Raw genomic sequence first — 57,671 nt, 5'->3', positions numbered from 1 at the left:
CGCCACCATGATTGTCATCGTCATTGTCACCTATCTCACGGCGGGGATGACGGGCATCCTCGTCGGCCATGACATTCTGGACTCGGTGCTGATGATCTTCCTGGTGTGCGGAACGTATCTTGCCTCCGGCCGTCAGGCTCCGTTGATGGAAAAGCATGCACCTCCACCAGTGATGGAAGAGCAGGCGCTTCCGGCAGCCACCCAAGAGCTGTTGCGAGCAAGGCAATGAGGGTCCTGGTCACCGGCGCGACGGGTTTCATCGGCCGCTTGGTCGTGCATCATCTTCGCCAAGCCGGCGCCGAGCTTCGCCTCGCCTCCCGCCACCCGGAGCGGCTTGGGCCGGGGGATGGCGCGGTGCCGATGCCCAATTTCGATGCGCCGGCCGCGGCCTTCCTGACACTCACCAGGGAAGTAACCCACGTCGTCCATTGTGCCGGCCTCAACAACGATCAAGGCAATGCCACCGAAGCCGACTACCGGGCGGCCAATGTGGAATTGAGCGCGCGGCTGGCGCATGCCGCGGCGGCGCAGGCAAGCGGACGCTTCATCCATCTCTCCTCGATCCGGGCCGTGATCGGCGCTCGCGTCAGCGCGACGATCGACGAGAACACGTTTTCTGACCCGCAATGCGTCTATGGGCGCTCGAAGCGCGAAAGCGAGATCAAGGTTTTGGACGCCTATGCGTCGCATGGCCGCTCCGACGCCGCCGTGTTGCGCCTGCCCCCGATCTACGGAAGCGGCATGAAGGGAAACCTGGCGACGCTGATGCGCCTTGCCGATACGGCGCTGCCGCTGCCGACGGGTGCCCTGACGGGAGTCCGCTCGCTGATGTCCGCCGAGGCCGTAGTGCGGGCGGTGTCGCACCTGCTGAGCCATTCCGGAGCGCTCCGCCCAATCTATGTCGGCGCCGACATGCCACCGGTCGCCGTCGAGGCCGTCATTGCCGCCTTTCGCAGGGGGTTTGGACGGCCGACGCGGCTGATGACGGTACCGGCCGGCCTGATGCGACCGGTCGCGGGCTTGCTGGGCAAGCAGGCATTTTGGGACAGCATGACAGCGACACAGATATGCGATCCCGCCCTCTTGATATCGCAGGGATGGGCGCCGGAAACCGATCCGTTGGAGCGGCTGGCCGAGCTGGCGCGGCTCGGTAAGTCGTAGCTTCCTATCCACTTTTGGGATCGTGGTTTGTTCAGCCTCGATAGAGCGTTCCGAGCAGGATCCGAAGGTCAAGCCGGAACGACGCGGTCCTCAGATAGGTGGCATCCGTTTCAGCCAAAAGCTCAGGGTTCGACATGTCGATTCCCCTGATCTGAGCCAGGCCGGTTATGCCTGGAAGCGCCGCCAAAACCCCCAGCCGCCTGCGACACTCGATCAATTCCGTTTGGGTCGGCAGGCAGGGACGCGGCCCGACCAGGCTCATCTCGCCCTTCAGGACGTTCCAGAACTGTGGCAGCTCATCGAGCTTGAACTTCCGCAGGACCTTTCCGACCGATGTCACGGAATTCGGGGGCGCCTCATGCGAGGGCAATGACGGCGTCCCGACATACATGGTGCGCAACTTGTGACAGCGAAAAGGCCTGCCGTCGCGGCCGACCCGCGTCTGCGAAAAAATAGCCGGACCGGGCGACGATGCCCGAACGGCAAGGACGGCAAGCACCAATACGGGGGACGTGACCACCAGCAGCAAAGCCGCACCGGCAAGATCGAAGATTTGCTTGGTTGCCTTCATGAACGGCCGATCGTGCTCCCTGCCAAAGTCCCGAGGCAACGCCGCAGGCCAAGCCCATCAATCCGGTCGACGTAGCATGAGCTCATCTCTTGACCAAGCGCGCCACGCAGTCGTTCGATGCTCAGATGCGCCCGAGGATGAAAGCGAGATAGAGCCCCAGGGTCCCGGGAAGGGTCTGTCGATAGACACCGCTTTTGCGCAAACCAGCCAAGCGGCGGAAAAGACCGCCCTGCCGACCGTTGGTGAACAGGTCAAAGCACGCCGCCGCGTCTTCGGTCAGCAGATCGCGATTGACGGCGAGTCCGTCAAGATTGAGATCCGTCCAGTCGGCGAACTCGCCCTTGAAGAGGCGGCCAAGCCGGGAAATCCTTGCTCTCCACGACACGTTGGCGCCAACCAGGTTTGCCGCGTGCTGCCGATAGCGCACCAGCGGCCGTGGATCGTAGCGGACGATGCCGCCGGCGGCGGTCACGATGAGATAGGCCCACCAGTCGTGGCTGACGAACCCGGTCCGCGCAGAGGCCCTGGCCAACAGGTCGCGTGCCGCGGCGTTGAGCAGGATGGTGTTGCCGCCGGCGATACTTTGCACAAGTGCGTTGCGAAAGGACGGCGGGCGGGCAAACAGCGGCGAATGGCCGACAAGGCTTCCCGTTTCCGTCATGGTCGCGGTTCGCGAGCAAAACATCAGCGGGGTGTTTGCGTCATAGGCCTGCATCCAGCTGATAGCGCTCTCCAGCCTGTCGGGCTCCCAGATATCGTCCTGGTCGCAGAAGGCATAGCCGTCCGCATCGATGCGTCGATCAAGGATCATCGACCGGAAATTGGCCGCGAATCCTTGCCGCGGCCCCTCCACAAGGGTCATTCGCCCCTTCGGCCAGCGGGATTGCCATGCCTCGATGATGGCAATCGTGCCATCGGTGGAACCATCGTCGGATATCCACAGGTCGATCAGAGGATGCGACTGCGCGAGCAGCGACTGCAGCTGCTCATCGATGAAGGCGGCGCCATCTTTCGTGCCCATCAGGACTGCGATGCGCAGATCTGCTTTATCCACGAACGTCAAACACCTTGCATATGCGCGAGATTTTCAGATCCCCGAATCATGGTCGCGTCGGAAGAGGAACGGTTTAGCCCGCCTGCCCGATCGTTTTCGGGATCGCGTCCTGATGTATGCTCCCCCTGGCCTTCTTGGCGCGGTCAAGGCGTGCCAGCACGGCGAGCGCGGCAGCCTTGTCCTGGTTTTTCGCCGACTGCTGCAGCGCCGTGAGCGCGACCTGGACATCCGACCATTCCACGACGTCCGTGCTGAGGCCAAAAATCTTCGAAATGCCGAGTTCGACGAGTTCCTCATCTTCGCCATGCAGCGTTTCGTGGAGTTTTTCGCCCGGCCTTATGCCGGTGAACCGGATTGCGATGTCCTTGTATGGGCTCTTTCCGGACATGCGGATCATCGTTTCGGCCACTTCAAGAATCGGCACCGGCTTGCCCATGTCGAGCATATAGACGGCATAGTCATCCCCGCTCTGCCGCGACGCAGCATCGGCCGCCGACATGATGACGAGATCGACGGCTTCGGCCACTGTCATGAAATAGCGCGTCATGCGCCGGTCGGTGATGGTGACAGGTCCTCCGGCCTCGATCTGCGCCTGGAATATGGTCGCTACCGAACCATTGCTGCCAAAGACATTGCCGAACCGCACAGCTATGAACTTGGTAGCGGAGCGACGCCCGCCCGGCTCGGCCGCTGGCGTCCCATGCAAGGCGCTGACGATCTGTTCGGCGGCCCGCTTTGTCATGCCAAGCACCGATGAGGGATCCACCGCCTTGTCGCTCGATATCAGGACAAATTGCGCAACCCCGCATTTGGCGGCGACCTCGGCACAGACGAGCGTTCCGAAAATATTGGTCTGGATGGCCGAAACCCAGTTTTCCTCGAGCAGCGGAACGTGTTTTAGCGCCGCGGCATGAAAAATGATATCCGGCCGGAATTCCGTAACGACACGCGTTATCTGGCGTCGGTCCGCGACATCGACGATGCGAACCTTGAGACGGTCGTGGTCCTTCTCGTCGATATACTGGCTCAACTGGAAGATGCCGAACTCGGAGTTGTCGGCGACCAGCACCGCCTCCGCTCCCAGTTCCAGCGACCGTTTGACCAGCGTTCGGCCGATCGAGCCGGCACCGCCCGTCACCAGAACACGTTTGCCGCCAACAAAGGTGCTGATGCGCTCGATATCGGACGCGACTGTCGGACGGCGCAGGATTGTTTCCATCTCGACGGTGTCGAGAACCAGCTTTCCGTGCCGTTCCAGCTCCGAAAGACCGGAGAACTGCACCACATTTATGTCGCCGTGCCGGGCGACGCGGACGAGTTCCGAATACTCCTCGATCTCGCGCTCGGCGCCGCTGCCGAAAATCAGCAGGTCCAGGCTTTTGGTGCCGCTCGCATAGTCTTCCAGCATGTCGATCAGACGCGGCCGGGTCGCCACCACGGGGACACCCTGGATCCGCGTGCCCAACGGCGCGCCGCGCTCGGTCGCCATGATGCCTGCAATGGAATAGTCCGCCGGCTGCGCCGTGCGCGTGAAGCGAATGATCAGGTCGGCCTCGCCGAGACGGCCGACGAACAGCGCGCGCTTGGTCCGCGTCTCGTTGGTCTTGCGGCTCAAGATGCCCCAGCTCGCGCCGTCACGCAGGAAGCGGTAGAATAGCCGGGGCGCCGATATGATCGTGAAGGAGACGAGGAAGAAGACGATGAACTGACGCTCGTTGAGCCCCTGCACCGGTTGGAAAGAACGAACCAGCAGCGAAGTGGCGTACAGAGCGAACGTCAAAATCGCGCAGCTCTTCAGGATATTGAAAAAGTCCGGCGTCGAGGCAAAGCGCCAGACGGTCGTGTAGAGGCCACAATATCTGAATAGCAGATGGCTGATGAGAACAATGCCCGCCCAGGTTGCCAAACCCTCGTTGGAGAGCGGTTCGAACGAAAGATTCGACCGCGAAAGCACGAGGCTGAGCGCCACGGCGACCAGGACCATGGCCACGTCCTGGACCATGATGAAGGCGCGCCGCATCTGTGGCCTAAGTCCGAATACTGCTTCGAGGTAAGAATTCATTGGACGGCACTAGACTCCAGACTCACGGATATGATGGACACCGCGAAGTGCGAACACGAAGATACTTCGTGGCCGATCACCTTTCTCAAGGCGCCATCCCCGGTCCCCACCGTTCTGTATCGCATACTGCGGGGTTGAAGGCATAGCCAGATTTTTTTTGGGGGCGGGCAATCCCGCGCAAAGTTGCGGTCATGTGTTGCCTATGGGTTGTGGGAATTGTTTAGGGTTGCCTATCCCCGCCGAAATATGCGAAGCAGCCGGCTATGAGGAGCATCGACGACCTATTCTTGGCCGAGATCGAAAAGCAGAAATTGCTTACCGAAGGCGTGCTGCTTGCGTCGCAGAAGTACTCAGATCTCCCGATACCGATTCCATCCGGGCCGCACGCTCTTAATGCTGTCCTGCTGGCAGGTGGTGTTGAAGTCGACTGAATATTGAGCCTAACTGGACCCCAAATGAACCCGAAGAACCCTTATCCGCACGAGATATCGTTCGATCAGCACATCTGGCTGCCGCGCGCCAACGCCAACTACAATAGCTTGGCCAATGCAAGTCATGATCGGAAAGATATTCAATCACTGATTGAGAACACCTTTCCAGAGGTGCGCGACCCATCCGGGGCTCATCCGCCATTCGTTGAATTGTACCTCCAGCAGGCGCTGTCGGCGGATGAAACGGACAAAGTAAAAGCCAAATGCGCGGAACTCGGCTGGACAGACAGCCCCTATGACCAACTGCGGGCGGCGACACATTTCTTTGATGACCTTCGCGAGAAGATCGGTCTGTCAGCCGTAAACCCGCCAGAGCACATTCACCGGATGCAGCGAGGCGAGTGCTATGTCGGCGATGTCTACAGCGCAAATCTGATTTTCAACACGCTACGAAGGCGCGACCTCAGATTCGAAAACGGGAAGCGATATCTTGACTTCGGTTGTTCGTCAGGGTCGCTTATTCGCATCTTGACCGCAGTGATGAAGGACGCTTCATTTTTTGGTGTTGATCCCATAGAAAGTGCCATCGAATGGGCTACTGCCAACATTCCGGCCGGTACCTTTCTGAAATCTGAACTCTCGCCGCCGCTCGCCTTTCAAGACGGCTTTTTCGACGGTGTGACGGCTATTTCGATCTGGTCACACCTTGGCGAAAAAGAAGCGCTTCGCTGGTTTGATGAGATGAACAGGTGCGTGAAACCTGGAGGTTGGCTGCTTTTTACCACACACGGGCGAGTGTCTGTCAGCTACTACAATTTGCGCGAAATGCATCTGCCAAAACGGATCTTGGCAACACTGGAAGGCCTGCTGAACAGTGACTTCGTGTTCGAGGAAACCTATCTTGGGCAATCTCCGGAAGGCATTGACGCAACAGGCTACGGCAACGCTTACCTGACGAGGGAATGGGTCCTGAAGAACCTAACGGGTAAGTGGCGAATGCTGTCCGTCGATTTCGGGGCCAATCAAGAAAATCAAGACGTCTACCTGCTGCGGAGAATGTGACGTTTCTCCCAACACGGGCATCACTCAACTCAAATCACCTCTGAGGAAGGCGTGCCCTGAGAGACGCCGATACATCAGAGAACCGGCTGTCGCCGGCGAGATTGTTCCATTCGTGCGGGTCGGCTGCGTGGTCATAAAGCTCTTCGCTGCCATCGACGTATCGTGTGAATCGCCAGTTCTTCCACCTCAAGGAGTGATTCCCCTCTAGCCAGGTCGTGATTGCCGGCGCCTCCACAGGCTGGGCGCCGTACATTGCGGAAATAAGCGATTGGCCATCAATTCGTTGCGGGATATCCAGGCCGCAAAGATCGAACAACGTCGGGAATAAGTCGATGAGGCTTACCGGCTCGCTGATGCGGAATTTGGCCGTTTCCGCCTTTGACCTTGGCGGGATCACGATGAAAGGCACACGCGTTGCTTCTTCCCACAAGACAAATTTGCGCCAATGCAGCTTTTCGCCGAGGTGAAAACCGTTGTCACCCCAGAGCACGACCGCCGTGTCGTCGGCAGCAGGAGAGCTTTCGAGAGCGCGCAGGACGGCTCCTATCTGATGGTCGCAATAGGAGATCGAGGCCAGATATCCGTGCACGGCATCTCGCCACTGATGATGGGAAGTTACCGTCTGATGATCCGGCGGCGACAGAGCCCAAGCCTTAGCGATGTCAGGCACGTCATCGAGGTCGTCAGCCTTGACGAAGGGCAGTGAAAGGGCGTCTCGATCGTAGAGATCGAAAAAGCGCTGCGGAACATACCAGGGTAGATGCGGCTTGTAGAAGCCTGCCGCACAGAAGAACGGCTCTTTGGGTGGAGCCGCCAGAAATCTTGTTACCGCTTCCGTCGTGCGCATGTCCGGCATGAGGCTTTCTTGCTCATCCGGTAGCAGCCCCCAATCGAAATGATGATTGCGAGAGTCAAGTGCCTCAAAGTGATCGAAATCGAACATTTTGTTCAGCGGACGGTTGGGCGGTAGAGGCTCCGGGTTGACGGTCTCGAACGCGTCCCACATAGCCGGGCGGTTCTCCGAATCGACCCAACCAGCCTGGCGGCGCCTGTCGCGCCCAGCCGTGGCATAGTCGAAGTAGCCATGAAACACTTTACCTGCGCCAAAACAGAAATAACCGCGCTCCCTCAGTTTCTCAAGGAAAGTCGGGCGTCGCAACGGGGCGTCCCAGAACGGCTCGTTGGCATAGACGCCCGTGGTTGAAGGTAGACAGCTAGTAAAAACGGACATGCGGCTGGCATTACAGTAGGGGGCAGTGCAGTAGGCATGCGTGAACGTCGTCCCGAGACGCGCCAGTTTCTCGATATTTGGCGTCTTGACGTCGGGGTGACGGCCAAGCGGGCTGATCCAGGAGTTCAGGTCGTCGGCGACGATGAAGAGAATGTTGGAGGTCACGACGTCGCCTCGTAGCTCATCGAATGCCACGTTGGCCAATCGTCAACTTGGATGCCAGACGTCTTGGCAAAGGCCTCAAGATCGTCGGCATATAGGCTTTTCAGGTAGCGGAAATCCACCTCGCTAAGGCGACCGAAATCAGATTCACCGACGTGCTGGATGATCGGCTTGCCTGGCGGAAAGGGCCGCAACTCGAGGAACGCGGCGATCGACGCGAGGGTTGCCGCAGGGTCGCGCTTCAGGTCATTGGACCGCAGGAACAGAACGTTCTGGCGATCGAAAAGCCCGAGCAGCCGATCGATCTGCCGCCCATAAAAGCCTCGTTCCACGTAGCTGTAAGTTCGCCATGCCGGGTCATTCGGCGCCACGTCGCGCAGCCGCCACCGGCCTTGCCTTATGGCGAAGCCGAATGGAACATTGTCCGCGCCCCTCTCGATCTCCATTCGCCAATGCGACCACGCCCGCTCTATGGGGTCGCGGAAGATCAGGATGAGCCGCATATCAGGGCTATATGCCACGATGCGCTCCAGCGCATTTGGCCAGAAGATCGAGATCGGCGTGGCCTCGAAAGCAATGCGGTCGTCACCGTCGGTGGCGGGGAAGAGGCGGTGAAGCCGTTCATAGTCAGGCTTAGCCCAATCCACTCCCGTCTCGTCGTCAAAAAAGTGGGTTTCTTTGACGCTTGGGCCTTGCAGGTCTGGGTGGCGCGTAAGATATGAGAAGAGAGATGATGTTCCCGCCTTTTGCACCCCGGCAATCATAAACCCGACTCGGCCGTCACGCATCGACCTGGCTCTCACCCGTTCTGATCTTTGTGACGATGGCGTGGCCGGCATTGTCATCAACCGACAAGTTAACGAGCCCTAAAGATGGACGCCCTTCGACCAACGGCATCACGCGGAAGGCAATCCCATCAACCAAGCGATGAATTTGCCTGAGGCCAGACGCATCAATAGTGAAGACTCCTGCGTTGGAAAAATAAGTGCCAGTCACAAGCGCCGCGCGGAACGGCATACAGATTTCGATGACATCATCGGCCTCTACGTCCACTCCGCTACTTAAGGCACTGCTCAGTTGGCCAGACACCTCAACGCCCGCGACAGTCTTCATCAAGAACGCAAAACAGACATTGGTGAATGCCGCTGAAAAATGGACAGAGTAGCGCATCTGGTAGACTGCGTTGTGAATGAGGCTATTTACCTGCTCCCCATTCATCTTGGTGATACGGATATCCTCGATGCGACCGCCCCATTCTTCGTAAGCAACGGTGCTTTCGGGCTTGAGGTGCGGGTCGAAAAACTCTTCGGGGTCCGGTTCACTTGGAGCAACAGATGCCGAATCCGAATGTTTTTTCGATCGACTCTCGGCTGTCCCTTCGGCAATTTCCTGTCGAATGATTGCAGCCGCTTCGGGCGGAGCGTAGGAAAGTCGTTGATACTGGGCAACAACGCTGCGGGGCCTGCCTTGCAATATCATCTCGCCGCCGTCCAACAGCATCGCGCGATCACACAACTGGACGATGGTCTGTGCGCCGTGGCTGACAAACAAGATCGTTCCGCCCCGTTCTCGAATCTCCTCTATGCGAGCAAAGCATTTGCGCTGAAAAGCCTCATCGCCCACCGCCAGCGCCTCGTCCACCACCAGTATGTCCGGGTCGACGTTGATCGCCGTAGCGAACGCGAGGCGCACATACATTCCAGACGAGTAGGTCTTTACCGGCTGGTTGATGAAATGGCCGATTTCAGCGAAACGCGCGATATCGTCGAAACGCCACTCCATCTCCTTGCGAGGCACGCCCAGGATTAAAGCGTTGAGGAAGACGTTTTCGCGGCCGGTGAACTCCGGATTGAAGCCAGCGCCGAGTTCGAGCAACGCAGCGATACGGCCATTGACCTCAACCGAGCCGCTGGTCGGTTGCAACGTACCACAGATGATCTGCAGCAGCGTCGACTTGCCGGAGCCGTTACGGCCGATGATGCCTACGGTTTCGCCCCGCCCGATATCAAATGAGATGCCCGAAAGAGCGGCGAAGTCGCGGAAGTAGCTGCGCGGCGGCCGGCCGGCCAGACGCTCCAGACGCGGCACGATCATCTGCTTGAAGCGATCTTCCGGCCGTTCGAACATCACGTAGCGTTTCGACACATCGCGCAGGCGAATGGCGACATCTGGCCCGCGATCGCCGTCCACAGATCTGTTAGAGGACATCGGCAAAGCCTCTGCGGGTCTTCTGGAAAAATTGATATCCGACATATGCGAGCACCACCGCAGCGAGCGAGTAGCAGCCGAGCGCCATCCAGTCAGGCTGCACCCCAAATATGATCACATTGCGAAAGCTCTCAACCGGAACCGCAAGCGGATTGAGAGACAGCCATGGCTGAAGCCAGACCGGCAGTGCTGCCCTTTGGAAAAAGACCGGCGACAGAAATAAAGTCGCGGTCACCAAGGGCGCCACGATCTGGCTCATGTCTCGAAAATAGACGCCGACGGACGCCAAGATCCAAGCCACCCCCAGCACCAGCACCACCATCGGAGCGAACACCACGGGGGCCAGAACCACCGTCATATGGATGCCGCCAAAGACGACATAGGCAAAGACCAACAACACCAGAAGGCTTATTACCGCATGAAACAGCGCCGAACCGGCCGAAACGACAGGTAGGATCTGGATCGGGAATACGATTTTCTTGACATAGTTGGCATTGCCCACGATTAGCCCCGGTGCAAGCGAAACGACTTCCGCGAAAAACTGGAAGACAATCAACCCACAAAACAAGATGACCGCGAACTCGCCGGTCGAATGCGTAGCGTTTTGCTGGTCAGGGATTGTCCAGCGAGATTTCATCACTACGCCGAAAACGAAGGTGTAGACTGCTAGCATGAACAGCGGGTTGAGGAGCGACCACGAAAGTCCTAGCGCCGAACCGCGGTAGCGGCCCGTTATCTCTCGCCGGATGAGCGAGATAAGCAAAGAGAGAAACGAATGTAATTCTGGCATCGGCCACCGCTTTTCACTGTTTATTGTTTTTCAAACACCGAGGTTGTTCCCCAGGCAATTTGAAGCGCTTTTTGGGCCTCGATATTCAACATGTCGTCTGGCTCGTCTCTCATGTGCTTCGCCGCCAACTCAAATAGGCGACGTACTGGCATCTCTGAAAATTCGCCGCGCAACTCTTCGTCCACGCCAGACAAATAAGTACCGACTATCTGGTTAATTGTAAGTATCGGATGATTCGACTTCGTCATCATCTGATCTTTCAACATCAAATCTTCAAATAACTTCACAACCCCAGATCTCGTGGCATTGAAATAATGCTGGGGATAGCCATGCTCGGCTTGCAGAAAAGGCATCATCACAAGCACCCTACCCTTGGGCTTCAGCACGCGGGCCAACTCCCTTGCACAAAGAAATGGATCGTCAACGTGCTCAAGTACGGCCAATGAAAGCACTCCGTCAAAGCTTTCATCTTTGAATGGAAGATCTTGCCCAATAGAAATTACATCAGTACTTGGATAATCGTATATATCAGTGCTAAAAACGTTCGAGAGTGGCCGTTTCCTTAACCCAGCACCGGCATCCAAAAATATACTACCAGATGGGAACTCACTCAAAAACCTATTAACGACCGGCCCATAAAGATGTGACGAAACCGCATCACGTTTCTCTTCAAGGACTGGCGACACCGTCCAACCATCCGGGAGCGCGGAAGGCGCAAAGCAACGGCTGTCCCTTTCGATCCTCCCCTTGAAGAGAGATCTCAGTTTTATTTCTTTTGCACCTTTTTCAGAATGGTAAGATGCCGCGAGCCCTATCGCTTCGTCGGTCACTCCAAAATCCAATTCCACCTCTCGCGCATCATTTGATATAAACTTAATGGTCAGAGAACGGCCCCGAAGCTGGAGCCCGCACAAATCCAGATACGCGGTAAATCCAACCGCAGCGCCTGGATCAAGACCTACTCGCGGGTAGAACGCGACTCTCAAGGCGCCAGCCGGGCTTTCCGAGACCAATCCAGAAAGGCTGACAGCAATTGTCTTTTCGACGGGGATTGCGATCCACCCATCGATCGAGTTGATGGGATGTCGAAGCACCCGGTCCTGGGGATCGTCGACTTCGATTCTGGTTTCGCCATGGGGGTCGAACTTATCTTCCACCGCTTCGCTCCGTGGCAACTTTAGGCCACCTATCGTTCATTGATGGGCAAACGTGAGAGGACGCCCGCCGCTGGCGACCAATGCATGAGCGAACTCCGACTCGATGGGAGATCGAACATCGAATTTCGGCTTCCACTCGAGTTGCTGGCACACCTTGTCAATTTTCAATCTGACATCCCTTACCAGAAAACTCTTCTCTCTCACGTATTTTCTTTCTATCTGCATTCCAGTTACATCGGCGCACAGGTCGACTATTTCATTTACGCTATAAACCTTGCCCATCCCCACATTATATACTTGATTCCTTGCCGACTCTGCCCCAAGGCAGCGTTCTACAACGTCACAGAGATCCCTGACATCGATGTAGTCGCGCAAACTGCCTCCATCGCCCCAGATCTCGAGTGCGCGGTTTGAAATCGCGGCATCCAGGGCGCGCGCGACAAGGCCCTGTCCCTTTTCAGATGACTGATAGCGCCCTATAGGGTTCGACGCTCTAATAATCGTGTAGGTCCATCGCCCTTCAGTCGACATTGTCCGGATCATCTCCTCCACCATCAATTTGCCACATCCATACGGGCTTATCGGGTTGGTAGGGTGCTCCTCTGAAATAACAGGCGAAAGAGGCGGCCCGTAAACAGCTCCGCCCGATGAGATATAAACGACATGCTGGATCCCTGTGGATCGCGCCGCCTGCAGAAATCGTGAATACGGGAGGACATTCCTTTCAACCTCTGAAGCGATTTCATTGGCAAATGTACTGGGTACCGATGCACTGACAAGAAGAACAACTACCTCTAGATCCCGCAAATATTCGACGTAACTTTCGGGGCTTTCAAAGTTTATAATTGTGGTTTTCGCATCCAAACCAGGTACTTCGCGCCTGGAGAAAACCCGAAACCCTATCTCGGTTGCATTCAAATGGTCGATCAGATTACGACCAATGAAGCCAGATCCTCCAAATATCCCAATCATCCTATCTCTCTCAAGAATGCGGAAATCTTCTCTGCTTCTGCCTTCCAGCTGCTGCTTTTCGACCGCTCCAAAGCCAAGGCCGCGCGTTCAGCCATATCTTCAGGGTTCTTGAGAGCGGCCATAAGTGCCTCGACGATTGATTCGACGTCCAATTCGCAATAAAAAGCCTCCTCTTCCGGCAACAACCAAGTAGCGTTTGGGCCCCGGTTTATTACAAGCGGACAACCGCATGCAGCCATCTCTAAAGGGAGCAACGACAAATTTGTGGAAGATAGGATCAATCCAACATCGCATTGCGAATAGAGATCAGGAAGGTTCGGCACCGCCACAGTCCCAGCATTCAGATGATGGAAGGGAATTTCATATCCACTGACATCCCAGCCCGCAAAGATAACGGCAACATCCGGCATCTGGTCGCAAACTCTCTTCAACGCCAAAAGCCCCAATTCAAAACACCGCCGCGGCGTCACCGGCCTGGCATAAAAGAAGATGTGCCTTGTGTTCGACGGGCGTTTTTCATGAGGCTTGTACAGATCCAAGTCGCAGGAAAAACCAAAAGAGACCGTGCGCATTCCGTAGTCTTTATGCAATTTTTCCGCCAGCCAAGACCCCGCCGTAACACCTATCAACCCAAGCTTATAGGTATTCTCGGCAAGTACATATTCGGTCCCGTGAGCGTAGAACGAAGGTTCGAAATCTTGAACAAAATAGAGTCTGTGTGCGGTATCTCTATATTTTGAAACCCAATATGCAGTCTGCCAGCCGGTTGCGACAAGATATTGACACGGCTCAATCGAGCGAGCGCCCAACGAAACCGTAATGCCATTGTCACCGAATGCTGCATTTAACGCCGCCTGCGCCTCTGTCGCCGAACCCCATCGATGAGGTTCCACAACAACGAGACGTTGTTCGGGGAATCCAAACTCTTTCAGAAGAGCCATGAACCGCAGAATGTTAATATGTCCTCCGGACGAAGCATTGAAGTCCGGGACCAACCAGGTCATTGAGCCGACGGGCACGTTCTCTGGAGTGATTTTGATTCCGTGCCCCTGCTCCCCACCCAACAATGCTTCGTAGTGCTGGAACACATCGATCTTGCCTTGTAATGCAACAGGGATGCTCTTAGCCGCGCGAGTTAAGGCCTTTCGGGTTGCCGCCCTAATTCCGTCGCGCGCCGCAACGGTTCGAAACAGCCTGAAATTATCCAACAACATTCGACGATCAGCGCCCCATCAATTGTTTGTCTCGAGAAAATTTGGTTTCATTTTGTTTTACGAACGATAGACCGGCGGTACCCAGATAATAACCAACCTGACGTGCAATATTGTCAAATGGCTGTTTAACAACTGCCCAAAAATTCGAAAAAATCCACCTGTTGACAGCCGCCAACCTCATGTCTCTTGCAGTAGTCCTAAGAATTTGACGAATCGCCTCCGTTCTAGAAGGGGATAGTCGATAACCAAATAGCTCATACAGAGCCTTCGATTCGTCATAACTCCTCATCAATCTAGCCCAAAACGAATAATCATGAGAATGATATACGATCGAATCCCAAGAAAATGCCTTCCTATACCCAGCCTCAACAATCATCTTCGCCCACAACTGATCCTCCGCAAAAGATACATCCGGGTATGGATACATCTTCCATATGGATTTTCGAAGACAAGACGAATTGTCGGAATAAAAATGAAAGGCCTGTCGCAAGCCTTGATCTCTCGTGTATTCTCGCGCGTCAGATATCCAAACGACTGGCCACTGCCTCAAACCCTCAAAATGAGTTTCTAGTTCCCAAGTTGTAAATGGGGAAGCATTGTCATGAGCAATATGCCTCCCAAACGCTGCAGCAATTCGACCGTCTTCGCGTAGCGGCCGCACAAGCTCCTGGAGCCATTGGGAATTGGCGGGCACCGCGTCATGCGTCAGAAATACACACAACTCTCCGCGCGAGATTTCTACGCCGAGATTTCTTGTTCGTCCATGACCGAACGAGGCGGAAGGAATTTTGATGAGCCGAAACCTTTCATCATCTAAAGGAACTGCGTCTAGCGATCCGTCCATTGATCCAGAATCGACAACGATTACTTCAAAATCAAAATCTACATTCTGACGTCTAATCATCCTGTACACTTCCGCAACGTGCGGAAGGCCGTTCTTAACTGGAATAATAATTGATACTAGACACTCCTCCTTAGACATTCTCTGTCCTTCGTGCGAGCTTTTTCAGAAGAGCCTTAAGACGTCTGGCTGGATACGCAACCTTCCACGAATAACTACTTTTTATTTCAAGAATTGACGCCTTTAGAGCCTCTAACTCTTCGGCCAAACGTTCAACTTGACTTTCCGCGCCATCGGCGCGCCGCGCTTCACGGCCGATTTGCGCCTTCAAATCGGCTTCGCGAGTTGAAGCTTCCACCCCTCGCCTGTGTTGATCCGCCGCCTGCTCTTCGGCTAAGTGTCGCAGGGCCTCCTGCTGGTACGTTAGTCGACTAATGTCCTCCCCTCGCACGTCTGCTAGACGCAGAGCGTCGCCCAATTTTTGCGTCAGATGAGCTTCTCTCGCGGCGGCTTCAAGACGGGCATTTTCCAATTCCACCGCCCGCTCATCAGTTGCGTGGCGCTGCTGCGCTAGCTGCTCAGCCGCTGCCTTTCCGCGCACATCCATCTCGGGGAAGACCGCTTCGCCGAAGACCAGACTCGCCCTATCGAAGGCAATTCGAATCGTGTCAAGCTCGTCCATGGCGATGGCATCTGCGGGATTCTTCTCAAGGGCTTTTAACGCGCCATACGCCTGTTTGACCCAGTCGGTGACGCGCAGATCGGCGTCGAGTAGATCCGTGCTTGCAAAATGGTGCTGAAGATCAGTCGAGAAATGCGTCGAGATCGCCTCGACCGTCGGTTGTGGCCACCCGATCCGCAGGGTTCGCGCAATTTTCTCGATATTGGCTCGCCAGTCGTCGAGCATAGCTTCATATGAAACGAACACACGTGGCCGGCCCCGAGTCGCGCGTTCGGCCTCCAGTTCATGCCGTAGCCACAAAAGCGCGCTGAACCCACATGTGAATTTGTCGCGTTTTTCGAGTGAGGCAATGACAGCCAGCGGGTTGCGCCCGATCAGCACGTAGCACGCATCGATGCCTTTGCGTTTCAGAATGTCTGCGTAAAGCGGCACGAAACGCGAGATGCGCGGTTCCTTGAGGACGAAAAGCGGCGAGTTGCCATATTCCTCGTCAATCAGCCGCGCGATCTCGGCCTTGTAGAAGCGCAGCCGCGCCGCGCCGAGATCAGCGGGATCGAAGGACCGCCAGTCGTCCCATCGGCTGCCGGCCTCGGCCAGCATTCGGTCATGAAGTCCTACGAGCGGTAGGGGCTCCCAATGGCCGGCGGGGTTCGTCGGATTGGCGCCCAGCATGTTTTTCGGCAGTTCCGCGCCAAGGAGGCTGATCGCCCGCGTCAGCGCGCTGGTGCCCGAGCGATGCATGCCGAGCACCATGATGCAGGTGCGTTTGGCTGCTTTCGGCTTTGCCTTGCGCACCTTCGGTGCCGCCTGGTCAACAGGCGTCGCATCGCGCGTGTTTTCCGGTGAAGGATGCTTGTTCATGCAGTCAATGCCTGTTTCGTCCCGTCGATGAGAAGCCGGCGCACCACCGTCTCCGTCGATTGCCGCCAGTCCGGCGCGTTCCAGCCGAAGACGGAGGCGAACTTTGCGCTCGAAAGCCGCGAATTGGCGGGGCGGTGCGCCTTGGTCGGGTAGTCCATCGTAGCAATGTCCCGTACCCGTGCATGTGGACCACCAGACGCCCGGCTTATGTCCAGGATATGACGGGCAAAGCCGCTCCAGTTGGCCTCGCCGGTGCCGGCCAGATGATAGATGCCGGATGCACCGGAGCCCTTGTTGTCATGCAGCTGTGCTGCCGCATGCAGGATTGCGTCGGCGATATCAAGGGCTGAGGTGGGATTTCCCCACTGATCGGCCACCACGGAGATCTCGTCCCGGTCGGCGGCAAGCCGCAGCATGGTCTTGACGAAATTCCGGCCGAACGGGCTGTAGACCCACGCGGTGCGCAGGATCAGATGGCGCGGATTGGCTGATGCAACCGCCTGCTCGCCGGCAAGTTTGGAGGCGCCGTAGACGCTGGCTGGTGCGGTCGCGTCGGTCTCGACATAGGCGCTGTCCTTCGAGCCGTCGAAGACATAGTCGGTCGAAAGGTGGATGATTGGAACGCCCAGCCGGCTTGCCGCTTCCGCCACCTTGCCGGCGCCGACGGCGTTCACCGCGAATGCCAGGTCGGGCTCATCCTCGGCCTGATCCACCGCCGTGTAGGCGGCGGCCGACACGACGATGTCCGGTTTCGCGGCCACTATGGCGTCGGTGATGATGTCGGGTCTTGCCAAGTCGAATTCCGGGCGGCCAATGGCAATGACGTCCACGCCGGCGCCTCGCTGGCGGGTTTCCAGAAGGCTTGCCGCGACCTGGCCCTCGCGTCCGGTGACAACGAGCCTCACGCTACCCCCTTGCGCGCTTCGCCCAGTCTTTCACCGGCATAGTGCTGTTCGCGGATCGGCCCCCACCACCATTTGTTGGCCAGGAACCAGTCCACGGTTCTCGCCAGGCCGCTGTCGAAGTTCTCGTCGGGCGCCCAGCCCAGGTCCCGGCTTATCTTCGATGCGTCAATGGCATAGCGGCGGTCATGGCCCGGACGATCGGTGACGAAAGAGATCAGTTCACGATAGCTCTTGCCGCCGGCCCGGGGACGCCTGATGTCGAGCAGATCGCAGATCGTCTCGACGACACCCAGGTTTGTGCGCTCCGAATTCCCGCCGACATTGTAGCTTTCGCCCGGCTGCCCCTTGGTTGCGACAAGTTCCAGCGCGCGCGCGTGATCCTCGACGAACAGCCAGTCGCGCACATTGGTGCCAGCGCCATAGACCGGCAGCGGTTTTTCATCGAGCGCATTGAGGATGACCAGCGGGATCAGCTTTTCGGGAAAGTGATAGGGTCCATAATTGTTCGAGCAATTGGAAAGCACGACCGGCAGGCCATAGGTTTCGTGCCAGGCGCGCACCAGATGGTCCGAGGCCGCCTTGGAGGCGGAATAGGGCGAAGACGGCGCGTAGGGCGTTTCCTCGACGAACATGCCGCCATCGAAGGGAAGATCGCCGAACACCTCGTCGGTCGAGACATGATGGAAGCGGAAGCGGCTCTTTTTGTCCTCAGGCAAGCCGCGCCAATATTCCAGCGCGGAATTGAGGATCCTGTAGGTACCGACGATGTTGGTCTCGATAAACGTACCCGGCCCGTCGATCGAGCGGTCGACATGGCTCTCGGCGGCAAGGTTCATGACGATGTCGATATCGTCCCGGCGCAGGATGTCGAGCACTGCCTTCTCGTCACAGATATCGGCCTGCGCAAAGCGGTAATTATGCGCGTTCTCGATCGGCCGCAGCGAGGCCAAATTCCCCGCATAGGTGAGCTTGTCGAGATTGGTCACGCGATAGGCCGGGTTGGCGCACAGATGCCGGCACACCGCCGAGCCTATGAAGCCAGCACCGCCTGTCACCAGAAAATTCATGCCCCTGTCCTCATGCTACACCCTTTTGGCAATCCATCAGGCAAACACCTCGGCGGCGGCCAATAGCGGCGCCTTGAGGTCCTTATCCGAGAGCTGGAACCCGCCGGCCAAGGACGGCCATTCGATGCCGATGGCGGGATCGTCGAAGCGGATCGACCGGTCATGCGCCTGCGAATAGGTGTCGGTGACCTTATACAGGACCTCGGTGTCGGGCACGAGCGTCACGAAGCCGTGCGCGAAGCCTTTCGGCACCAGAATCTGATTGCCCTTTTCGGCCGACACTTCGAGAGCGACCCATTTCCCAAAGGTCTTCGAACTACGGCGAATGTCGACCGCGACATCGAGAATGCTGCCACGAATGACGCGCAACAGCTTGTCCTGGGCCCGCGGCGCAAGCTGGTAGTGAAGCCCGCGCAAAACACCTGCCGCCGCGGAATAGGAATGATTGTCCTGCACGAAAAGCAAGTCTATGCCGGCCTGCGCAAAGCGCTCAGCATTGTAGGTCTCCATGAAGAAACCGCGCGCGTCGCCATGCCGCTTCGGGACGATTTCCAGCACGCCAGCAATGGCAAGGGATCTGATCTCCAGCACCTAGCCCTCCGACAGATCGACGACACGCCGGCGCAGATAGGCGGCATACTCATTCTTGCCCAGGCGGTCGGCGCGACGCAGAACCTGGTCCACGGTCAGCCACCCCTGTTCAAAGGCGATCTCTTCCGGACAGGCGACCTTGATGCCCTGGCGATGCTCGATGGTACGCACGAATGAGGAGGCTTCATGCAGGCTGTCATGCGTTCCGGTGTCGAGCCAGGCATAGCCGCGGCCCAACCGGTGAACATGCAGCTGGCCACGATCGAGGTAGACATTGTTGACCGCCGTGATCTCGAGCTCGCCACGCGCCGAGGGCCGGATGGACGGGGCGATGTCGACGACGTCGTTGTCATAGAAATAGAGACCGGTGACAGCCCAGTTGGATTTCGGCTCCTGTGGCTTTTCCTCGATCGTCAGCGCGGTTCCGGTGGCCTTGTCGAATGAAACGACACCATACCGCTGGGGATCCTCGACATGGTAGGCGAACACCGAAGCGCCCTTTTCGCGCGAGGCCGCGGCCCGGCAAAGCTGCGACAACCCGTCGCCGAAATAGATGTTGTCGCCAAGGATCATCGACACGCTGTCCTTGCCGATGAAATCGCGGCCGATGATGAAGGCTTCCGCAAGGCCATTGGGCTGCGGTTGCTCGGCATAGGACAGTTCAAGCCCGAACTCCGACCCATCGCCAAGCAGATCGCGAAAAACCGGCAGATCACGCGGCGTTGAAATGACCAGAATCTCGCGGATACCCGCAAGCATCAAAACGCTCAGCGGATAATAGATCATCGGCTTGTCGTATATCGGCAGAATCTGCTTAGAGATTGCTAATGTTAGCGGGTAAAGACGCGTTCCGCTGCCCCCAGCAAGGATAATTCCTTTCAAGAAGCTCTCCTTGACATGCCTAGGCCCCCTGGCCCTTGCTGCCCGTGATTAGGTTCCACGCAATGGCTTGTCAATCTCGGCGCTCGACAATCGACCGGATCAGCCCGGCACCGATGCCGCGGCCAATTCCCGGCGAACCCAATGCTGTCATCTCGCCAACGCCGACGGCCTGACGGGAACAAGCCGATTGTCATGATGGGCCTCGGTCGGCTCGCCTCTTGGGTTCAACCGTTCAGCAAAGCCTTTGTGAAAGATAATGCCATTCATGTAGGCAAAAATCATCGCAAGCGCCGCTGTTCGCAAGGGATAATCAACCAGCGAGTGAACGAGAAGAAACGACACCGAGAGGAACGCGGCTTTCTGCAGCGGATACCGCCGAACCCCAACGGACGATGCGAAAAGCAATGTCAGGTAAACCGCGATCAGAAGAACAACGGGCGCGCCACCCTCAAGTGCCAGTTCCAGATAGTCGTTATGAGCGTGATTCACGTAGGGCTTGAAGATCATCTCGCCCTTTTCGTAAATCTGATAGACCTTCTGAAAGCTGCCGAAACCCACTCCTGTCGTCCAGTTCTCTTCAATTCCCGCGATCGTCGTGCGGGCAAATTCGGCGCGCCCAAAGGTCGGATCAACCACCTCCGCATCGATCTTCGTCCACGCGCCCATCGTGTAGAGCGAAAGACCGATGAAAACCGCAAGGATGCCACAACCACCTAGCCTGGAGCGAGCGGACAGAAAGACAACCGATACGATGGTGATCGCCAGTCCTATCAGAATACCGGCGCGCGAACCGGCGGCCAGAAGCAGCAGCAACAGTGTTATCAATCCGAGTGATCCAGACAGAAGATTCCCGCGGAACAGTCCGTAGTAGACAGCGAAAGGGATGGAGACGAAGAGCAACGCCGAAAAATGATTCTGGTTGGCAAACAGCCCGGCATTGACCGTGAACGGTAACAATCCCTCTATGGCAACCGTATCGGAGAGTGAATACTGGATCGCGGCCGCCAATCCGTTACAGATGACACCCATGAAAAAGAAAGGCAGAAGGCCGTAGACCTGATCTGTGCGCAAGCGGATGACGCTCAGAAAGAATGCTGCCGCCGCCGAGAAATACAAAAAACACTCGATCGAGCGCCCCACGCCGACACTGACGAAACGCAGCCGGGTTTCGCCGGCCAGCCATGGACTTGCCAGCAGCACCTCGGGCCGCAATCCGCTCAACAGGGCTGCAGGCAGCGGTACGATTTGAAAACAGAACACGGCGAGGACCAGGGCAAGCACCCATAGGACCGAACGAGGGACCTTCTGCCCCGATGGCCTTGAAAAGACGACTGCGGCCGAGACAATCGCCGCGACCTCGATCAGCGTTTCGGTGTAAAGGCCACTCGCCGTGCCGCCGCCAATCAGCACCGACAGGAAAAGAACCGACCCAAGCAGGTATTTTTCCCGTTCCGTGGACCGGATTGACCGCTCTCTCAAGATGAAACTCTTTCGATGCTCAGCTTGTGCATGACCAACGTGCCGACATATCGAAATCGCCAGCTCTCAGCGATGGCGGCTGTTTCCAGCCGTAACAATTGCATCGGACACGCGCTCGGTCCGATCGCGAAATCCAGGCTCAGATCCTGCCGGTTGAATGTTCCCTCAGGTATCTTGAACCGGACTATTTCACTTGCCGGATCTGCGCATCTGATGGACCAGAACAGCTGCTTTGGCAGCTTCAGGTTTCTCGCGGAGGCAGTCAGGGAAATCCTGTAGGAGCCGGGAGGCAGTGCGACATATTGCTGGAGCGCGGCATTCTTCACCGGCGTGTTCAAAAATCGAACGGTCGCTCCGTTGTCGCTTTCGCCGACATCGCGCGACCCGGCAAAGGTAATTTCCAGACCGGAGCGATCGTGAACCTGCCAGTCGAATGGCTTGCCGCTGCGGACCGGTTCAAAGCCGCCGTTGAAAATGTAGCCACCCAGCGTCCGCTCCTGATCGGACAGGCTGAAAAGGAACAGCCGATAGGCCGGCTCGTATTCCTTTTGCCTGATGTAGCCGTTGATCACCGCAGACAGTTCTTTCGATGTCGGCGGCGAGTTCGATCCGGCAAGGTCGAGCAACAGTTGGCTTGCGGCGCGCAGCCCCCGCGGATCCTGACCAAGGGCAGAGAAAAGATTGGACCTCCACGGAGCCCCGATCTTTATGGCTGTCAGGACAGCCCGATATCCGTCCGGATTTGAAAGAATGGCCGGCATGCCCGCCGCGATGACTGGAAAACGGTCCGGCCACCGGCGCAGCAAGGTGTCGATCTCGCCGACGGCCTTTGACAGATCACCTGCCTCGATCGAACGGTCGATCGATCTCTGAAGCGCATGGATTTCAGTCTTGGACAGCTTTCGAGCCTGATCGAAGAGTTCAAAAGCCTCGTCTTTCTCGCCTTGTCGGTACTTGATCTCGCCCATCAGGCTGTAGAGCCGGGCGTCCGCGACATTGAAGCGAAGCGCGCCCCTTGCCTTGACGGCCAAAGCGTCGAGATCAGGACCACTGCCTGTTTCATTCAGCTCACCGGTAATGTCACCTACCAAGGCATTTATGTTCAACGGATCGAGCACAAGCGAGACGGCCGGCGTTCCGGCCTCAAGGAGCCGACTTAGCCCGATCGATGAAGCCGCCAACACCAGAACGGAGGCGACGAACCAAACGCCTGAACGCCGGAGATTTTGCGTGAGCGGGCTGGCCTGCTCCGTCATCGACTTTGCCCTCAATTTTCGGGGTACTCGCGCCGTAGTCGTAGTACTGGTAGTTCATGTATTTGTAGGCATAGTTGTAGTCGAACTTGTTCACGGCAAATTTCGACATCGCCACTCCGATCACATTCGCACCGGCTGCGCGCAGACGCTTGAGCGCCGTCTTGGCTGATTTGCGCGTGACCTGATTGGTGGAAACGACCATCAAGGTGCCTTCCGCAAGCCGGCTGAGGATTGGGCCGTCGGAAAGGCCGACGACCGGTGGAGCATCGATGATGATCAGATCGAAGCGTTTGCCGAGATTGGTCAAGATCAGCGCCATCTTCTGCGAAGAGAGCAGGTCGGCCGGGTTCGGCGGAATCGTCCCGGACGTCAGTACAGTCACGTTAGGGTATTTCGTCGTCCTGAAAATGCCCGCCAGATCATCCTTGCGAACGGTATTCGTCAGAAGGTTGCTCAACCCGATCGCGTTGTCGAGACCGAACAGCCGATGCAGGTTCGGTTTGCGAAGATCGCCATCGACCAGCAGAACCCTTGCACCGAGCGCCGCGAAATCCTGGCCAAGCTTGAACGACGTGGTCGACTTGCCTTCCGAAGGTTCCGAACTGGTCACCAGCAGCGATCGCGGCGCGCCTTCAGCACCGGAGAACTGCAGCGATGTTCGCAACGAACGATAGGCCTCTGAGAGCCCGGATTTTTGATCGGCGATGCTGGCGATGAGTTCGCGGTCATCGACAAGCGGCAGGATGCCGAGCATCGCCAGCCTCAGCTCTTTCTCGACCTGCTCCGGATTGGTGAAGGTGTTGTTCAAGAGCTCGATGATGTAGATGATCGATGCAGTCAAAGCCATGAAAAGCGCCAGCGCGATTGCAAGATTGATGCTCAGGCGTGGAGAATAGGGGGCTACGGGCAGCGAAGCGAAGTCGACGATCGCAGCGCTTTGCGTCTTGAGTTCCGAGCTAACCCCGACTTCATTCCGCTTGGTGATAAGGCTGTCATACTGCGACCGATTGGAATCTACCTCACGCTTCAGGATCGTGTATTTGATATTCTTGTCGTTGAAGACGGCCTGCTGTCTCTCCATCTCCGCGAGCTTGGATTTTAGGTCGGCTTCCTTGCTTTGCGCTTCCTGGTATTTCAGTCGCAACGAATCCGTTATCGCAAGAACGCCATTGTCATAGAGCCGCTGCAGTTCCTTGATCTGCGATTGCAATTGCTGCATTTCCGGAAAACCAGGCTTCAGGATGCCCAGTTTCTGCTGATACTGGCTGGACAGATCCGCCAGCTTTTCGCTGAGCTTCTGCAGACCTTCGCTTTCCAGAACCGGGCCGAGGCTTGAGCCGCGCCCCTTTTCTATCTGATCCACCACCCGCCCCGCATCGAGGCGCTCCTGGATTGCCGTGGCCAGCGCGGTGTTCAGGGCTTCGATGTTCGAGCCGATCAGCGATTTGTCGTCGCCGGTAACCGTGATGCCGGCATCTTTTGCATAGGTGACCAATTCCTCCTCGGAAGTCTGCAGCTTTTGCTTCACCTGCAAAACTTGTTCCTGGATAAACTGCCTTGCCAGATCGGAGGTCTCGCTGGTCTGATCGAGGCGTTGATCGATAAAACTCTGGGCGACCTGGTTGGCCACGTCGCTTGCATATTTCGGCTTCTGATCGACAAAGGTGATCGACAGCAGGCTTGTGTTGGTGACCAGATTGACCGTCAGGTCGTCCAGGATCCGTTTGATAGCAATTGCTTCGCGCTCTTCGGGCGTTTTCTCCTCGATGGAAGGCGACTTCGAAAGTCCGAACGCCCGGTAGACAATGTTGCTCAGCGAAAAGCTCGGCGTCGGAAACAGGAAGTCCGGCTTTTCGCCAAGCCCCAGCTGGAACGCCACGCGCTGAGCCAGCGCGCGGCTCTTCAGCTTTTCACGGGCGGTCAGGAAGGCCCTGACGTCGCTGTTTTCGGAAACAACTTCGATGTCCTGAAAGACCTTCGCCGAAGGGACCAGAACTTCGAGCTGCGTCGTTGCCTGATATTTTGGTGTCTGCATCATTGTCACGATGACGCCGGCAACAAGCCCAGCAGCTGCCATCATGACGATGAGCCAACGATACTGGACAATGTAGAAAAGCAGCTTGAGCAGGTTGAACCCCTCATCCTGACCGGCATAGCCGCGACCATAAGGACGGTAGTTTTGCGGCACGTCGCAATAGAGGTCCGCGGACTGAGCCTGGCCATGTCCGGGTTCGGCACGTTGGGGCTGCCTGTTATGATCGAGCATGCGCGAGGTGATCCTGCGTTGTCCGTATCGTGACCTGTCCTAAGGAATGACCGCAATGCGGGCCGCGCTGGAGGCGAGGCCCAGAGCATCCTTCAAATTGTTCATCGCGATTTTCGACTTCGAAGCAAAAACGACGATCACATCGCCGCCATAAATGCGTGGGTTGCGATTTTTGCCGGCCCGGATTTCCTCGACATTGTAGTTTGCCACGAGCTTGTTTTGGCCGATATTCCGATAAACGAAGACCTTGCCGGCATCACCGACCGGATTGAAGCCTCCGGCAAGGGCGATCGCATCCAGCAAAGAAGCACTGCTGGACACAGGATAGATTCCGGCCTTGTTCACTTCACCATCGACCGTGATGCGCTGACCAATCGATTCCTTGACGAAAATCGTCACATCCGGCGCTTGCAGGTACTTTTCACCGTAGGCAGTCTCGATTTCCTTCTCGAGCTGACGAACGGTCTTGCCTGCCGCAGTCATCGTTCCGATCAGCGGAAGTGAAATCTGCCCGCCTGCGTCGACCTGAGCAGTTCTGTTCAAATTGTCGACCTGGAACACGCTAACCTCCAGCACGTCATTGGCAGACAAGGGCTGCTCGCTGCCATTCTGGGTGTTCTGCGGCGGCGGAAGATCCTTCACCACCTGCAGTGTGGCGCCGCCCGAAAGAACCGTGGAGGACGCCGCCGGCTGAAGGGCGTTGACAGGATTTGTGGATGACGTCGATGTCGACGCGGTGCTGGTGCAAGCAGATATAGCCAGCGATGCGAGCAACGCTGTTAGGATGCTTGCATGACGCCTTGCAAAATCGAAAATGCCGATCGCTGGGTCCCGCTCTTGAACAGCCGGCCAAATCCGCCGAAACGGCCTACGCTGCGGGCACGAGACCTTTTCGCATTCCGCTTTCCAATGAGCACGAGCGCCCGATCCTGCAATATCGCGTCCGGACGGTTGACCGCCAAAAGCCTCGCCTCGACAAAACACAAATGCGCTACTCGCATGAAGGCGAATGACGCATTCGACAAAATTGCGCAAAACAGCGGGTGTCGAACCTCTGCTATCGGCTGACGGCGTCATCGTCGTCCTGCAGCCCAGTAATAAGAGCGGCGGCGCCACCAACCGCGGCCCCGCCCAAGAGAACTGGCAGCATGACAGGCTCCGAGCTGGCAGGCACAACCGTCGCAACTGGCGTATCGAGCGAAACGCAGATGCCACCTTCGACAGGATCGACCTTGACCGTGGTGTTGCCAGGAATATCGAATGCGCAATTGGCACCCACCGCCAGCAAGGCGGACGCCTCTGCCCCGGTCATGATGCGCGCGCCCGAAAACACTGGCGCTTCGGGCCCCACGCCAGCATAGCCGCCGGCCTGGGACATCTGAACGTTACCCTGGACCTGTGTAAGGCGACCTATCGCACCGGCGGACGCCGGCACGGTCGCAGGACAGGAACAGGTCTCCTGAGCGAAAGCATCGGGCGTTGCAACCAGAATGCCCTCTGCGGCGAATACAACAAAAACGAAAACAGCCCCGAACCTACGACGAATCCTCATTTTTACCCCACCCAAACCTGCAACTCACCCTCTTGGGACGAATTACACCGGCTCCACCCCCGGCAATCTCCGTCAGTGGCTGACGCCGTTGACGTCGTACTGCGTCACCGCGAGCACGGCAGTTGTCAGCAAAATCGCTTCCGGCAGATCAACCCCGCCGCCACCGGACGGCTGAATGGCGACCGTCTGTTTGGAACCAACGAGCTTGAGGCAAAATGTTGTCGTCGAGGCGGAAAACATCGAGACTCGAATTGGCCGGCACATTCAGGCTGCAGCCGCCGAACCGATCGACGCAACAAATACGGCAGGCGCAATTTTGCTCACAGATTCATCTGTCTTTGATCCCCTCTGCATCCACCTTCGGACGCACCAAAGAAAGCAGATCAGCACGTAGCAGTTTTTCGATCACAATTCCAACACATTTTGCGCGCGAGGCAACTTAGAGCGATTCGCGACTGTCGGAGCACAGTATTTTAGCTAGATTGCATGAACAGTTTCGACCAAAAAAGCTCAAGAACCGACTTTACCCAACAGATGACCGTAAATACTCAAATGCAGGAAACCGCCGGTCGGGTTCAGGGACAGATCCATTCATTTCGCCGCAAGAGCATCCAATCCGTAGCCGTTCGGCAAGACTTGTACATTGGATCGGCTTGAACCGGCTGGCCGCAGAGAATACGACCCTGCGTAAATATGATAGCCAGGCTTTCCCGCTTGGCCGTCAAGCACTGCACAACCAGGGTATCGCCAACGTTCGAAGCGATCTTGCCATCACAAGGCGTTCCAGCACCAACGGATTTGCAGGTCAGGACCATCCCCTGATAGTCCCGGCGCGCCGCTCCGAAGGCCGTCCTCCATCCGGCCCAACTGTCCGTCAAACCCGTTCATTCTTTCGCCGCGAGGCCATCCAGCTTTTCTATCTGCTGTATGTACCTCTCGATGACGATCGTTTCCGAAAACTGCCGCTCGACCTTGTTTCTGCCCTGAGCGCCCATCCTGTTCCTGGATGCGCCGTTCATCCGCGCAAACTCGATCATCTTGCTTGCCAGATCATCAGGGTCTCTCACCTTGCACAGGAAGCCGTTGACGGCGTGGTCCACCACCTCCCTGCATCCGGGCACGTCGGTCGCGATCAGCGGCTTGCCCATGGCAGCCGCCTCGAGCAGCGAGCGCGGCGTTCCCTCCCTGTAGGAGGGCAAGACGACACAATCGGCAGCACGCAGGAAAGGCCGCACATCGTCGGTGGAGCCGAGATACTCGACCAATCCCTCACCGGCCCATTGCTCGACGTTCTGCCGGCTGACCGCGGTTCGATTCTCGACATCAAGAAAGCCGAGCAGCTGGAAACGCACACCGGGCAGCTCCTGGCGAACCAGACGGGCCGCCTCGATGAACTCGCCGACGCCCTTGTCCCAGAGAAGCCGGGCCACGAGAAGAAACACAATCGCATCAGACCGGGTGCGCACTTCGGACGACGGGGCAAAACGCACGAGGTCGATGCCGGAGCCAGGCAAAAGCCCGGTTTGCTCCTTGCGAACCAGATGCCCATCGACGAACAGAATCCGGTCATCGTCATTCTGAAAGAAAACCATTTTGGAACGGGCCAGCGCCACCCGATACAGGGCCTTGGCAATTCTGAGCAGGAGGCCACCGCGGACGAATGCCGTCCCCAGCCCGGAAATGTTGTTTATGACTGGAACACCGCTCAAATTGGCCGCGATGGAGCCGAACACATTGGGTTTGATCGTGAAGCCGACGAACGCCAACGGTCTCTCCCGCCGCAATAGACGCCAGTAGCGCCACAGAAGAACCATATCCCGCAACAGCGACGTGCCGGAATTGTCCATGTCAAGTTCGACATGGCGGCAGCCCATCGCCGCTATCAGCGAAGAATACTCGTCTCTCGGCGCGACGATGACGACGTCGTAGCCACGGCTCCGCAACGCCTCGATCAGGCCTTTGCGGAAATTGACGACGTTCCAGGACGTGTTTATCGAGATGATTATCTTGTTGCGAACTGCGGGCATCATCTCCGCCCACCCGGATATGACGAAGGCGCTCCCAACAGCATATCCGCAAATCGCCCGGGCGACCTTTCCGACAAGGTCTTTGCATATAGGGTCGACCGATCGCCGCCGTGAACGACCTTCAACAGTGCATCCGCAATTTCGGACGCGCCAAAGCCGGCTGAAATCTCCAGGCCGGACAGCATGTCCAGATCTCCCGCACAGGGCGTGGTGACGACGCCCGGAACCCGGCAAGCCATCATTTCCAGAAGGACGTTTGGAAATCCCTCGGCCGCCGACGTGAGTATGCTGGCGCACGATGCGCGAAACAGCGGAAATGGATTGTCTCTCTGACCGAGCAGATTTACGCGCGAGGCCAGATCGAGCCTACCGGCATAGGCCCTCAGTTCCGCTTCCATGGGCCCGGAGCCAACCATGGTAAGCTCATAATCTTCGCCGGTCCTTCGTCTGACCTCGGCAAGCACATCAACCGCGATCGTTGGGCGTTTCACTTCAATCAGCCGGCCGCACCAGACTATCTGTGGACGGCGGAGAAATATCTTGGCGTCATGCTCAGACAATGTTTCCTTGGACATTTTGACGATGAGATCTTCATCGACCGGATTTGGCAAAGTACAAAGTTTATCGATTACTCGCCGGGGCAATACGTCACGCAGGCTCTCATTCATGTAGCTCGTTTGCGCGACAACCATGTCCTGGCTGCCATAGGCAGCGTAGAGCGCCCTGTAGGCCAATGAGCGAGGGCCTTTGAAGCGATCCAGAAGGACCGTGGACTCGCGAGTGACCAGCCTGCGGCTTCGAAGAACTCCAACACTTCGAGCGGCAGCCAGGAACGAATTCACGCGCGCATGGCTCGACAATACCAAATCGTACCGATGCCGGATCAGCCGCGGGACAAGCAAAAGCTCGCTCATCGCCTTGCCGCCGCCAAAGCCGTAGCTGGGTCGAATTCCATCCTGATATGATCCAACGGCTTCCCCCGCTGTCTGGCCACCCAAGAAGCCGATTTCGACGTCCCAGTCGGGTCGGCTCGCGAGTGCACGCGCAACCAGTTTCAGGATGGTTTCGGCTCCACCTCTGATGTCGAGTGGAATGGCGATCAGCGCTAGCTTCCTTTTCATGAGCCGCCAGGATTCACTCGCCGAAAGACGTAAGCGTAGGTTTCGGCAGCGTCCTTGCCGAGAAACAGGGCTGAAACGCCTAGCCAGATGCGCCAGGCGAGAAAGGCCGGCACGAAAAAATAGAAATAGGAGCTCTTCCAGAACAGACGGCGCTCGATGAGTTCCAGGCCGTTCCGCCTTGCGATCGCTTCGACGTCACTGGGCAGGCACTTGTCGTAGAAAGCCGGGAACCCGTCATGACCCATGCCTTTTTCGGGATAGACCGCAAAAAGCAGCCGTCGTTTCAGCCTCTCCGGCAGAACCCGGTTGACCCTGGCGAAAACAGCGTTGCGCGAGGGCGAGAAAATGGCAACCACGCCTCCCGGCTTCACGCAACTGGCAATGCCACGCAAGGCACCCTCACCGTCGCGGACGTGTTCTAACGTCGCTTGACAAATCACAACGTCAGCATCGCCCCTTCCCTCAAACGAGGTAAGATCCGCTTCAATCTCCTCGTCGTATATTCCGCGCGGCGCTTTCGACAACTCTTCCGCGTCGAGGTCGAGCCCGACGACAAAAAGCTTCAGGCGCCGCTTCTCCAAGAGACTGACGAACGGCCTTGCACCCCCGCCAAGGTCGTAAACCACCGCATCGGAGGCCAGCCAGGCAGGCGCTATCTCCGTTGCAAAAATTCGGTTGCCGTCGATGCGAAGACGCGACGGCAGCGCCCGGTCCAGGAACTCGGAAATGGCCACGTTCGCGCGAACGAACTTTCGCAATATCGACACTGCTTCACCATGAATTCCGTTGGCCGATCTGTGCCCGCTACTTCTCTCATTCATTCTTGGCATCAGAATCAGTTGCCAAAAAAACCCTCTGCGTCGCATCAGGCCCGTCATCGGCAATCACGCTCCTCAACGCGAAAAACGAACAAGCCGCGGCTATGACATATCCGGACAGAAATGCCATTTCGCTGCCAAGCGGCAGCCGCCACCACAGACTCAATGCCGCCAAACAGCAGCAAGCCAATGCTCCTGTCGCGTAAGAATAGGTCAGCGTCATTGCGTTGTTCGAGCGGAACGCAAACGGATCGATGACCACCTTCTTCGTCCTGTTTGTTAGAACAGCGCAAGAAACGATCGCAAAGACCGCTGGGTCAAATGACCTCCCCAGCCATCCGAACGCATAGCCGGAAAAAAACAGACCAATTAACCCCGCGGCAGACGCAGCCGCAAAAATCAGCGCAATAGTCGCCCCCTCAAACAATCCGCGCCGAAACTCCCGGACGTTTCCATTTGCGACACTGAGAAACGCCCTTGGCACGAACACGAAGCTGGCCGCATTCATGAAGAAGCCGACGGTGCGTTGTGAAAGATCGACACAAAACGAGAAGACGCCGAGATGGGCCTGAGAGCCAAACATCAAAATGATGTATCGAATGCCGACAAACACGCCGCTCTCGGCCAGATTGCTCAACACAAATCCCCAGCCTGTGGCCAGCGACCCGTCAAGATAGGAAAGGCGGGGCCGCCTCAGATTCATCGGCCCCAGGAAAGCAAATGAAATCAGCGCTCCGGCGATATAGCTGAGCGAAAAGGCCGTAAGCGCGGAACCTATTTTCGCATCTCCGGCAAGCAGGACTATAGCTCCCGCCTGGTATGCGACAGCCTGGCCAATCGCCGACCCACCATATGCCCACAAACGCAGTTGCGACCTCAGGAGTTCTTGAAGTGCGGTATGCAAGCCGAATGAAACGATGATGGTTGCGGCGACGGCGTTGCCAAATCCGAACCAGACCAGCACCAATCCGACCGAGACGACACACAACGCCACAATAGACAGGGCGACAAGAATAGACGATACGTACTCTCTACCCAACCCTGCGGCATGCATTTTTGCAGAAACGGGCATTATGGAATAAATTACGACTCCAAAAACAAGTGTCGAAATAAATGAAACCGTCGCAATCGTTGTGCTGAAAATCCCATACTGCCCGGTTTCCAGATGGCTTCCGATATATAGTAAGGTCACTATATTTAGAAGACCAGGCACAATTCGTATGACGATGGACTCCACAAATTTCCACAGGCTGGCTCTTTTCATGAGATCACCCGTGCGAATGACCTCTTGAGCAAGAATGGGAAACTCAAGGTACCAAAGCTCAAGCAGGCAAGGACCGCCTTGCCCAAGAATCGAACCGAGCGATATCGTCCAATCCAGAATGCCCTGACGTAGTTCAAATTCAGCAACAACATCGGATACGGATTTTGCCGCTGAAGAGGGCGAATTCTTGCGGTCATCCCCTCCGGCAGGTACCGCTTTCGCCCGATATCGATATTGACACAAACAACGTCGTATTCGATCGCCAATCTGGACCAGAGAAGAGATGTTGGAACACGGCGGAACCGCCCTGCGGGTGGCACGGCAACCCGTTTCAACAAGGCAGTTCTGATGACCTCCTTCTTGTCGCCGACCACACCTTCGTCAGCTCGCATCTTGATCAGGTTTGTACGCTCTGACGGAAATTGGTTTGCTCTCGCATCTGGTTCGTTCAGAACCATCGAGAACACAAAACCCGCAAGCTTCTCATCGGCACTTTGCCCGGAGAGGAACTCACAAACCTCAGGCAAGCGATCGGCGAAGAGATCGTCGTCGTCGTCGAAAATCATGCAATAATCGGCAGTGGCGGAAGCGATCGCCGAAAACATCGCGGCGCCTCTGCCGCCATTTGGGCCAGTTGTGACCACCAATCTGGCATCGCGAGACGCGATTTCCGCAAGCGCTTCGCTCGTCCCGTCGGTCGAACCATCGACATGGACGCATATTTGCAACGGGCACTTCGCGTGCAGCAGCTCCCGAACCAGCGCAGCAACGCGATCCCGCCGATTAAACGTGGGGATGCAAACGCTTAACAGCGCCTGGGACTGCAATGGATTGCAGACTGCCTGTTTGCGAACCGTATCGATTCCATCTCCTCCTGGTTGTGCGGTCATGGAACGGAGCTATGTGAGGATCAGCCGGGAACCGCCAGGAACAGGCCTATCCCCGCCCAAAATACGTTAGGTACCATTCGACAAACCGCCCGACGCCCTCGGTCACCGTCGTCGTCGGACGGTAGCCCACCGCCTGCTCCAGCGTCGATGTATCGGCAAAGGTGTCAGGTACGTCGCCGGGCTGCAGCGGCAGCAGCTCGACGATGGCTTTCCTGCCGAGCGCGCTTTCCAGCGCCTCGACATAGGCGGTCAGCTTCACCGGGTTGTTGTTGCCGATGTTGAAGATGCGCCAGGGGGCGCTGCTGGTGGCCGAATCCGGACGGCTGGAGTCCCAGGCGGCATTGCCCGTGGCCGGGCTGTCGCTGGCCCGGACGACGCCTTCGGCGATGTCCTCGACATAGGTGAAGTCGCGCGTGTGGTTGCCGTTGTTGAACAGCTTGATCGGCTCGCCGGCAAGGATGTTCTTGGTGAACAGGAAGAGCGCCATGTCCGGGCGTCCCCAGGGGCCATACACAGTGAAGAAGCGAAGCCCGGTCGTCGGCAGCCCGAACAAATGGCTGTAGCTGTGCGCCATCAGCTCGTTGGCACGCTTGGTCGCGGCGTAGAACTGCAGCGGGTGGTCGGCCGGCCGGTGCTCGGAAAACGGCATGTCGGTGTTGGCGCCGTAGACACTCGAGGTGCTGGCGTAGGTCAGGTGCGCGACACCGCTGTTGCGGCAGGCTTCCAGCATGTTGGTATAGGCGATGATGTTGCTTTCCACATAGGCATGCGGGTTTTCCAAGCTGTAGCGAACCCCGGCCTGGGCGGCGAGATGGATCACCCGGTCGAATGCGTGATCGGCGAAGCAACCATCGACAACACCTCTATCGGCGAGATTGCCGCGGATGAAATGATAGCCCGCATTGGTCTTGCGGCTCGCCTCCTCCAGCAGCCGCAGCCTCGCCTCCTTGATCTGCGGATCGTAGTAGCTGTTGACGTTGTCGATGCCGACAACCTCGTCGCCGCGCTCCAGCAGCCGCTTCGACACGTGATAGCCTATGAAGCCGGCAGCGCCGGTGACCAGAACCTTCATCAGAAGCGCCCATCCGTAACATGCCTGGGGAACAGACCCTTGATGTCGTAGATGACGCCAGGAGTCTTGCAAAGCGCCTGCAGGCCGTCAACGCCCAGCGCACGGAACTGCCTGTGGCCGACGGCCACGATGACGCCGTCATAGCGCTCGTCGGGAATGTCCTTCATGCTCATTACGCCGAAGGCGCGCGCACATTCCTGCACGTCGACCCAGGGGTCCCAGATGTCGATGCCGGCATTGTAGTCCTTGAGTTGGGCGACGATGTCGGCGACCTTGGAATTCCTCAGGTCCGGACAATTTTCCTTGAAGGCCGCGCCCATCACCAGAATCCGGCTGCCGACCACGGCTATCCCCTTGCGCATCATCAGGCGGGCCGTCTGGTCCGCCGCGTGCTGACCCATGCCGTCATTGATACGGCGGCCGGCAAGAATCACCTCCGGATGATAGCCCAGTTCCTGGGCCTTGTGGGTGAGATAGTAGGGATCGACGCCGATGCAGTGACCACCGACGAGACCCGGCGTGAAGCGCAGGAAATTCCATTTGGTACCGGCGGCCTCCAGCACTTCGGACGTGTCGATGCCCAGCTTGCCGAAGATGAGCGACAACTCGTTCATCAGCGCGATGTTGAGGTCCCTCTGGGTGTTCTCGATGACCTTGGCCGCTTCGGCGACCGCGATGCTCGAGGTCCGGTGCGTGCCCGCCGGCACGATCGAGGCATAAAGCGCATCGATGGCCTCGGCCGCTTCCGGCGTGGAGCCGCTGGTGACCTTGACGATCGTCTGCAGCCGATGCTCGCGGTCGCCCGGATTGATGCGCTCGGGACTGTAGCCGAGGAAGAACCCCTCATTGTAACGCAGGCCCGAATGTTTCTCGATCAGCGGCGAGCACACCTCTTCCGTGCAGCCGGGATAGACAGTCGATTCGAAGATCACCACCGCGCCCGGCGAGATGACCTCACCGACCAATGTCGATGCCATGATCAGCGGTTTCAGATCCGGCCGGTTGGCCCTGTCGATCGGCGTCGGCACCGTGACGATGAAAATCCCGCAATCGCGCAGATCGGCCTTGTCGGTGGTGAACCTCAGCCGCGTAGCAGCATTGATCTCATCGTTGCTGGCTTCCAGAGTATGGTCCTCGCCACGCCTCAGCGCATCCACCCTCGACTGGTCGATGTCAAACCCGACGACATCCCTGGCGGCGCCGAAGGCGACCGCCAGCGGCAGACCGACATAGCCAAGCCCGATGATCGCTATTTTCCTGGAGGCTAGATCCATCTGCTCCTGCACTTGCTATCCAGAGTCATGCTTTGCGTTGGCTATCGGGCGCCAAAACCGGTCAGCATTGTTTTCATTGTCTTGAGAGCTATCAATACATCCAGCCAAGGCGAAAAGTTCTTTATGTAATAAAAATCGTAATGCAATTTTTCCATGACGTCATCGACCGCAGCCACATGCCCCTGATTTACTTGCGCCCATCCGCTTATGCCTGGCCTGACAATATGCCTGTAGCGGTAGAATGGCAGCTCAGCTTCGTACCACTGCGAGAGCACGACAGCTTCCGGCCGCGGCCCGATCCAGCTCATTTCGCCACGCAGGATGTTGATGGCCTGCGGCAGTTCGTCGATCCTGAACTTTCGCAGGAAACGACCCACGCGGGTGATGCGATCGTCGTCGCGCTTGGTGATCGCCTTCTCCTTGTCGCCGCCGGCGCCGGCGTGCTGCCGCATCGAGCGAAACTTGTAGACCGTGCAGATCTTGCCCCGGTAGCCCATGCGGTGCTGCCGAAACAGCACGGGACCCTCGGAATCCAGCCTGATCAGCAGGGCTACGAGCGCCAGAACGGGTGAAAGAACGACGATCAGAATAAGTGCCGAGACCCAATCGGCTGCCTGCTTGATCTTGAGATAGGCCTGGTTCGGATTGAGCGAGCCGAGCGTGTTTTCGGACAGATGCTCGATCTCGACCCGACCGGTCAATGACTCCCTGACTTGCTTGACATGATATACCGGCGTTCCCGAAAGGGCCCGATCCGCGATGTATCGTTCCCATTCCGCGCCAAGATCGGCACGCAGATCAACGACCACGCCGCTGGCTCTCTCGATGATGGTGTTGGTCGACTTGATCCAGAACCAGTGCACCCCCGGTAGTGTCTTGAGGCGCTCGACATCTCCGCCGGGAACCACGACGAGCCGGTACGGATCGAGATGCCGCGTCAACAGGCTCAGGCCGAAATACCAAAGGGTGGACTGCGTGAAGCTGGCGGCGGCCTGAAACCGGCTGTACTCGAAACGAAAGAAGAATATGGTCAGGAAAACAGCCCCGTAGGACAGGGCAAATGTCGGCAAGATGTAACTTGCCGCGGCCACGCCCGGGAAATTTCCGATACGGCGATAGGAGAGGAAGCCCGCCATGTGTGCAATCGCCGCGGCGGTCACCGTCACCTGAAGGTTTGCCAAATAGATAAACTCAGGATTGAAGACAATCCTGATAATGGCCGGCGCAAAAATCGCGAATGTCAGCCCGCCAAGCAGCTGAAATCGAATCCTGAACAGGAAATGCCGGCTTCCGACGATCGTTGACGCTGCGACATTCAACGCCTTGCCCCTCCCCCCGAAGTTGCCATGACGGCGACAGGCCAGCGTGATTCTGCATCTGACCTGCCCGTTCGTTCGTAGAGCGAATCGAACGTCTCGCCCCCCGGCGATTTCGACATAGTCGAAGATCAAGGGTTTACGACAGTGCGGTTGCACCAGCAAGCATCTATTTCATATCAATAGTTAGTAGAAGTTTTGATCAACAGCATTGTTTGATGCTTCAGAAAAGCCGCTGTGCGCACAGTGCCGATGCGGGGATGGTGGAGCCAATGACGCTGAGCAGTTTCAGCACTGCTTCGGCGATCGCATCCCTTAGCGATAGCGAGTCGCGCGGGAGCTTGGAAAGATCGATTTCGAGAGGGGATATTGTGTTCCCGAAGCCGCTGGATCTTGGCGTCGTCGTGACACCTATGGCCCGCGAAGCCTGCTGAGTGCCGATGATCGGCCAGAAGATCGGCCAAATATCTTGGCAAATTCGAAATATATATTTATAATTATGCATTTAGCGGAAGCCAAGATCGGCCAACCATGGAAGAAAGCGTACAGCGCATCGAACCGGCACGCCTGACGGATGTTTCCGAAACTATATCGGATGCGCTGGCGGAGCTATCGGCCACCTCGGCCATTTTGGGCCAAAGCCTGCACCCACGTACCGCCGCCAACCTCGCCGATCTGGTACGCATCATGAACACATACTACAGCAACCTGATCGAGGGCCATGATACGCGCCCGCGCGACATCGAGCGGGCGCTGGCAGGAAATTTCGATCGAGACGAGAACCGCCGCAACTTGCAGCTAGAGGCGGCCGCCCATGTTCGCCTACAAGCCGAGATCGATCGTATGGCCGCCGAGAAGCGGTTGCCTGAGCCTGCATCCACAGAGTTTCTGCGATGGCTGCATACGGAATTCTACCGCGATGCGGAAGCGCCCATGCTGACTGTCAAGGGTGCCGGCCGTGAATTCGTCATGGCGCCAGGCGAGTGGCGATCGAAGCCAGAACATGACGTCGCCGTCGGCCGGCATGAGCCGCCTTCGAGCAAGCGCGTCGACGATTTCATGCAGCATTTTGCCATGCGCTATCGCTTCGATAGGCTGGGCAAAGCCGGACGGATCCTGGCCATTCCCGCCGCGCATCATCGTTTCAACTTCATTCACCCGTTCCCCGACGGCAACGGCCGCGTCAGCCGTTTGATGAGCCACGCCATGGCCCATGAAGCGGGGATCGCCGCGCATGGGCTGTGGTCGATCTCACGCGGTCTGGCGCGCGGCTTAAAAAGCCGCACGGACTACAAGCGGATGATGGATCATGCCGATATGCCCCGCCAGGGAGATCTCGACGGACGAGGCAACCTCTCCGAGCGTGCACTCGGCGACTTTACGCTATGGTTCATGCAGGTGTGCATCGATCAGGTGAACTTTATGACCGGTTTGTTCGATCTCGACACGCTCGCGACGCGGCTACGTCGCTATGTCGAGCGCAGCGGCCTGAAACCCGAAGCCGGCCGCTTCCTGGAGGAAGCGCTAATGCGCGGTGAATTTGAACGCGGCGAAGCATCCCGTATTAGCGGACTGCCCGAGCGCACGGCGCGTCGCGTGTTCAATGACGTGATCGCGCTCGGTCTGTTGGCGTCGGAAACACCCAAAGGCCCAGTGTCGCTACGCTTCCGGGCCGACGCATTGGACGCGCTGTTTCCGAAGCTGTTTCCGGAAACCTAGATGGGATCACTTGGCTGACACCACGCCCGCCAGTCACTCCGATCCAGCCAGGATTGATTGCTCAAGCCGCTGGCTGCTGCTCGCGTTTCAGCCGCGCTTCAGCAACGTCCACACCGCCGGCACCAAGCTTGCCGCGAGCGCCACCTTGATCAGGTCGCCGACGATGAAGGGCACGACGCCGAACTGCCACGACTTTCCCGGGCCGATCAGCAGTGCCAGCCAGGCAAAGCCCATGGCCATCATGACGACTTCGGCAACCAGCATGGCGTTGAAAAGCTTGATCGGATGGCGGTCCCAGCCGCGGTCGGCAGCCCAGCCGACAATTGCCGCCATGACCACGAAGCCGGCGAGATAGCCGCCGGTCGAGCCGAGCATGTAGGCAAGGCCGAGACCTTTTTCCGGAGTGCTCTGGAAGACGGGGAAGCCCATGGCGCCCTCCGCCATGTAGAGCAGCAGGGTGGCGACGCCGAGACGCATGCCAAAGGCGGCGGCGATCAGCAGCACGGCCAGCGTCTGCATCGAAATGTCGACCGGCCCGAGCATCACCTTGGTCTTGGCCGACAGGGTCAGCAGCAGCGTTCCGGCGATGGCCAGGAAAAGCTGGGTTGCCAGCCGCGCCGCGCCATTTTGCGGCAGAGCCAGAGAAACAAGCGGACGCGTCGTTGTTGCAATTGCCATGGTATTTCCCCAATCCGGTTGCCGCTATCCGATGTTCGCGGCCTCACGTTCTCCTATATTGGCTTGCGTGTTATGCGGCAATCGGTTTTGCCGTTCCTGAAACAAGGCACCGATGCATCCGCCATGGCACTCAAGTTCGATACCAGCTTCGATCCCCTTTATGGCAAAGGGGTAAGCGTCGCGCCCGACATCCAGCGCATCACGGCCCGCAATCCGAGCCCCTTCACCTTTCACGGCACCAACAGCTACATCGTTGGCAGCAATACGCTGGCGGTGATCGATCCGGGGCCGGATGACGAGGCGCATCTACAGACCCTGCTTGACGTGATCGCGGGCCGGCCGGTCAGCCATATTTTCGTCAGCCACACGCACCGCGACCACTCCCCGCTGGCGGCCCGGCTGAAAGAGCGCACCGGTGCGCCAGTGCTGGCAGAGGGGCCACACAGGCCGGCAAGACCCCTGCATATCGGCGAGACCAATGCGCTCGACGCCAGTGCCGACATGGCCTTCGTCCCCGATATAGCCCTTTCCGACGACGAGGTGGTCGACGGCGACGGCTGGTCGATCAGGACGGTTCTGACCCCCGGCCACACCGCCAATCACGCGGTGTTCGCTCTGGAGGGAACCGGCATCCTGTTTTCTGCCGATCATGTCATGGCCTGGGCAACCTCCATCGTCGCTCCGCCGGATGGGGCGATGGCCGACTATATGGCCTCGCTGGACCGGCTGATCGAACGCAGGGACCGCTTGTTGCTGCCGGGACATGGCGGGCCGGTGACGGCGCCGCGCGCCTTCATGCGCGGATTGAAGACGCACCGCAAAATGCGCGAGCGCGCCATACTGGAGCGTGTCAGAGCGGGCGACCGGACGATCGTGGACATGGTCAAGGCGATCTACAGGGATACCGACCCGCGGCTGCATGGCGCCGCCGGATTGTCGGTGCTTGCCCATCTCGAGGACCTAGTGGCGCGCGGTCTTGTCGGCACCGACGGCGACCCGGCCATAGCCGGTATTTTTGTGCCGGCCGCTTAAAACCTGGGCACGAGTTCATCCGTGCTCTCGTACGTTAGAAACGGCTGGAGCGCTCTGCCGGTTGGGGCGACTTCAAGCCCTGGCAAGAGCATTCAGGGTTAGCCGGAAGTCGTGCCGCGGTCTCCAGAGCAACCCGCGAGGCTGTCATGGAGAGGCTCGGCAACACGTCTGCCTGCAGCAATTCCTGGCGGTTGCGGTCCATATAGTCATTGAAACCCGCGGTCACGAACGCAAAGGGCACGAAACACGCGCCGATCTCGCGCGACAAGGTAGCCTCAGGGGCGATCGAATGGTTGAGCACATCCGCTCCCATGTTTCGATACGCCAGAGCTTCAGCGGGGGTGGTCAATCGCGGCCCATAGCAATGAGCGGCCACCAACTGCTGTTCGATGCCATGGACCCGGCATTCGGTAGGCCAATGGCGCCGGGCGGTCTCGGCCAGCAATGCCGCACATCTTGGACATACGATCTGCTTGCCCGAGCAGTCGAAGCTCTGGCGGCCAGGCAGCAGTGAAAACGGGGTCTGCGACAGTTCGATGATATCGGCGCTCACCACCATGTCTCCGGGCTGGATCGCCTTGTTGACGGCGCCAACGGTCGAACAAGCGAGCACTTGCCGTACACCCGCGCTCATCAACACCCAGAACGCGCGGCGATGGCAGGAATGGTCGATATGGTCTCGGGGATTGCCGTGCGAATACATGCACAATGCACGTTTGGTTTTACCTTCGGCTGTAATCGACGCATCGAACTCGAGAAGCTTCCAGTTGTCGGAGCGACCGAAAGGCGTTTCAAAACTCATGTCGCGCCGCAAGGTGCGCACCCCCTCGAATTCGACATCTTCCGGGAAGGCAAGTCCCCAGTTGGCCGACCCGGTGATGATGGCCAACCCTACCTGAGGGATGTCCGTCGAATGATCCGTCAGATCGTCGGCTGCATGGTAATTGGTGGGCATGTTTCCAGTCTCGGTCAGGATTTTTGGCGAAGGGTCACAATCAGGACCACCGCCACGACGATGACGGTCCACAATGTCGAGATCGCCGCAATGGTCGGATCGATCTGATCGCGCAGCGACAGGAACATAAGCTTCGGCATCGTGCTGTTGCGACCACTTGCGATGAAGATCGAAATCACAGACTCGTCGAGCGAAGTCAGGAACGCCATCAATGTCGCTGACAGCAGACTAATCCGAAGTTGCGGAACGATTATGCCGCCAATGGACCTGGCCCAGTTTGCACCGAGGCTGCGTGCCGCCTGAACCTGGTTCCAGTCAAAGCGGGCGAGAGCGGGTAGCAACACAATGCAGGCGACTGGAACGGCCAGCACCACATGTCCGACCAGCACACCGAACAGCGTTCCGATCAGATGTTGTGCGGCCAACACAAAGAAGAGACCGATCGCAAGCAGGATACCTGGGGTGATCGAGGGGGTCAGCAGGACGCTCTGGATGGCCGCAGCGGTCTTTCCGCCCAGCCGATTCATTGAAATGCAGGCGAGCAGCGCGAAAGGCACCGCGATCAACGCCGTCAACGTCCCAAGGATCAAACTCGTTCTCAGCGCGGCCATCCACGTTGCCGAGCCGAAGAAGTTCTCGTACCAGCGCAACGAGTAGGCGTGCGGCGGAAACTCGAGGAGATTCGACGCCGAGAAGGAAAGCGGCACCACTACGAGCGTCGGTAGCATCAGAAATGCCATGACAAGAGCGGCAAAGCTCCAGAGCAAAATGCGGGCGAGCCTGTTTTGCGGATAAGCTTCAAGCATGGGAGGCTTCCACGGTGTTCCGGGCCACCAGACGGCGTGCCGCCAGCAACATCACGCCGATCAGCGCCATAAGAACGAGGAGCAGAATGCCCAGGACGCTTGCCGACCCCCAGTCCTGAAAGGTCGATAGTGTACGCTCGATCCGGGTAGAGAGCGGATTTACCTTGCCGCCGCCAAGCACCGCCGGCGTGATGAAAAAACCTATGGCGTAGATGAGGACGATGATCGAACCCGAGAAGATGCCGCCCGCCGAAAGCGGCATAATGACTGTGCGGATGACCTGCCTGAGAGTGGCCCCCATGCTCGCAGCCGCGCGAATGAGATTTGGGTCGATATCGCGCATCGCAGCATAAACAGGCAGCAGAAAAAGTGGCAGCATATAGTGCACCATGCCGATGAGCGTTCCCGTGAAATTGTAGACCAGCGGCAATGGCTCCGCAGTTAGGCCTGAACCGGTCAAAGCCGCGTTGATCAGGCCGTCGCGCCGCAGGAGCACGAGCCAACCATAGGTACGCACCAGAATAGAGGTCCACAGCGGCAGCATGACGAACGCCATGAGCACGTTGGCCAGCCTTGGTCTGACGCTGGCCAGAGCCAGCGCCAGAGGAGTGCCGAGAACAATGCAGGCCGCCAGCGTACCCAAGGATAGTTCGAGGGTCGTGACGAGCGCCGACCACGTCAGTCCGCTCGAAAGGACCTTCTCGTAGTTGCCGACGGTGTACTCACCCCCGGTGGTCAGGAAGGATTGCCGGATGATCCAAAGGATGGGCAGTATCGCCGCCAGTCCAACGATGAACAGCGCCGGGAGCGAAAGTGAAAGAAAAAACCGCCGCTCGCGCCGCGCGTCCGCCGCGAGCGCCGGGTCCCGGACGACGGTCACGCCATCGCTCCCGGTATCGCGTGAACCTTCGCTGCCGGTGCATAGGCGGTCACCCGCTGGCCGGTAGCAAGCTTGGCGCAGCCGCCGGCCAGCGCTGCCGGAATGCAGACAAGAACCTCTTGCCCGCCGTCAAGCGCCAGCGTCAAAAGCCAGTTCTCGCCGCGGAACGCTTTGGCGCGCAGTGTTCCTTCGAGCGCCATCCCGTCTCCCCCGACGAGCTTCGCATCAAGATGGAAGCTTTCGGCGCGAATCATCAGGGTTTCGCGTGATGCTTCGGCGCCGTCTATTCTGCGCGCCGAGCCCGGGGCCACAATGTTGGCCTCGCCCATGAACTCCGCGACGAAGCGGGTCGATGGACGATCATAAATCCGCTGCGGCGTATCTATCTGCTGGATGCGGCCGGAATTCATCACCGCAATCCGGTCAGACATAATCAGCGCTTCGCGCTGGTCGTGGGTTACATAGATCGTGGTGATCCGTAGATGATCATGCAGACGCCGGATCTCGTACTGCATGGTCTCGCGCAGGTTCTTGTCGAGCGCCGACAGCGGCTCGTCCATCAGCATCACGCGCGGCTCGAAGACGATCGCCCGCGCCAACGCTACACGCTGGCGCTGGCCGCCGGACAATGCGGCAATGTTGCGCTCCGCCAGACCATCCAGTTTCACCCGGGCCAAAGTGTCGAGCGCCCGCTGGCGGGCCTCGGCTTTCGGCACCTTGCGCAGCACCAACGGATACTCGACATTTGCCAGGACGTTCATGTGGGGGAACAAGGCGTAGTTCTGGAATACTATGCCGATGTCCCGCTTGTTGGGGGCCAGGCGAGTGATGTCCCGATCGTCCAACAAGAGTTTACCGGAATCGGGCCGGACAAAACCGGCCAAAGCCATCAGCAGCGTGGTCTTGCCCGATCCCGACGGCCCCAGCAGCGTGAGGAATTCGCCAGCCCGTATGTCGAGCGAGACATCGTCCAGCGCGACGTAAGACCCATAGGTCTTGCGCACGCTGTCGATGGTGATCGGGAGCGACTTCATCATGTGCTCAAGCCTTAGAGCTGAGACTCAGCGGGCCATCATCTCATCAAAGGCTTTTTGGGCAGCCTCGCCATTCTTGACCCACCATTCTGAATTCGAAAACACCGAAGTGCCGGCATTTTCAGGCGCGGTCGCCAGGGTCTTGAGACGGTCTTCGGGGATAAGGCCACCCTCATAGCCAGCAGGATTGACCGGGCCATAGGCTATGAAATCGGTCAGCTTCGCCACGCGCGCCGGCTGTGTCATCGCCGCGATGAGCTTCATAGCTGCTTCCTTGTTCGGCGCCCCCTTCGGCACCGCAAGACAGTCGGTGCCAATGACCGAACCCTTGAACGTGTAGTCGGCCGCGCCTCCATCCGCTTTCACGGTTTGGGCTCGCCCGTTCCAGGTAACGACCAAATCCGCCTCACCATCTTTCAGCAACTGCGCCGACTGCGCTCCCGAGGTCCACCACACGGCGACATTTGGTTTGATTGCTTCAAGCCGCTTGATGGCGCGATCCAGCCCCTCCGGCGTGCTGAGAACGGGATAGACGTCCGCCGGTGCTACGCCATCGGAGAGCAGTGCGATCTCAATCGAGTCTTGCGCATTGGCACGCAGCGCACGACGGCCGGGAAATTTGGCAACGTCCCAGAACTCCGCCCATGTCTTCGGCGGGTTCTCGCCATAGGTCTTGGTGTTCCACGATAAGACGGTGCCATAGGAGTCGAACGGATAGCAGTAGTCGGACTTTGCGCCGTCCGGCACGGCCTTTGGGTCGATGATCTTGTAGTCGAGCGGCTCCAGCAGCGATTGTGCGGCGGCCTGCGCGCCTTCCGGTGAGCCCAGGTGAATGACGTCGGTTGTGACCGCACCTGAGGTGACCTGCATCTTCAGGGCGGCCAGGCCGTCGCTTAGGGTCTCCTCGCGGACATCATAGCCAAGCTCTTTTGCAGCAGGGGCCCACATGGCCTCCTTCATGGCGGTGCCATAGTCGCCACCCGCGGTCGTGATGGTGACTGATTGGGCATAGACCGGCACGGCGGTCGAGATAGCCAATGCCGTCAAGGAAATGCGTAGCCAGGACATAGGTTCTCCTCCTTGGGATTTGTCAAGATGCGCTTAAAATAGCCATTTCTTTGTAATCGTAACGTTACGATTGCATCGAAGCGTGCCAGTGTCAAGCTGCTTTAGCGAGAGCTTGGATTGACCGTGAGGTGGAATCCGGTAACGTGTGACGGTCAGCAAGATCAGCCGGCGCTTTCACAAATGAGGTCGGGCGAGGTGGCCAATCTAAAACACATCGCGGCGGAACTTTCCCTTTCGGTGACCACGGTGTCGCGCGCTCTAAAGGATGGGCCGGAAGTTCATCCCGCCACCATCGCTCGCGTCAAGGAGGCGGCGAAGCGGGTCAGCTATGTGCCAAATCATCATGGCCGCGCGCTCAAAACTGGCCGTACGCTGACGATGACGGCCGTATACCCGATGGAGACACAAGACCATCTGTCCGATCTGTTGAAGCTTCCCTTGATCGAAGGCATGACGCTGGCGGCGCGGCAAGCAGGTTATAGTCTGTCCATCTATTCCACCACGCCCGATGACGATCCGGTCGAGAGTGTGCAGCGACAGCTTCAGGCGGGCAGCACAGACGGACTGATTATCACGCGCATGGTCTCGGGTGATCCGCGCGTTAAGCTATTGCTGGATAGAGGCATGCCATTCGTCGCGTTTGGAAGAACTGACCTGGATACAGCATATCCTTATGTCGACATCGACAATGAACAGATTGCCTACGAGGCGACCCGGAGGCTCATGGACAAGGGCTGCCGACGCATTGCGCTGCAACTTCTCGTTCCGGGGGATCAGGCGAGTGCCATGCGTCTTTCCGGGTATGGAAGGGCAATGGCCGAGGCTGGTATTCCGATCGACCAGTCGCTGATCGGTCATGGAATGTTCACCATGGAATCGAGCGCAGCCTGGTTCGATCGCATGCTGGCCTGGTCAGATCCGCCGACGGGCTTGGCATGCGCCAACGAACTGGGCCTTCTGGGGGCACTACACGCTCTTGGCAGAAGAGGTCTCGCGCCAGGGAGTGACATCCACATTGTCACTCGGGACAGCACGCGGCTATCGCGCTTCCTGCCTGCGAAGATCGGCGTTCATTTCGTGGACATAGCGGGTGTCGGACGCAAACTTGTCGAAGTCCTGGAGAGCCGGATCGTCAATCCCCTCGGGCCGGTGGAGACAGTCTTGTTCAAAGGTGAGTTCGACCCTGGCGAATAGTCGGCCGCAGACTCACAACAAGTTCTGAACATCACTCGGCCGGCGCCGCGCCAACCTGACCGGCGACTTCCTGGTCGAGTTCGGCGAGGAAATCGACGATACGCGCGGCGTTGTCGCCGAGGTCGAAGCGGCCGTATCGCGAAGCTGACCGCATATCGACGATGACGGTATCGCCATCGTCGGTCACGCGGATCGCCACATCGGCGGGAAGACCGATCACGAACCCCTTGGCGACTGCGGTAATGGTCACGTCACTTTGCCCGGCGAGGTCAGGATAGGGTTCGGAGAGATCCCAATCGCGCCGGTCGAGCACGGTTTCGACGGCATTGACGACAGTCTCGAACGGCAGGTCGTAGCTGCGTGCGCTGACCAGCGGATAGCTATCGGTCTGCAGCCGCTGTTCGCCAGGCGTCGACGGGGAGAGCACGTTCATCTCCTTCGTTCGGTCACTCACGTCGAGCGCCGGCGGCTCGTCGAAATCGGTCGAGATATCCCTGAGCGGCGGATAGATTGTCGCCCAGTAGGCGGCAACGCCAAAAGGTGCGAGCACCAGCAACGCCAGGAGGGCGCCGACTGTCAGGTCGCGACCGCCGCGGTCGCCGAAGTTCCACAGCCGCGAAAAGGCAAATCCGGCAAACAACAGCGCCAGAGCCGCCAGCAGAGCGACAATGCCCAGCACCCACAGGAAAGCCGGCGTTTCGACGAGGTCGAAGCGATGGCCTACGAAGACCGTAAGCAACAACACCAATGAAAAAGCGGCCGTGCGCCGCGACCAGCCGGCCGCCCTCGACGTTTGCCGTTCAGGAATACTTGCCATCGATTGCCGCACCACCCCAACCCGAACGGAGACTTAGAACCTTTTTGCAATGGCATGAAGCCGAAACACGCAACATCCCATCAATCCGTCGGCAAGCGATAATCCTTGAACTGCTGGCGCAAGGTGATCTTCTGGATCTTGCCGGTGGCGGTGTGTGGGATTTCGCTGACGAAGGCGACATCGTCCGGCATCCACCATTTGGCCACCTTGCCGTCCATGAAGCCGAGAATGTCCGCTTTGGTCGGTTCCTTGCCCGGCTTGCGGACGACGACCAGCAATGGCCGCTCGCCCCATTTCGAATGAGGGACGCCGATGGCTGCGGCCTCGGCGACATCGGGGTGGCCGACAGCCAGATTCTCGAGGTCGATGGTCGAAATCCATTCGCCGCCGGACTTGATGACGTCCTTGGCGCGATCGGTGATCTGCATGTAGCCGCCGGCGTCGATGTGAGCGACGTCGCCCGTGTCGAACCAGCCATCCTCGTCGAACTGTTCCGGGCCAGCACCGCCATAATAGGCGCGGGCAACGGCCGGTCCACGCACTTTCAGGCGGCCAAATGTCTTGCCATCCCAGGGCTGCTCTTTGTTGTCGTCGTCGGTCACCTTCATTTCGACGCCGAAGGGCGGATAGCCCTGTTTCTGCTGGACATCGAGTCGGGCTTCCCCTTGAAGCCCGACATAGTCCGGCTTCAAGGTGCACAGCGTGCCGAGCGGCGACATTTCGGTCATGCCCCAGGCATGGATGACCTGAACATCATAGTTCTGCTGAAACTTCGTCATGATCGCGCGCGGGCAGGACGAGCCGCCGATGACGACCTTGTTGAGATAGGGAAGCTTCTTGCCGCTCTCCTCCAGATGCTGCAGCAGCATCATCCAGACGGTCGGCACGGCGGCGCTGAAGGTCACCTTCTCGGTGTCGAGCAGTTCATAGATCGAGGCGCCGTCCATCTTGCAGCCAGGCATGACCAGCTTGGCGCCGATCATCGGTCCGCTCTGGCCAAGACCCCATGCATTGGCGTGGAACATCGGCACGACCGGCAAGATCGTATCGCGCGACGACAGACCCATGGCGTCGGGCATGGCGGCGATCATGGCGTGCAGCACGTTCGAACGGTGGCTGTAGACGACGCCTTTGGGATCACCCGTCGTGCCCGACGTGTAGCACATGCCGGCGGCGGTGCCTTCGTCGAAGGTCTTCCAGGCGAAGTCGCCATCCGCCTCGTCAAGCCAGTCCTCGTAGGCGACCACATTCGGCAAGGTCGTCTGCGGCATGTGCGCCTTGTCGGTCAGCACAATCACCTGTTTCAGCGATTTGACGGCACCGGCGATCTTCTCCAGCAGTGGCATGAAGGTCAGGTCGACGAAGACAGCCTTGTCCTCGGCGTGGTTCATGATCCAGACGATCTGCTCGGGAAACAGCCGCGGATTGAGCGTGTGGTAGATGGCGCCGATGCCCATGATGCCATACCAGGCCTCGATGTGGCGCGCGGTGTTCCAGGCCAGCGTGGCGATGCGGTCGCCCAAGCGGTAGCCGTCACGCTCCAGCCGCTGGGCGACCTTCAGGGCGCGACGATGGATGTCGGCATAGGTGGTGCGCACGATCGGCCCCTCGATCGAGCGCGACACGATCTCGCGCACGCCATGCTGCCGCTCGGCATTGTCGATGAGCTTGTGGCAAAGCAGCGGCCATTCCTGCATCAGTCCCAGCATTTGGTTCCTCCCTCACGCTTTTGCGTTGTGCTTTTTGTGCCATTGTGGAGCGAACCGCCGGATTGTCCAGCCGCCAGCGCAGCCGAGCGCTGCATTGGTGGAAAACCGCCACAATCCGGCCATCGTCGGCGTTAAGCTTCGTTAACGGGCAAGGGGCGATTGGCGACTGAAAGAGGTTCGCATGGACGCGCAGCTCGACGACAAGGCCCTTGAGAGTACGCTTGCCGAAGGTCTGGCCGATCTGGTGCCGGATGCAAAGACTGTTTCCGAAGACGAATTTGTTGAAGTTGTCGGCGGCGCGCTCGAAGCGGTCGGCGGCACGCTGCTGTTCAAGATGTGCGTCCAGAACCAGGGTGAAGGCCAGCATGTCGCGGCCGCATCCGTCGGCGACGGCGGCAATCGCCAGTTCCTGCTGCTCACCCTGCCGACCGGCGGCGGCCCCTTGAAGGTAGAGACAGCGTCGAGAAGCAGCAACCCGGTGGCCGGCATCGCAGCCGCCTATGCCGGTCTCATGGACGTGTTCAAGGCTGCCGCCTGACCGCGCTGGCGGCAGGTGTTTCAATTAGCTTCGGAGGCGCGATCTGTCAGTGTCGGCCTCGGTAAGGCCTTGCGTGCTGGATGGCGACAGCAGACCTTGCACAATGCCCTTGCGCGACACACTTAAAGTCGACGCAAGGAGACCCCGCATGGATCAGATCGCCAACCCCTCCCCCGGTTTTCAACGCAATCCCGACAAGGTCATCACCATCGAGCCCTACGCCGGCACCGTCACCGTGCGCGCCGGAGACGTGGTCATCGCTTCATCCGCGAAGGCCAAGGTGCTGACCGAGGCCCCCTATCCCGCGGCCTTCTACATTCCGTTCGCCGACATCGATTTCGGCAAGCTCAGCAGCACCGAACACTCGACCCATTGCCCCTACAAGGGCGATGCAAGCTATTGGAGCGTGCTGCCTGCCGGCGAAACCGGCCAGAACGCAATGTGGGCCTACGAGCATCCTTTCGACGAAATGGCTGAGATCCGCAACCACGGCGCGTTCTACGCCAGCAAGGTCAGCATCGAAGCCAAACCGGACTGAGCGATTTTCCAACCCAGGCGAACTCGGCGTCAGTGCATTGAGATTCAGGTCAGGCCGAGTCGAGAATGGTGGGTTCCGAGAACCGGAACGGAGCGGACTTTTGGTCCGTGAGTACCGGAAGCGCAGGAAACCAACATTCGCAGGCCGGCATCACCTGAATATCAATGCACCGGTCAGTCGGTGGTGCCGTGATCGCCAAGACCATCGGCATCGGCATCGTCGAGCCGCACAAAGGTCAGGCCCTTGGCCTTGAGCGCCAGGAGCCCCTGCACCACGCCTTCGCCGGCGGCATGGGTCGGCTGGTTGATGTGCGAGATAATCACATCACCGTCCTTGGCCGCCGCAATGCGCCGCGCCGTCTCCTTGGCGCCAAGCAATGAGCCGCCGTCGCCGTTTATCGAGAATCCCGCGATCTTGAAGCCAAGCTTGCGGATCATGGCGATTGCCGACGGGCTGTATTCGGCGGTCGCGCCACGAAACCATTTCGGCGCCGGCTCGCCGGTCCCGGCAAGAGCAGCGGCACCCGACTCGACCTCGGCCAGCACCGCGTCCGGGCTGCCGGCGCTGCGGATGCCGTAGATCTTCTGCGGCGTGTCGACCGCCGGGATATGATGGCCACCGTGATTTTCCAGCTCGAACAGATCGGGATGCGCCCGCATGATCTCGACGGCGGCGGCGTTTCGCTTCAGCCAGATGCCGGTCACGAAAATGGTGGCGGGGATCTTGTTGTCCACCAGCGCCGAAAGGATCCGGTTGTCGGTCTGTCCACCGCAGGCATCGAGCGTGAGCGCAACGCGGCCGGCTCCGCTCGCCTCCGGCCTGATGTGCAGCGTGGGCTCGACGAGCGGCGCGGCATGACCGGCGGATACCATGGCCAACGACATGGCGATCATGCAGAGATTTTTTTGCAGCAAACCGAATTCCTGACCGGTCGTTTCAAGCAGGCATCCCTAGACCCGCATGAAGGCGGAAATCGGGATGGTGGATAGCAGAAAAGCGCGCGGCGCGACAATTTGACCGTTCGTGTGGTGAACAGGCCATTCCGCGATAGCGGTTGTCCGCGCGACCATAATGTCAGATGGCGCGTCCCAGTTTCATTTCGGTGCGCGAAAGAACCTCGCGCACCGCGTCGACAACCGGCTTGACCTCTAGGCCCCAGACGCAGCAGGCCCTGCTGGGATCCGGCGCGCGGCAGAGGCCCTTGGCCAGGCAGTTGCAAGGCATCGGCGGCTGGAGCGAGATGCTGGGCACGCCGACAGGACCCCAGCGCGACGGATGCGTCAAACCGAACAGCCCGACAACCGGGGTTCCGGTAGCGGCGGCCATGTGCATCGGGCCGCTCTCGTTGCCGAGAAACAGCCGGGCTTGCTTCAGCACCGCCAGCAGACTTTCGAGCGACAGGTCACCGACGAGATTGACGACCGACGGCGCGGTCCTGGCGACGATACGTTCGGCAATCTTCCGCTCGTCCGGGCCGCCTACCAGGACGACGTCCAGACCGGTTTCGCCCACAATCTCGCCGATCGCCGCGGCAAATCGCTCCGGCTGCCAACGTCGCCCCTCGAAGCTTGCACCCGCATGCACGGCGATGAAGGCGTTTGGCCGCAGGTAGTGCTTGCCCAGCAGCGTCAATGCCTTCGCCGTCTCCAGCGGCAGCGGCTGAAGGCTCGGAATCACCTTGCGGAGTTCGATGCCGAGCGCTTCGAGCGGCGAGAGGTAGCGGTACAGAAAATGCTGACCGTCAAAGCCGTAGGGCTTGGCAAAAACGTTGGCGGGCTGGCGCTCCAGCATACGCAAGGGTCTTTCGGAAGGATTGTAGCCGACGCGGGTCCTTGCGTTGACGAACCCGTTGATGAGCCGCGACGTCTTCGAATCGGCCAGATCGATCGTCAGGTCGAAGCGGAAGCGGCGCAGCGCCCGCACCGTAGCGTAAAGCTCTTTGCCACGCTCCAGCGGGGTGCCGCGCATGCGGGCGCGGCTGAACGTGACCACTTCGGATGCGATGCCATGGGCGATCACGAAGCTCTCGAAGCGAGCCTCGCACAGAAACACAAGCCTAGTATCGGGGAATTCAAGCCGCAGGTTTTCGGAGAGCACCGAGGCGAGGACGAGATCTCCGATGAACTTCGTTTGAATGACCAGGATAGAGCGAAACGGCGCGGGTGAGGTCTGCAACATCTGCTTCCGGAAACAATTGGCAGGATGTCCGCAAATTGGGCGCGAACAGTGTCGAAATTATGCAATGCCGCCAGCACGTTCGCGTGAATTGGCTTACAAAACCGTAAGCTCGATCTGAACGGATCCTAGCCGCGGCCTGCCTTTGCGACCAGCACCGCCGCCTGTGCGGCAGCCAGCCTGGCGATCGGTACGCGATAGGGCGAGCAGGACACGTAGTCGAGCCCGACCTCTTCGCAAAAGCGGATCGAGGCCGGGTCGCCGCCATGTTCGCCGCAGATGCCGAGCTTGATGTCGGGCCGTGTTGCCTTGCCTTTTTCGGCAGCCATGCGCACCAGTTCGCCGACGCCGTCGATATCGAGCGAGACGAACGGATCCTGGTCGATAATGCCTTTCTGGCGGTATGTCTCAAGGAACGACGCCGCATCGTCGCGCGAAATGCCGAACGTCGTCTGGGTCAGGTCGTTGGTGCCGAAGGAGAAGAACTCGGCCGACTGCGCGATGACATGGGCGCGGATCGCCGCGCGCGGCAGTTCGATCATGGTGCCGGTGAGATAGTCGATGTTGACGCCGGTTTCCTCCATGACGCTCTTGGCGACGGCATCTATGCGCGCCTTGACGTAGTCGAGTTCCTTTACCAGGCCGACCAGCGGCACCATGATTTCGGGGACCACAAGCGCGCCGGCCTTCTTGCCGGCCTCGACGGCCGCCTCGAAAATGGCACGCGCCTGCATCTCGGCGATTTCGGGATAGGAGACGGCCAAGCGGCAGCCGCGATGGCCGAGCATCGGGTTGAACTCGTGCAGCGCCTCGGTCCGCTGCCTGAGTTTGTCCGGCGACACCTTCATGGCGGCGGCAACCTCGGCCACCTCCTCCTCGGTCTTGGGCAGGAATTCGTGCAGCGGCGGATCGAGCAGGCGGATCGTCACCGGCAGGCCGGCCATGATCTCGAACAGTTCGAGAAAATCCGAACGCTGCATCGGCAAAAGCTTGGCGAGCGCCGTGCGCCGGTCTTTTTCGGTGTCGGCCAGGATCATCTCGCGCATGGCGACGATGCGGTCGCCATCGAAGAACATGTGCTCGGTGCGGCAAAGGCCGATGCCTTCGGCGCCGAAGGAGCGCGCCATGCGGGCGTCGAGCGGCGTTTCGGCATTGGTGCGCACCTTCATGCGGCGTACCGCGTCCGCCCACTCCATGATGGCGGCGAAATCGCCGGAAAGTTCGGGCTGGAGCATCGCCACGGCGCCTTTCAGCACCTGGCCATTGCCGCCGTCGATGGTGACGATATCGCCCTTGCGGAAGGTCGAGCCCATCGCCATCAGCGTGCCGGCCTTGTAGTCGACGCGCAGCGAGCCGGCGCCCGACACGCAAGGCTTGCCCATGCCGCGCGCCACCACCGCGGCGTGGCTGGTCATGCCGCCGCGCGTGGTCAGAATGCCTTCCGCCGCATGCATGCCGTGAATGTCCTCGGGGCTGGTTTCGATGCGCACCAGGATCGCCTTGCGGCCTTGCGTCTTCAACTCCTCGGCGTCGCCAGAGGAAAAGACGATCTCGCCGGTGGCGGCACCGGGCGACGCCGGCAATCCGATGCCGATGACGTCGCGCGCGGCTTTCGGATCGATGGTCGGATGCAGCAGCTGGTCGAGCGAGGCCGGGTCGATGCGGGCGACGGCTTCCTCTTTCGTGATCAGCCTGTCGCGCGCCATCTCGACGGCGATTTTCAGCGCCGCTTTGGCGGTGCGCTTGCCGGAGCGGGTCTGCAGCATCCACAACTTGCCGCGCTCGATGGTGAATTCGAGATCCTGCATGTCGCGGTAGTGCTTTTCCAGGCTGTCGGAGATGGTGACGAAGGACTGGAATGCGTCCGGCATCAGCTTCTGCAGCGATGGCTTGTCCGAGCCCGCCGCAATGCGTGCCGCCTCGGTGATGTTCTGCGGCGTGCGGATGCCGGCGACGACGTCCTCGCCCTGCGCGTTCACCAGGAACTCGCCATAGAGCATCTTCTCGCCGGTCGACGGGTTGCGGGTGAAGGCGACGCCGGTGGCTGACGTCTCGCCCATATTGCCGAACACCATGGCCTGGACGTTGACCGCCGTGCCCCAGCTTTCGGGAATGTCGTGCAGGCGCCGGTAGGTGATGGCGCGATTGTTCATCCAGCTCGAAAACACGGCGCCGATCGCGCCCCATAGCTGCTCGTGCGGATCCTGTGGAAACGGCTTGCCGAGTTCTTCCTCGACCTTGGCCTTGTAGAGCGCGATGACACCTTGCCATTCGAGCGCCGTCAGTTCGGTGTCGAGTTCATGGCCGAGCCCGCCCTTCTGGTCCTCCAGGATTTCCTCGAACACCTCATGGTCGAGGCCCATGACGACATCGGAATACATCTGGATGAAGCGGCGGTAGCTGTCATAGGCAAAGCGCGCATCGCCGGAATCGGCGGCCAGCGCCTCGACCGTCTCGTCGTTCAGCCCGAGATTGAGCACGGTGTCCATCATGCCAGGCATCGAGGCGCGGGCCCCCGAACGTACCGACACCAAAAGCAGTTTCGACGGGTCGCCGAACCGGCGGCCGGTCAAATGTCCGATGTGATCGAGCGCAACCGCAACATCGGCTTCCAACTCCGCCGGATAGGTCCTGCCATTGGCATAATAGGCGTTGCAGACCTCTGTGGTGATGGTGAAGCCCGGCGGCACCGGCAGGCCCAGGCTGCACATCTCGGCCAGGTTGGCGCCCTTGCCGCCCAGCAGATTCCTGTCGCCGGCACGGCCTTCCGCCGCGCCATCGCCAAAGGTGAAAACCCATTTGGTCATGCTTTGCTCTCCGGTTGCAGGAGATTGGAAAGATTGGCGAAATGGAAAGCTCCGCCTGTGTCCGACTTTGGAGCGATATGATGCTGCAGTGCGAAAGGCAAGGCGTAGGCGCAGCCGCGCGGCCGCTACAATCGATTAAGCAAAAGCCCGGTCCGAGGATGCGTCAAAAAGACTTGCCATTCCTAGGCTTTTACGGTAGAACATAAAGGGAACAAACGGGGTGATTCATGAAACTGTCCGGAAAACTCGACTATCTGGAAATGCCGGCGACCGGTGGAACGCTGGACCGGCTCAAGGCCTTCTACAGCAATGCCTTTGCCTGGTCGTTCACCGACTATGGACCGACCTATTCGGCTTTTTCCGAAGGCCTGGACGGTGGCTTCCAGGCCGACGCCGGGGAAGCGCCAGCCAAGCCGCTACCCGTGCTTTACAGCAAGGATCTGGAAGATACGCTCGGTGCCGTCGAGAGCGCCGGCGGCATGATCGTCAAGCCGATCTTTTCATTCCCCGGCGGCCGGCGCTTCCACTTTGTCGATCCGGCCGGCAACGAGATGGCTGTGTGGTCCGAGTAGCCGCCCATGTCGTCCGGCGGCGCTGCTTTGCCTGACCAAATTTGATCGTTCTGACTGCCGCTCATAAGGATTGTGCTTTTCGGCTGCTCTGCTAATAACGCGCCGCACAAGCGACTCTGACGGCAATTGGGGCGTCGCCAAGTGGTAAGGCATCGGTTTTTGGTACCGACATTCCCAGGTTCGAATCCTGGCGCCCCAGCCATCATCCTTTAGGGTCCGTTCCGGACACATAGGTTACGGTTTATACCGGAGACATGGTGTAGTGCACCCCTTGGGTGAGACACTAATTAATTAGGGACAGTTCTCCAGAATTAGGGACAGTTCTCCAGGGTTTGGATTGCGGCCAGGGGATCCTAGTGCAAATCGCGGCGAACCGAGATCGTCACTTTGCAGTCTGAACAGTATTGAACATCTCCCTCTTTCCATACATAGGTCGACCAGAGGGGTGGCGGCTCAACATGGAACTTCAATGAACCTTCCTATCTTCGCCATCAACCTCGATCGCGAGACCGGTCGCTGGAGCGAATTGGTCGCCAGCGCCGAAGCGGCCGGCCTGACCTTGCAGCGCATTGCCGCCATCGACGGCCGCGCTCTCGCTAAGGAGGAATGGACGGAGATCGATCTTCCAACCGCGCGCAAGCTGAGCGGGCGCGACATTCTGCCCGGCGAATATGCCTGTTACCGCAGCCATATCCAAGCGCTGGAAACCTTCCTGGCCAGTGGCGGCGCCCATGGCCTGATTGTCGAGGACGACGTTCTCTTCAGCGAAAACACCATACCGCGCATCGAAGCCATCATCGCCGCGGTCCCGGATTTCGACGTCATCAAGCTGACCAACCATCGCATGAGTTTCTTCATCCGCGCCGTCGAGACGACGGCAGGCGACGAGGTCGGTCGAGCGCTGCATGGCCCGCAAGGCTCGGCGGCCGCCTATCTGGTGACGCGGGAGGGCGCGCAGGGACTGTTGTCGGCGCTCGCCGTGATGAAAATGCCATGGGATGTCGCACTCGAACGATTTTGGGATACCGGCCTGAAAGTCTATTCGGTCCGCCAAAACGTGCTTGGCTTCGCCGCCAGCAGCAAGATTTCCGGCATAGCCGGTCCATCGGGAAGCTACAAATTCGCAAGGCTGGGCGGGCCGAGCCGGCTACGTGCAGGAGTCTTGCGGGCCAGCGACGAGCTGCGCCGCCTGCATCACGTCCTGCTGCGGCCCCCTTTGCCGCGAGAAACCCTGGACTATGCCAAGGACAACGCGCCGCGCCACACCTTGCTTCTGTTGCTTGCGGCACTCGCCATTCTCGGCTTGGTCTCCGCGGTGTGGCGCGAGGCCGACACCTACCGCTATGCGGGCCTGGCGCTGGCCCTGGTCGCGGTCATCCGCTGGTTCAGGGTGGATTTGTGGACCTACAGCAAACCGCTGATCGGTTGGGTCGGCTTTTTGTGTCTGGGTTGGTCGCTCTACGTCTTCATCCGGCTGGCGATCGTCTATTTCGGCACCCACCAGTTGGGTGGCGCCGAAGGCATTTACATGTTTCCGCTGTTCTATGCGACGACCGGCTTCGCGTTCCTGCTGTTTGTCAGGCAGCCCGCACGGCTCGTCCTCTGGTTCATGATCCTCAGTCTTGTCTTCCTGGCGGCGGATACCTTCTATTCGGACATGCTTCAAGGCATCCAACCGACCCCGCGGCTTTTCAACAATCCCATCCACGCGTCGGTGGCGGCCGGTTTCATCTTCCTTTGCACGCTGCAGTTCATGGCATACACGGCCCATAGAACGGACCTCAGGAAAGCAACCAAGAACCTGCATTGGGCGCTGTCGACAGCCGTTCTGTTGTTTGCCCTCGTCAACATCATCGAGATGCGGTCAAAGGGGGTCTGGCTTGCGCTTGCGCTCGCCCTGCTCTTGTTGGCGGTCATGACCCTGGCGAGAGGCCATCGCCGCGAACTGCTGGTTTCGGGTGGCGTGCTGGCGATCGTGGCGGCCGGCATTGTCGCAACACACAATATCTTCTCGTCCACCGCCGGCGACACCATGATCTTCGCCAAGGCCTTGGTTCCGGATGTCTTGAGGCATGGCGTCCTTCCGGCCTTCGACCGCGCCATCGCGAGCGAAACGGTTCCGCTTGCAGCCAAGGAACGGCTGATGCTGTGGGCGGACGCGATCGAGATCTGGAAACGCCACCCGATCTTCGGAGCCAGCTCCAGCTGGCTGACCGAATGGCAGAACAGAACCTATCATCCCATGATCTTCAACGTCTTCCACAACGGTTATCTGGAGATTGCCGTGCGTTATGGTGTGGTCGGACTGGCGTTCTTTGCCTTTCTTTACGCCTGGTCGGCCAGGCAGGTTCTGCTAGCCATGCGGGCCAAGCTTATCGCTCCGGCCGCATGGTCCTGCTACATCTCAACACTGGTCTTCTTCGCCCTAACCATCCTTACCAATTCAAACAACCGGCTGGCTATGGGTGAGGCCTTCATGTGGTTCGCCGCAGCGTTCGGCTTCTATTGTTTTTATGTTCGCCAGCAGAAGAACCTTGTCGCGCCGCGAACCTATTTTTAGGGCCGGCTCTCGCACCGCGCACCCGGCCAACCGGTCTGACTCAATGATGGTTCCGTCTTTTTTCTAAGATCCGGTGCAATCGTAGCGGGCACCACCGCCCTGCCCCACGCACGAGCGTCCCTACAGGAGCCCGGCCCATCCACCGCCGCGTCGCGGTGCCGGCGTGAGGTTGAGGAGGCCGTTCACGCCGGCTGCCGTTTTTTGAAGGGCGTGTGTTGGTCAGCCGTTTGGATAGTAGCCGCCATCCGCGCCATCACCCATATAGGATAGTGTGCTGAAGGTTCTGCAAAAAGTTTTGGAGAGAGAACGGCGCTTGCTCTGAGGGGCGAGCGGCCATGGCACGGTGGTGA

Annotated in this window: 53 protein-coding genes, 1 tRNA gene and 1 pseudogene (1 of these 55 running past the window's edge); 12 read left to right on the top strand and 43 right to left on the bottom strand. The window is 58.8% G+C overall.

Annotated features, from left to right (window positions below; translation table 11 throughout):
• Together NKJ06_RS16515 and NKJ06_RS16510 are read left to right on the top strand one after the other, a co-directional pair.
• On the top strand, positions 1-229 hold the 3' portion of the coding sequence (locus tag NKJ06_RS16515; protein WP_352627301.1) for an O-antigen ligase family protein. Its footprint begins 1,097 nt before the window's first position; 229 of the gene's 1,326 nt are visible here — the last part of the coding sequence; its start codon lies off the left edge, out of view; it ends in the stop codon at positions 227-229.
• Positions 226-1,161, top strand: coding sequence for an NAD-dependent epimerase/dehydratase family protein (locus NKJ06_RS16510; RefSeq protein WP_352626689.1), 936 nt, complete (start codon positions 226-228; stop codon positions 1,159-1,161). Before NKJ06_RS16515 ends, NKJ06_RS16510 begins: the two co-directional genes overlap by 4 nt.
• A 31-nt stretch (positions 1,162-1,192) precedes the next feature.
• Here the strand turns inward: NKJ06_RS16510 and NKJ06_RS16505 are convergent, their stop codons facing one another.
• The 3 genes from NKJ06_RS16505 to NKJ06_RS16495 form a co-directional block, all read right to left on the bottom strand.
• A complete protein-coding gene (locus NKJ06_RS16505; RefSeq protein WP_352626688.1) occupies positions 1,193-1,732 on the bottom strand; it encodes a sugar transferase in 540 nt (179 codons plus the stop codon).
• Between the two features lie 121 nt (positions 1,733-1,853).
• On the bottom strand, positions 1,854-2,786 hold the full coding sequence (locus NKJ06_RS16500) for a glycosyltransferase family 2 protein (protein ID WP_352626686.1): 933 nt from the start codon (positions 2,784-2,786) through the stop codon (positions 1,854-1,856).
• A gap of 73 nt (positions 2,787-2,859) precedes the next feature.
• A complete protein-coding gene (locus tag NKJ06_RS16495; RefSeq protein WP_352810235.1) occupies positions 2,860-4,848 on the bottom strand; it encodes an SDR family NAD(P)-dependent oxidoreductase in 1,989 nt (662 codons plus the stop codon).
• A 287-nt stretch (positions 4,849-5,135) separates the two neighbouring features.
• Between NKJ06_RS16495 and NKJ06_RS16490 the strand changes: the two genes are divergently transcribed.
• Both NKJ06_RS16490 and NKJ06_RS16485 read left to right on the top strand, forming a co-directional pair.
• Complete coding sequence (locus NKJ06_RS16490; RefSeq protein WP_352810234.1) at positions 5,136-5,279, top strand: hypothetical protein; 144 nt, start codon at positions 5,136-5,138, stop codon at positions 5,277-5,279.
• 24 nt (positions 5,280-5,303) lie between these two features.
• Complete coding sequence (locus NKJ06_RS16485; protein ID WP_352810233.1) at positions 5,304-6,341, top strand: class I SAM-dependent methyltransferase; 1,038 nt, start codon at positions 5,304-5,306, stop codon at positions 6,339-6,341.
• Between the two features lie 34 nt (positions 6,342-6,375).
• On the opposite strand, the gene NKJ06_RS16480 is transcribed toward NKJ06_RS16485, so the two are convergent.
• The 29 genes and pseudogenes from NKJ06_RS16480 to NKJ06_RS16340 form a co-directional block, all read right to left on the bottom strand.
• On the bottom strand, positions 6,376-7,737 hold the full coding sequence (locus tag NKJ06_RS16480; protein ID WP_352810232.1) for a sulfatase: 1,362 nt from the start codon (positions 7,735-7,737) through the stop codon (positions 6,376-6,378).
• On the bottom strand, positions 7,734-8,522 hold the full coding sequence (locus NKJ06_RS16475) for a sulfotransferase family protein (RefSeq protein WP_352810231.1): 789 nt from the start codon (positions 8,520-8,522) through the stop codon (positions 7,734-7,736). Before NKJ06_RS16475 ends, NKJ06_RS16480 begins: the two co-directional genes overlap by 4 nt.
• Entirely contained in the window at positions 8,515-9,987 is a 1,473-nt protein-coding gene (locus tag NKJ06_RS16470; protein ID WP_352810230.1) for an ABC transporter ATP-binding protein, read from the bottom strand. The genes NKJ06_RS16475 and NKJ06_RS16470 overlap by 8 nt, the downstream gene beginning before the upstream one ends.
• The gene (locus NKJ06_RS16465) at positions 9,932-10,732 is read right to left on the bottom strand and encodes an ABC transporter permease (RefSeq protein ID WP_352810229.1); all 801 of its coding nucleotides are present in this window, start codon (positions 10,730-10,732) and stop codon (positions 9,932-9,934) included. Before NKJ06_RS16465 ends, NKJ06_RS16470 begins: the two co-directional genes overlap by 56 nt.
• Positions 10,733-10,752: 20 nt before the next feature.
• Positions 10,753-11,889, bottom strand: coding sequence for a class I SAM-dependent methyltransferase (locus NKJ06_RS16460; RefSeq protein WP_352810227.1), 1,137 nt, complete (start codon positions 11,887-11,889; stop codon positions 10,753-10,755).
• Between the two features lie 36 nt (positions 11,890-11,925).
• Positions 11,926-12,861: an NAD-dependent epimerase/dehydratase family protein gene (locus tag NKJ06_RS16455; protein WP_352810226.1), complete on the bottom strand. Its 936-nt coding sequence runs from the start codon at positions 12,859-12,861 to the stop codon at positions 11,926-11,928.
• Positions 12,858-14,075: a glycosyltransferase family 4 protein gene (locus NKJ06_RS16450; protein ID WP_352810225.1), complete on the bottom strand. Its 1,218-nt coding sequence runs from the start codon at positions 14,073-14,075 to the stop codon at positions 12,858-12,860. The genes NKJ06_RS16455 and NKJ06_RS16450 overlap by 4 nt, the downstream gene beginning before the upstream one ends.
• A gap of 7 nt (positions 14,076-14,082) precedes the next feature.
• The gene (locus NKJ06_RS16445) at positions 14,083-15,057 is read right to left on the bottom strand and encodes a glycosyltransferase family 2 protein (RefSeq protein WP_352810224.1); all 975 of its coding nucleotides are present in this window, start codon (positions 15,055-15,057) and stop codon (positions 14,083-14,085) included.
• Entirely contained in the window at positions 15,050-16,459 is a 1,410-nt protein-coding gene (locus NKJ06_RS16440; protein ID WP_352810223.1) for a sulfotransferase family protein, read from the bottom strand. Before NKJ06_RS16440 ends, NKJ06_RS16445 begins: the two co-directional genes overlap by 8 nt.
• Positions 16,456-17,364, bottom strand: a complete 909-nt coding sequence (gene rfbD, locus NKJ06_RS16435) for a dTDP-4-dehydrorhamnose reductase (RefSeq protein WP_352810222.1) — start codon at positions 17,362-17,364, stop codon at positions 16,456-16,458. Before rfbD ends, NKJ06_RS16440 begins: the two co-directional genes overlap by 4 nt.
• Positions 17,361-18,431 carry a dTDP-glucose 4,6-dehydratase gene (gene rfbB, locus NKJ06_RS16430; protein ID WP_352810221.1) on the bottom strand — a complete coding sequence of 357 codons (1,071 nt, stop codon included), beginning with the start codon at positions 18,429-18,431 and terminating at the stop codon, positions 17,361-17,363. The genes rfbD and rfbB overlap by 4 nt, the downstream gene beginning before the upstream one ends.
• A gap of 36 nt (positions 18,432-18,467) precedes the next feature.
• The gene (gene rfbC / locus NKJ06_RS16425) at positions 18,468-19,022 is read right to left on the bottom strand and encodes a dTDP-4-dehydrorhamnose 3,5-epimerase (protein ID WP_352810220.1); all 555 of its coding nucleotides are present in this window, start codon (positions 19,020-19,022) and stop codon (positions 18,468-18,470) included.
• Positions 19,023-19,904 (bottom strand): glucose-1-phosphate thymidylyltransferase RfbA, encoded by an 882-nt coding sequence (gene rfbA / locus NKJ06_RS16420; RefSeq protein WP_352810219.1) that lies wholly within the window; start codon positions 19,902-19,904, stop codon positions 19,023-19,025. It abuts the gene before it with no gap.
• 147 nt (positions 19,905-20,051) lie between these two features.
• Positions 20,052-21,383: an O-antigen ligase family protein gene (locus NKJ06_RS16415; protein ID WP_352810218.1), complete on the bottom strand. Its 1,332-nt coding sequence runs from the start codon at positions 21,381-21,383 to the stop codon at positions 20,052-20,054.
• Positions 21,380-22,639, bottom strand: a complete 1,260-nt coding sequence (locus NKJ06_RS16410) for a tetratricopeptide repeat protein (protein WP_352810217.1) — start codon at positions 22,637-22,639, stop codon at positions 21,380-21,382. Before NKJ06_RS16410 ends, NKJ06_RS16415 begins: the two co-directional genes overlap by 4 nt.
• On the bottom strand, positions 22,527-24,269 hold the full coding sequence (locus NKJ06_RS16405; protein WP_352810240.1) for a GumC family protein: 1,743 nt from the start codon (positions 24,267-24,269) through the stop codon (positions 22,527-22,529). Before NKJ06_RS16405 ends, NKJ06_RS16410 begins: the two co-directional genes overlap by 113 nt.
• Before the next feature lie 303 nt (positions 24,270-24,572).
• Positions 24,573-24,716, bottom strand: a pseudogene (locus tag NKJ06_RS16400) (hypothetical protein); the annotation flags it as partial.
• Between the two features lie 228 nt (positions 24,717-24,944).
• Positions 24,945-25,982: a polysaccharide biosynthesis/export family protein gene (locus tag NKJ06_RS16395; RefSeq protein WP_352810216.1), complete on the bottom strand. Its 1,038-nt coding sequence runs from the start codon at positions 25,980-25,982 to the stop codon at positions 24,945-24,947.
• Positions 25,963-26,457: a hypothetical protein gene (locus tag NKJ06_RS16390; RefSeq protein ID WP_352626666.1), complete on the bottom strand. Its 495-nt coding sequence runs from the start codon at positions 26,455-26,457 to the stop codon at positions 25,963-25,965. Before NKJ06_RS16390 ends, NKJ06_RS16395 begins: the two co-directional genes overlap by 20 nt.
• A 72-nt stretch (positions 26,458-26,529) precedes the next feature.
• The gene (locus NKJ06_RS16385) at positions 26,530-26,697 is read right to left on the bottom strand and encodes a hypothetical protein (protein ID WP_352626665.1); all 168 of its coding nucleotides are present in this window, start codon (positions 26,695-26,697) and stop codon (positions 26,530-26,532) included.
• A gap of 644 nt (positions 26,698-27,341) precedes the next feature.
• A complete protein-coding gene (locus NKJ06_RS16380) occupies positions 27,342-28,484 on the bottom strand; it encodes a glycosyltransferase family 4 protein (protein ID WP_352810215.1) in 1,143 nt (380 codons plus the stop codon).
• A complete protein-coding gene (locus NKJ06_RS16375) occupies positions 28,484-29,605 on the bottom strand; it encodes a glycosyltransferase (protein WP_352810214.1) in 1,122 nt (373 codons plus the stop codon). The genes NKJ06_RS16380 and NKJ06_RS16375 overlap by 1 nt, the downstream gene beginning before the upstream one ends.
• On the bottom strand, positions 29,602-30,483 hold the full coding sequence (locus NKJ06_RS16370) for a class I SAM-dependent methyltransferase (protein ID WP_352810213.1): 882 nt from the start codon (positions 30,481-30,483) through the stop codon (positions 29,602-29,604). Before NKJ06_RS16370 ends, NKJ06_RS16375 begins: the two co-directional genes overlap by 4 nt.
• Positions 30,419-31,687 carry an MATE family efflux transporter gene (locus NKJ06_RS16365; protein WP_352810212.1) on the bottom strand — a complete coding sequence of 423 codons (1,269 nt, stop codon included), beginning with the start codon at positions 31,685-31,687 and terminating at the stop codon, positions 30,419-30,421. Before NKJ06_RS16365 ends, NKJ06_RS16370 begins: the two co-directional genes overlap by 65 nt.
• A complete protein-coding gene (locus NKJ06_RS16360; RefSeq protein ID WP_352810211.1) occupies positions 31,684-32,577 on the bottom strand; it encodes a glycosyltransferase family 2 protein in 894 nt (297 codons plus the stop codon). Before NKJ06_RS16360 ends, NKJ06_RS16365 begins: the two co-directional genes overlap by 4 nt.
• A gap of 46 nt (positions 32,578-32,623) precedes the next feature.
• Positions 32,624-33,649, bottom strand: a complete 1,026-nt coding sequence (locus NKJ06_RS16355) for an NAD-dependent epimerase (RefSeq protein WP_352810210.1) — start codon at positions 33,647-33,649, stop codon at positions 32,624-32,626.
• Positions 33,649-34,923 (bottom strand): nucleotide sugar dehydrogenase, encoded by a 1,275-nt coding sequence (locus tag NKJ06_RS16350; RefSeq protein WP_352810209.1) that lies wholly within the window; start codon positions 34,921-34,923, stop codon positions 33,649-33,651. Before NKJ06_RS16350 ends, NKJ06_RS16355 begins: the two co-directional genes overlap by 1 nt.
• A gap of 41 nt (positions 34,924-34,964) precedes the next feature.
• Positions 34,965-36,398, bottom strand: coding sequence for a sugar transferase (locus tag NKJ06_RS16345; protein WP_352810238.1), 1,434 nt, complete (start codon positions 36,396-36,398; stop codon positions 34,965-34,967).
• Between the two features lie 64 nt (positions 36,399-36,462).
• Complete coding sequence (locus NKJ06_RS16340; protein ID WP_352810207.1) at positions 36,463-36,744, bottom strand: hypothetical protein; 282 nt, start codon at positions 36,742-36,744, stop codon at positions 36,463-36,465.
• A 26-nt stretch (positions 36,745-36,770) separates the two neighbouring features.
• On the opposite strand from NKJ06_RS16340, the gene NKJ06_RS16335 reads away from it, so the two are divergent.
• On the top strand, positions 36,771-37,958 hold the full coding sequence (locus NKJ06_RS16335; RefSeq protein ID WP_352662571.1) for a Fic family protein: 1,188 nt from the start codon (positions 36,771-36,773) through the stop codon (positions 37,956-37,958).
• Between the two features lie 87 nt (positions 37,959-38,045).
• Here NKJ06_RS16335 and NKJ06_RS16330 read toward each other — a convergent pair whose 3' ends face one another.
• A complete protein-coding gene (locus tag NKJ06_RS16330; RefSeq protein WP_352810206.1) occupies positions 38,046-38,636 on the bottom strand; it encodes a biotin transporter BioY in 591 nt (196 codons plus the stop codon).
• A gap of 123 nt (positions 38,637-38,759) precedes the next feature.
• Between NKJ06_RS16330 and NKJ06_RS16325 the strand changes: the two genes are divergently transcribed.
• The gene (locus NKJ06_RS16325; protein WP_352810205.1) at positions 38,760-39,668 is read left to right on the top strand and encodes an MBL fold metallo-hydrolase; all 909 of its coding nucleotides are present in this window, start codon (positions 38,760-38,762) and stop codon (positions 39,666-39,668) included.
• 34 nt (positions 39,669-39,702) lie between these two features.
• Here the strand turns inward: NKJ06_RS16325 and NKJ06_RS16320 are convergent, their stop codons facing one another.
• The 5 genes from NKJ06_RS16320 to NKJ06_RS16300 are packed head-to-tail and all read right to left on the bottom strand — an operon-like array spanning position 39,703 to position 44,411.
• Positions 39,703-40,623 (bottom strand): phosphorylase family protein, encoded by a 921-nt coding sequence (locus tag NKJ06_RS16320; protein WP_352810204.1) that lies wholly within the window; start codon positions 40,621-40,623, stop codon positions 39,703-39,705.
• A gap of 14 nt (positions 40,624-40,637) precedes the next feature.
• A complete protein-coding gene (locus NKJ06_RS16315; RefSeq protein WP_352624600.1) occupies positions 40,638-41,429 on the bottom strand; it encodes an ABC transporter permease in 792 nt (263 codons plus the stop codon).
• The gene (locus NKJ06_RS16310) at positions 41,422-42,309 is read right to left on the bottom strand and encodes an ABC transporter permease (protein ID WP_352626643.1); all 888 of its coding nucleotides are present in this window, start codon (positions 42,307-42,309) and stop codon (positions 41,422-41,424) included. The genes NKJ06_RS16315 and NKJ06_RS16310 overlap by 8 nt, the downstream gene beginning before the upstream one ends.
• Positions 42,306-43,343 (bottom strand): ABC transporter ATP-binding protein, encoded by a 1,038-nt coding sequence (locus NKJ06_RS16305; RefSeq protein ID WP_352810237.1) that lies wholly within the window; start codon positions 43,341-43,343, stop codon positions 42,306-42,308. The genes NKJ06_RS16310 and NKJ06_RS16305 overlap by 4 nt, the downstream gene beginning before the upstream one ends.
• A gap of 27 nt (positions 43,344-43,370) precedes the next feature.
• A complete protein-coding gene (locus NKJ06_RS16300) occupies positions 43,371-44,411 on the bottom strand; it encodes an ABC transporter substrate-binding protein (RefSeq protein WP_352810203.1) in 1,041 nt (346 codons plus the stop codon).
• A gap of 195 nt (positions 44,412-44,606) precedes the next feature.
• Between NKJ06_RS16300 and NKJ06_RS16295 the strand changes: the two genes are divergently transcribed.
• Entirely contained in the window at positions 44,607-45,605 is a 999-nt protein-coding gene (locus NKJ06_RS16295; RefSeq protein ID WP_352810202.1) for a LacI family DNA-binding transcriptional regulator, read from the top strand.
• Positions 45,606-45,636: 31 nt separating this feature from the next.
• On the opposite strand, the gene NKJ06_RS16290 is transcribed toward NKJ06_RS16295, so the two are convergent.
• Entirely contained in the window at positions 45,637-46,422 is a 786-nt protein-coding gene (locus tag NKJ06_RS16290; RefSeq protein WP_352810201.1) for a DUF1499 domain-containing protein, read from the bottom strand.
• A gap of 80 nt (positions 46,423-46,502) precedes the next feature.
• A complete protein-coding gene (locus NKJ06_RS16285; RefSeq protein WP_352626637.1) occupies positions 46,503-48,131 on the bottom strand; it encodes a fatty-acid--CoA ligase in 1,629 nt (542 codons plus the stop codon).
• Positions 48,132-48,312: 181 nt separating this feature from the next.
• Here NKJ06_RS16285 and NKJ06_RS16280 point away from each other — a divergent pair, with 181 nt between their 5' ends.
• Together NKJ06_RS16280 and NKJ06_RS16275 are read left to right on the top strand one after the other, a co-directional pair.
• Positions 48,313-48,669, top strand: a complete 357-nt coding sequence (locus NKJ06_RS16280) for a hypothetical protein (RefSeq protein ID WP_352626635.1) — start codon at positions 48,313-48,315, stop codon at positions 48,667-48,669.
• 148 nt (positions 48,670-48,817) lie between these two features.
• Positions 48,818-49,207, top strand: coding sequence for a DUF427 domain-containing protein (locus tag NKJ06_RS16275; protein WP_352626633.1), 390 nt, complete (start codon positions 48,818-48,820; stop codon positions 49,205-49,207).
• A gap of 173 nt (positions 49,208-49,380) precedes the next feature.
• Here NKJ06_RS16275 and NKJ06_RS16270 read toward each other — a convergent pair whose 3' ends face one another.
• From NKJ06_RS16270 to ppdK, 3 genes are all read right to left on the bottom strand, one after another.
• Positions 49,381-50,100: a polysaccharide deacetylase family protein gene (locus tag NKJ06_RS16270; protein ID WP_352627297.1), complete on the bottom strand. Its 720-nt coding sequence runs from the start codon at positions 50,098-50,100 to the stop codon at positions 49,381-49,383.
• Positions 50,101-50,281: 181 nt separating this feature from the next.
• Complete coding sequence (locus NKJ06_RS16265; RefSeq protein ID WP_352626631.1) at positions 50,282-51,385, bottom strand: glycosyltransferase family 9 protein; 1,104 nt, start codon at positions 51,383-51,385, stop codon at positions 50,282-50,284.
• A 125-nt stretch (positions 51,386-51,510) separates the two neighbouring features.
• Positions 51,511-54,189: a pyruvate, phosphate dikinase gene (gene ppdK, locus NKJ06_RS16260; protein ID WP_352810200.1), complete on the bottom strand. Its 2,679-nt coding sequence runs from the start codon at positions 54,187-54,189 to the stop codon at positions 51,511-51,513.
• A gap of 227 nt (positions 54,190-54,416) precedes the next feature.
• On the opposite strand from ppdK, the gene NKJ06_RS16255 reads away from it, so the two are divergent.
• The 3 genes from NKJ06_RS16255 (at position 54,417) to NKJ06_RS16245 (ending at position 57,321) form a co-directional block, all read left to right on the top strand.
• Positions 54,417-54,761, top strand: coding sequence for a VOC family protein (locus NKJ06_RS16255; protein ID WP_352626627.1), 345 nt, complete (start codon positions 54,417-54,419; stop codon positions 54,759-54,761).
• A 127-nt stretch (positions 54,762-54,888) separates the two neighbouring features.
• A tRNA-Gln gene (locus NKJ06_RS16250) sits at positions 54,889-54,963 on the top strand.
• A gap of 267 nt (positions 54,964-55,230) precedes the next feature.
• Entirely contained in the window at positions 55,231-57,321 is a 2,091-nt protein-coding gene (locus NKJ06_RS16245; protein WP_352626625.1) for an O-antigen ligase family protein, read from the top strand.
• Positions 57,322-57,671 lie beyond the last annotated feature (350 nt).

The sequence above is a fragment of the Mesorhizobium sp. M0293 genome, from assembly GCF_040321735.1.
In the GTDB taxonomy this organism is placed as follows: domain Bacteria; phylum Pseudomonadota; class Alphaproteobacteria; order Rhizobiales; family Rhizobiaceae; genus Mesorhizobium.
This window is presented reverse-complemented; position numbering and strand designations above follow the sequence as displayed.

Bases quoted from the DNA above. Each gene is read 5' to 3' on its own strand.
- NKJ06_RS16510 (WP_352626689.1), top strand. From the start codon at position 226: ATGAGGGTCCTGGTCACCGGCGCGACGGGTTTCATCGGCCGCTTGGTC.
- NKJ06_RS16505 (WP_352626688.1), bottom strand. From the start codon at position 1,732: ATGAAGGCAACCAAGCAAATCTTCGATCTTGCCGGTGCGGCTTTGCTG.
- NKJ06_RS16495 (WP_352810235.1), bottom strand. From the start codon at position 4,848: ATGAATTCTTACCTCGAAGCAGTATTCGGACTTAGGCCACAGATGCGG.
- NKJ06_RS16485 (WP_352810233.1), top strand. From the start codon at position 5,304: ATGAACCCGAAGAACCCTTATCCGCACGAGATATCGTTCGATCAGCAC.
- NKJ06_RS16475 (WP_352810231.1), bottom strand. From the start codon at position 8,522: ATGCGTGACGGCCGAGTCGGGTTTATGATTGCCGGGGTGCAAAAGGCG.
- NKJ06_RS16470 (WP_352810230.1), bottom strand. From the start codon at position 9,987: ATGTCGGATATCAATTTTTCCAGAAGACCCGCAGAGGCTTTGCCGATG.
- NKJ06_RS16465 (WP_352810229.1), bottom strand. From the start codon at position 10,732: ATGCCAGAATTACATTCGTTTCTCTCTTTGCTTATCTCGCTCATCCGG.
- NKJ06_RS16455 (WP_352810226.1), bottom strand. From the start codon at position 12,861: ATGATTGGGATATTTGGAGGATCTGGCTTCATTGGTCGTAATCTGATC.
- NKJ06_RS16450 (WP_352810225.1), bottom strand. From the start codon at position 14,075: ATGTTGTTGGATAATTTCAGGCTGTTTCGAACCGTTGCGGCGCGCGAC.
- NKJ06_RS16445 (WP_352810224.1), bottom strand. From the start codon at position 15,057: ATGTCTAAGGAGGAGTGTCTAGTATCAATTATTATTCCAGTTAAGAAC.
- NKJ06_RS16440 (WP_352810223.1), bottom strand. From the start codon at position 16,459: ATGAACAAGCATCCTTCACCGGAAAACACGCGCGATGCGACGCCTGTT.
- rfbB (WP_352810221.1), bottom strand. From the start codon at position 18,431: ATGAATTTTCTGGTGACAGGCGGTGCTGGCTTCATAGGCTCGGCGGTG.
- NKJ06_RS16410 (WP_352810217.1), bottom strand. From the start codon at position 22,639: ATGACGGAGCAGGCCAGCCCGCTCACGCAAAATCTCCGGCGTTCAGGC.
- NKJ06_RS16395 (WP_352810216.1), bottom strand. From the start codon at position 25,982: ATGACGCCGTCAGCCGATAGCAGAGGTTCGACACCCGCTGTTTTGCGC.
- NKJ06_RS16390 (WP_352626666.1), bottom strand. From the start codon at position 26,457: ATGAGGATTCGTCGTAGGTTCGGGGCTGTTTTCGTTTTTGTTGTATTC.
- NKJ06_RS16385 (WP_352626665.1), bottom strand. From the start codon at position 26,697: ATGTTTTCCGCCTCGACGACAACATTTTGCCTCAAGCTCGTTGGTTCC.
- NKJ06_RS16380 (WP_352810215.1), bottom strand. From the start codon at position 28,484: ATGCCCGCAGTTCGCAACAAGATAATCATCTCGATAAACACGTCCTGG.
- NKJ06_RS16375 (WP_352810214.1), bottom strand. From the start codon at position 29,605: ATGAAAAGGAAGCTAGCGCTGATCGCCATTCCACTCGACATCAGAGGT.
- NKJ06_RS16370 (WP_352810213.1), bottom strand. From the start codon at position 30,483: ATGACGGGCCTGATGCGACGCAGAGGGTTTTTTTGGCAACTGATTCTG.
- NKJ06_RS16365 (WP_352810212.1), bottom strand. From the start codon at position 31,687: ATGAAAAGAGCCAGCCTGTGGAAATTTGTGGAGTCCATCGTCATACGA.
- NKJ06_RS16360 (WP_352810211.1), bottom strand. From the start codon at position 32,577: ATGACCGCACAACCAGGAGGAGATGGAATCGATACGGTTCGCAAACAG.
- NKJ06_RS16355 (WP_352810210.1), bottom strand. From the start codon at position 33,649: ATGAAGGTTCTGGTCACCGGCGCTGCCGGCTTCATAGGCTATCACGTG.
- NKJ06_RS16350 (WP_352810209.1), bottom strand. From the start codon at position 34,923: ATGGATCTAGCCTCCAGGAAAATAGCGATCATCGGGCTTGGCTATGTC.
- NKJ06_RS16340 (WP_352810207.1), bottom strand. From the start codon at position 36,744: ATGCATAATTATAAATATATATTTCGAATTTGCCAAGATATTTGGCCG.
- NKJ06_RS16335 (WP_352662571.1), top strand. From the start codon at position 36,771: ATGGAAGAAAGCGTACAGCGCATCGAACCGGCACGCCTGACGGATGTT.
- NKJ06_RS16330 (WP_352810206.1), bottom strand. From the start codon at position 38,636: ATGGCAATTGCAACAACGACGCGTCCGCTTGTTTCTCTGGCTCTGCCG.
- NKJ06_RS16325 (WP_352810205.1), top strand. From the start codon at position 38,760: ATGGCACTCAAGTTCGATACCAGCTTCGATCCCCTTTATGGCAAAGGG.
- NKJ06_RS16320 (WP_352810204.1), bottom strand. From the start codon at position 40,623: ATGCCCACCAATTACCATGCAGCCGACGATCTGACGGATCATTCGACG.
- NKJ06_RS16315 (WP_352624600.1), bottom strand. From the start codon at position 41,429: ATGCTTGAAGCTTATCCGCAAAACAGGCTCGCCCGCATTTTGCTCTGG.
- NKJ06_RS16305 (WP_352810237.1), bottom strand. From the start codon at position 43,343: ATGAAGTCGCTCCCGATCACCATCGACAGCGTGCGCAAGACCTATGGG.
- NKJ06_RS16300 (WP_352810203.1), bottom strand. From the start codon at position 44,411: ATGTCCTGGCTACGCATTTCCTTGACGGCATTGGCTATCTCGACCGCC.
- NKJ06_RS16290 (WP_352810201.1), bottom strand. From the start codon at position 46,422: ATGGCAAGTATTCCTGAACGGCAAACGTCGAGGGCGGCCGGCTGGTCG.
- NKJ06_RS16285 (WP_352626637.1), bottom strand. From the start codon at position 48,131: ATGCTGGGACTGATGCAGGAATGGCCGCTGCTTTGCCACAAGCTCATC.
- NKJ06_RS16280 (WP_352626635.1), top strand. From the start codon at position 48,313: ATGGACGCGCAGCTCGACGACAAGGCCCTTGAGAGTACGCTTGCCGAA.
- NKJ06_RS16275 (WP_352626633.1), top strand. From the start codon at position 48,818: ATGGATCAGATCGCCAACCCCTCCCCCGGTTTTCAACGCAATCCCGAC.
- NKJ06_RS16270 (WP_352627297.1), bottom strand. From the start codon at position 50,100: ATGATCGCCATGTCGTTGGCCATGGTATCCGCCGGTCATGCCGCGCCG.
- NKJ06_RS16265 (WP_352626631.1), bottom strand. From the start codon at position 51,385: ATGTTGCAGACCTCACCCGCGCCGTTTCGCTCTATCCTGGTCATTCAA.
- ppdK (WP_352810200.1), bottom strand. From the start codon at position 54,189: ATGACCAAATGGGTTTTCACCTTTGGCGATGGCGCGGCGGAAGGCCGT.
- NKJ06_RS16255 (WP_352626627.1), top strand. From the start codon at position 54,417: ATGAAACTGTCCGGAAAACTCGACTATCTGGAAATGCCGGCGACCGGT.
- NKJ06_RS16245 (WP_352626625.1), top strand. From the start codon at position 55,231: ATGAACCTTCCTATCTTCGCCATCAACCTCGATCGCGAGACCGGTCGC.